The 57671-nt window shown below is 44.4% G+C and carries 49 protein-coding genes and 2 pseudogenes; 25 read left to right on the top strand and 26 right to left on the bottom strand.

The features are described 5' to 3' along the window. Positions 1-57: 57 nt before the first annotated feature. On the bottom strand, positions 58-234 hold the full coding sequence (gene rpmF / locus AC58UU_RS16835) for a 50S ribosomal protein L32 (RefSeq protein ID WP_029193705.1): 177 nt from the start codon (positions 232-234) through the stop codon (positions 58-60). 286 nt (positions 235-520) lie between these two features. Between rpmF and AC58UU_RS16830 the strand changes: the two genes are divergently transcribed. Beyond that, complete coding sequence (locus AC58UU_RS16830) at positions 521-1579, top strand: hypothetical protein (protein ID WP_497317459.1); 1059 nt, start codon at positions 521-523, stop codon at positions 1577-1579. Positions 1580-1754: 175 nt separating this feature from the next. Next, entirely contained in the window at positions 1755-2429 is a 675-nt protein-coding gene (locus AC58UU_RS16825) for a peptidoglycan recognition protein family protein (protein ID WP_497317457.1), read from the top strand. 54 nt (positions 2430-2483) lie between these two features. Here the strand turns inward: AC58UU_RS16825 and AC58UU_RS16820 are convergent, their stop codons facing one another. After that, positions 2484-3047: an MOSC domain-containing protein gene (locus AC58UU_RS16820; RefSeq protein WP_497317455.1), complete on the bottom strand. Its 564-nt coding sequence runs from the start codon at positions 3045-3047 to the stop codon at positions 2484-2486. Between the two features lie 184 nt (positions 3048-3231). Continuing rightward, positions 3232-3369: pseudogene (locus tag AC58UU_RS16815) on the bottom strand (SDR family NAD(P)-dependent oxidoreductase); the annotation flags it as partial. Positions 3370-3482: 113 nt separating this feature from the next. Between AC58UU_RS16815 and AC58UU_RS16810 the strand changes: the two are divergent. Beyond that, positions 3483-4739, top strand: a complete 1257-nt coding sequence (locus tag AC58UU_RS16810; RefSeq protein ID WP_497317453.1) for a family 8 glycosyl hydrolase — start codon at positions 3483-3485, stop codon at positions 4737-4739. A 278-nt stretch (positions 4740-5017) separates the two neighbouring features. Continuing rightward, a complete protein-coding gene (locus AC58UU_RS16805; RefSeq protein WP_497317451.1) occupies positions 5018-6223 on the top strand; it encodes a COG4705 family protein in 1206 nt (401 codons plus the stop codon). Between the two features lie 91 nt (positions 6224-6314). Here the strand turns inward: AC58UU_RS16805 and AC58UU_RS16800 are convergent, their stop codons facing one another. Next, a complete protein-coding gene (locus AC58UU_RS16800) occupies positions 6315-6512 on the bottom strand; it encodes a hypothetical protein (RefSeq protein WP_497317449.1) in 198 nt (65 codons plus the stop codon). 195 nt (positions 6513-6707) lie between these two features. Here AC58UU_RS16800 and tgl point away from each other — a divergent pair, with 195 nt between their 5' ends. The 3 genes from tgl to AC58UU_RS16785 all read left to right on the top strand — a co-directional run bounded on the left by tgl (position 6708) and on the right by AC58UU_RS16785 (position 10437). Next, the gene (tgl, locus tag AC58UU_RS16795) at positions 6708-7523 is read left to right on the top strand and encodes a spore coat transglutaminase TGL (protein ID WP_497317447.1); all 816 of its coding nucleotides are present in this window, start codon (positions 6708-6710) and stop codon (positions 7521-7523) included. Between the two features lie 97 nt (positions 7524-7620). Further along, a complete protein-coding gene (locus tag AC58UU_RS16790; RefSeq protein WP_497317446.1) occupies positions 7621-8094 on the top strand; it encodes a hypothetical protein in 474 nt (157 codons plus the stop codon). Positions 8095-8646: 552 nt separating this feature from the next. Further along, entirely contained in the window at positions 8647-10437 is a 1791-nt protein-coding gene (locus AC58UU_RS16785) for a sulfatase family protein (protein WP_497317444.1), read from the top strand. Positions 10438-10639: 202 nt separating this feature from the next. On the opposite strand, the gene AC58UU_RS16780 is transcribed toward AC58UU_RS16785, so the two are convergent. The 6 genes from AC58UU_RS16780 to AC58UU_RS16755 all read right to left on the bottom strand — a co-directional run bounded on the left by AC58UU_RS16780 (position 10640) and on the right by AC58UU_RS16755 (position 20184). After that, positions 10640-11257, bottom strand: a complete 618-nt coding sequence (locus AC58UU_RS16780; protein WP_497317442.1) for a DinB family protein — start codon at positions 11255-11257, stop codon at positions 10640-10642. Then, entirely contained in the window at positions 11232-11762 is a 531-nt protein-coding gene (locus tag AC58UU_RS16775; RefSeq protein ID WP_497317440.1) for a GNAT family N-acetyltransferase, read from the bottom strand. The genes AC58UU_RS16780 and AC58UU_RS16775 overlap by 26 nt, the downstream gene beginning before the upstream one ends. Positions 11763-12365: 603 nt before the next feature. After that, the gene (locus AC58UU_RS16770; RefSeq protein ID WP_497317829.1) at positions 12366-15476 is read right to left on the bottom strand and encodes an S-layer homology domain-containing protein; all 3111 of its coding nucleotides are present in this window, start codon (positions 15474-15476) and stop codon (positions 12366-12368) included. Positions 15477-15607: 131 nt separating this feature from the next. Next, positions 15608-17314 (bottom strand): type 2 periplasmic-binding domain-containing protein, encoded by a 1707-nt coding sequence (locus AC58UU_RS16765; protein ID WP_497317438.1) that lies wholly within the window; start codon positions 17312-17314, stop codon positions 15608-15610. 6 nt (positions 17315-17320) lie between these two features. Then, positions 17321-18385, bottom strand: a complete 1065-nt coding sequence (locus AC58UU_RS16760) for a response regulator transcription factor (protein ID WP_497317436.1) — start codon at positions 18383-18385, stop codon at positions 17321-17323. Further along, positions 18382-20184, bottom strand: a complete 1803-nt coding sequence (locus AC58UU_RS16755; RefSeq protein ID WP_497317434.1) for a sensor histidine kinase — start codon at positions 20182-20184, stop codon at positions 18382-18384. The genes AC58UU_RS16760 and AC58UU_RS16755 overlap by 4 nt, the downstream gene beginning before the upstream one ends. 518 nt (positions 20185-20702) lie before the next feature. Between AC58UU_RS16755 and AC58UU_RS16750 the strand changes: the two genes are divergently transcribed. From AC58UU_RS16750 to AC58UU_RS16735, 4 genes are read left to right on the top strand one after another with little or no spacing between them, the layout of a single operon-like run. Then, positions 20703-21032 (top strand): PadR family transcriptional regulator, encoded by a 330-nt coding sequence (locus tag AC58UU_RS16750; RefSeq protein ID WP_057303936.1) that lies wholly within the window; start codon positions 20703-20705, stop codon positions 21030-21032. 15 nt (positions 21033-21047) lie between these two features. Beyond that, on the top strand, positions 21048-21914 hold the full coding sequence (locus AC58UU_RS16745) for a pentapeptide repeat-containing protein (protein WP_497317431.1): 867 nt from the start codon (positions 21048-21050) through the stop codon (positions 21912-21914). Between the two features lie 14 nt (positions 21915-21928). Next, positions 21929-22690: an ABC transporter ATP-binding protein gene (locus AC58UU_RS16740; RefSeq protein WP_497317430.1), complete on the top strand. Its 762-nt coding sequence runs from the start codon at positions 21929-21931 to the stop codon at positions 22688-22690. After that, positions 22691-23458 (top strand): ABC transporter permease, encoded by a 768-nt coding sequence (locus AC58UU_RS16735; RefSeq protein ID WP_497317428.1) that lies wholly within the window; start codon positions 22691-22693, stop codon positions 23456-23458. A gap of 511 nt (positions 23459-23969) precedes the next feature. Here the strand turns inward: AC58UU_RS16735 and AC58UU_RS16730 are convergent. Next, the gene (locus tag AC58UU_RS16730) at positions 23970-24548 is read right to left on the bottom strand and encodes a TetR/AcrR family transcriptional regulator (protein ID WP_497317426.1); all 579 of its coding nucleotides are present in this window, start codon (positions 24546-24548) and stop codon (positions 23970-23972) included. A 158-nt stretch (positions 24549-24706) separates the two neighbouring features. On the opposite strand from AC58UU_RS16730, the gene AC58UU_RS16725 reads away from it, so the two are divergent. The 3 genes from AC58UU_RS16725 (at position 24707) to AC58UU_RS16715 (ending at position 27317) form a co-directional block, all read left to right on the top strand. Further along, complete coding sequence (locus AC58UU_RS16725; protein ID WP_497317424.1) at positions 24707-25387, top strand: SDR family NAD(P)-dependent oxidoreductase; 681 nt, start codon at positions 24707-24709, stop codon at positions 25385-25387. 312 nt (positions 25388-25699) lie between these two features. Then, positions 25700-26272 (top strand): sigma-70 family RNA polymerase sigma factor, encoded by a 573-nt coding sequence (locus tag AC58UU_RS16720; protein WP_497317422.1) that lies wholly within the window; start codon positions 25700-25702, stop codon positions 26270-26272. A 121-nt stretch (positions 26273-26393) separates the two neighbouring features. Beyond that, positions 26394-27317, top strand: a complete 924-nt coding sequence (locus AC58UU_RS16715; RefSeq protein ID WP_497317827.1) for a hypothetical protein — start codon at positions 26394-26396, stop codon at positions 27315-27317. A gap of 614 nt (positions 27318-27931) precedes the next feature. On the opposite strand, the gene AC58UU_RS16710 is transcribed toward AC58UU_RS16715, so the two are convergent. After that, entirely contained in the window at positions 27932-28510 is a 579-nt protein-coding gene (locus tag AC58UU_RS16710; RefSeq protein ID WP_497317420.1) for an LURP-one-related family protein, read from the bottom strand. A 520-nt stretch (positions 28511-29030) separates the two neighbouring features. Here AC58UU_RS16710 and AC58UU_RS16705 point away from each other — a divergent pair. Continuing rightward, complete coding sequence (locus AC58UU_RS16705) at positions 29031-29858, top strand: hypothetical protein (protein WP_497317418.1); 828 nt, start codon at positions 29031-29033, stop codon at positions 29856-29858. Positions 29859-30658: 800 nt separating this feature from the next. Here AC58UU_RS16705 and AC58UU_RS16700 read toward each other — a convergent pair. Further along, positions 30659-31549 carry a phosphotransferase enzyme family protein gene (locus tag AC58UU_RS16700; RefSeq protein ID WP_497317416.1) on the bottom strand — a complete coding sequence of 297 codons (891 nt, stop codon included), beginning with the start codon at positions 31547-31549 and terminating at the stop codon, positions 30659-30661. A gap of 370 nt (positions 31550-31919) precedes the next feature. After that, positions 31920-32400: pseudogene (locus tag AC58UU_RS16695) on the bottom strand (amidohydrolase family protein); the annotation flags it as partial. Between AC58UU_RS16695 and AC58UU_RS16690 the strand changes: the two are divergent. Beyond that, a complete protein-coding gene (locus AC58UU_RS16690) occupies positions 32303-32878 on the top strand; it encodes an FAD-dependent oxidoreductase (protein ID WP_497317414.1) in 576 nt (191 codons plus the stop codon). The pseudogene AC58UU_RS16695 and the gene AC58UU_RS16690 overlap by 98 nt on opposite strands. A gap of 76 nt (positions 32879-32954) precedes the next feature. Here the strand turns inward: AC58UU_RS16690 and AC58UU_RS16685 are convergent, their stop codons facing one another. Beyond that, positions 32955-33851, bottom strand: a complete 897-nt coding sequence (locus tag AC58UU_RS16685; protein WP_497317412.1) for an AraC family transcriptional regulator — start codon at positions 33849-33851, stop codon at positions 32955-32957. A 112-nt stretch (positions 33852-33963) separates the two neighbouring features. On the opposite strand from AC58UU_RS16685, the gene AC58UU_RS16680 reads away from it, so the two are divergent. After that, on the top strand, positions 33964-35094 hold the full coding sequence (locus tag AC58UU_RS16680; RefSeq protein WP_497317410.1) for a Gfo/Idh/MocA family protein: 1131 nt from the start codon (positions 33964-33966) through the stop codon (positions 35092-35094). A gap of 63 nt (positions 35095-35157) precedes the next feature. Here the strand turns inward: AC58UU_RS16680 and AC58UU_RS16675 are convergent, their stop codons facing one another. The 8 genes from AC58UU_RS16675 to AC58UU_RS16640 form a co-directional block, all read right to left on the bottom strand. Next, positions 35158-35961 carry a polysaccharide deacetylase family protein gene (locus tag AC58UU_RS16675; protein WP_497317408.1) on the bottom strand — a complete coding sequence of 268 codons (804 nt, stop codon included), beginning with the start codon at positions 35959-35961 and terminating at the stop codon, positions 35158-35160. 41 nt (positions 35962-36002) lie between these two features. Beyond that, the gene (locus AC58UU_RS16670) at positions 36003-37031 is read right to left on the bottom strand and encodes a hypothetical protein (protein WP_497317406.1); all 1029 of its coding nucleotides are present in this window, start codon (positions 37029-37031) and stop codon (positions 36003-36005) included. A gap of 77 nt (positions 37032-37108) precedes the next feature. Then, positions 37109-41581: an OmpL47-type beta-barrel domain-containing protein gene (locus AC58UU_RS16665; protein ID WP_497317825.1), complete on the bottom strand. Its 4473-nt coding sequence runs from the start codon at positions 41579-41581 to the stop codon at positions 37109-37111. Positions 41582-41692: 111 nt separating this feature from the next. Further along, positions 41693-42787, bottom strand: a complete 1095-nt coding sequence (locus AC58UU_RS16660; RefSeq protein ID WP_497317404.1) for a TolB family protein — start codon at positions 42785-42787, stop codon at positions 41693-41695. 68 nt (positions 42788-42855) lie between these two features. Beyond that, complete coding sequence (locus tag AC58UU_RS16655; protein ID WP_497317402.1) at positions 42856-45168, bottom strand: helix-turn-helix domain-containing protein; 2313 nt, start codon at positions 45166-45168, stop codon at positions 42856-42858. Between the two features lie 39 nt (positions 45169-45207). Further along, positions 45208-46812 carry an extracellular solute-binding protein gene (locus AC58UU_RS16650; protein ID WP_497317400.1) on the bottom strand — a complete coding sequence of 535 codons (1605 nt, stop codon included), beginning with the start codon at positions 46810-46812 and terminating at the stop codon, positions 45208-45210. Positions 46813-46895: 83 nt separating this feature from the next. Continuing rightward, entirely contained in the window at positions 46896-47822 is a 927-nt protein-coding gene (locus AC58UU_RS16645; RefSeq protein WP_497317398.1) for a carbohydrate ABC transporter permease, read from the bottom strand. Continuing rightward, entirely contained in the window at positions 47816-48781 is a 966-nt protein-coding gene (locus AC58UU_RS16640; RefSeq protein WP_497317396.1) for an ABC transporter permease, read from the bottom strand. Before AC58UU_RS16640 ends, AC58UU_RS16645 begins: the two co-directional genes overlap by 7 nt. A 305-nt stretch (positions 48782-49086) precedes the next feature. Here AC58UU_RS16640 and AC58UU_RS16635 point away from each other — a divergent pair, with 305 nt between their 5' ends. After that, complete coding sequence (locus tag AC58UU_RS16635) at positions 49087-50547, top strand: phospholipase D-like domain-containing protein (RefSeq protein ID WP_497317394.1); 1461 nt, start codon at positions 49087-49089, stop codon at positions 50545-50547. A 431-nt stretch (positions 50548-50978) separates the two neighbouring features. Here the strand turns inward: AC58UU_RS16635 and AC58UU_RS16630 are convergent, their stop codons facing one another. Next, a complete protein-coding gene (locus AC58UU_RS16630; protein ID WP_497317392.1) occupies positions 50979-51692 on the bottom strand; it encodes a 2OG-Fe(II) oxygenase in 714 nt (237 codons plus the stop codon). A 143-nt stretch (positions 51693-51835) separates the two neighbouring features. On the opposite strand from AC58UU_RS16630, the gene AC58UU_RS16625 reads away from it, so the two are divergent. The 4 genes from AC58UU_RS16625 (at position 51836) to AC58UU_RS16610 (ending at position 53575) form a co-directional block, all read left to right on the top strand. Further along, entirely contained in the window at positions 51836-52120 is a 285-nt protein-coding gene (locus AC58UU_RS16625) for an Ada metal-binding domain-containing protein (protein WP_497317390.1), read from the top strand. Between the two features lie 135 nt (positions 52121-52255). Then, positions 52256-52741, top strand: a complete 486-nt coding sequence (locus AC58UU_RS16620; RefSeq protein WP_497317388.1) for an SRPBCC family protein — start codon at positions 52256-52258, stop codon at positions 52739-52741. Positions 52742-52788: 47 nt separating this feature from the next. Beyond that, the gene (locus AC58UU_RS16615) at positions 52789-53187 is read left to right on the top strand and encodes a DoxX family protein (protein WP_497317386.1); all 399 of its coding nucleotides are present in this window, start codon (positions 52789-52791) and stop codon (positions 53185-53187) included. Between the two features lie 58 nt (positions 53188-53245). Beyond that, on the top strand, positions 53246-53575 hold the full coding sequence (locus AC58UU_RS16610) for an ArsR/SmtB family transcription factor (RefSeq protein WP_497317385.1): 330 nt from the start codon (positions 53246-53248) through the stop codon (positions 53573-53575). 113 nt (positions 53576-53688) lie between these two features. Here the strand turns inward: AC58UU_RS16610 and AC58UU_RS16605 are convergent, their stop codons facing one another. Continuing rightward, positions 53689-54195: a hypothetical protein gene (locus AC58UU_RS16605; RefSeq protein ID WP_497317383.1), complete on the bottom strand. Its 507-nt coding sequence runs from the start codon at positions 54193-54195 to the stop codon at positions 53689-53691. Between the two features lie 396 nt (positions 54196-54591). On the opposite strand from AC58UU_RS16605, the gene AC58UU_RS16600 reads away from it, so the two are divergent. From AC58UU_RS16600 to AC58UU_RS16590, 3 genes are all read left to right on the top strand, one after another. Next, a complete protein-coding gene (locus tag AC58UU_RS16600; protein ID WP_497317381.1) occupies positions 54592-54930 on the top strand; it encodes a hypothetical protein in 339 nt (112 codons plus the stop codon). 144 nt (positions 54931-55074) lie between these two features. Continuing rightward, the gene (locus AC58UU_RS16595) at positions 55075-55215 is read left to right on the top strand and encodes a hypothetical protein (RefSeq protein ID WP_497317379.1); all 141 of its coding nucleotides are present in this window, start codon (positions 55075-55077) and stop codon (positions 55213-55215) included. Between the two features lie 64 nt (positions 55216-55279). Beyond that, the gene (locus tag AC58UU_RS16590; protein ID WP_497317377.1) at positions 55280-55987 is read left to right on the top strand and encodes a DNA alkylation repair protein; all 708 of its coding nucleotides are present in this window, start codon (positions 55280-55282) and stop codon (positions 55985-55987) included. Between the two features lie 173 nt (positions 55988-56160). On the opposite strand, the gene AC58UU_RS16585 is transcribed toward AC58UU_RS16590, so the two are convergent. Next, positions 56161-57671, bottom strand: a 1511-nt coding sequence (locus tag AC58UU_RS16585; RefSeq protein WP_497317375.1) for an S-layer homology domain-containing protein, incomplete at its 5' end; no start/stop codon positions are given.

Raw genomic sequence — 57671 nt, 5'->3', positions numbered from 1 at the left:
CTTATAATACAAAAATGACACTCTAATTGTAGAGTGTCATTTAAGATGCAATTCATATTATTGAGCTTTTACGATCTCTCTACCCTTATATGAACCGCAGTTTTTGCAAACATGATGTGCCATTTTTAATTCTGCACATTGTTCACACTTCACCATTCCTGGCACAGCCAGTTTAAAGTGAGTACGGCGCTTATCGCGACGTGTTTTGGACGTTCTTCTTTGAGGAACAGCCATAGTCAAAACACCTCCTGTTATTTCATAAATCAACAAGAGATATCATAGCGTTCTCAATATACTTTGTCAATGTTATAGATTCTATGTAAAGAAATTTTTAATATAATTAATACTTAACACTGCGAACTTTAGAAAATACCAAAGTATCTCTCAATGAACCGCGCTAATAACAACGGTAACTTATTTCAGTCAAATAATGTGCAATAACTACCTGATATAATACCGGTTCAGGCTATTAGAACGTTTAATAATATACTATGAGAAGAGCAGAAGGAGGTAGAATTCCATGTTTTCGTCCTGTGGAACGAGAATGCGTAAAGCACCAACGGCGTCCAATACAATTCTAAATTTTACGCCCAATAATGGAACATTTGTGTACTGCAACAATCCCGAGCAGTTATTTGATTCCGATCTTGGCGATCAAGCAACCGGATTTGGCAACCATTATCTTTTATGGTCGATGGTGACGGGGGAATGCCAAGCCTATTATGAGCATGAAAATATGACAGGACTCACGATTGGATATGGACTACAAATCTATAATCCGAACGACACGCCGATAAGCGTCCGAGTGACTGGGGTCGGATTCGGAAACAACGCATTTACATGTTGGATGCAGTTTTTCAACAAGACGAGCGGAGGCGGGGGAACGGTAGGTACATTTACGGTTAAACCGAAAGAAGTATTATGGATCCAACGTAACGACAATTCCATTTCGCCGGGTGCGATCTTTAACGGCGCAGTCGGCTTTGATGTAACGGGTGGCAGCGTATATGTATTTAATTACGCATATGACGAATTCGCAAATATTGACGGTACAGCCACATATTTGGGGTATGTAACGCGAATCGATCCGAGCGGCCAAAATGAGGCTCTTGTCTACAAAGGAATCGCAACCGGATTTATTGCTGCCGCTGCCTTAAACAAACCTATGTCGTCTCTATTACAGCAGAGTGCCGCCTGGCAAACAAATGACTGTCCGGGAAGCGATATGGTAAGCATAACCTGCCCACTGACGGATACGAACAACCCAATCTACACAACGTTTACGTGTGCCAACGGTGATAATTTGGGCAACTGGGGCATCCGCAACACTTATACCTTGACCGTAACTAACGATACGGCTCGGAGCCGTACCGTAAATCTAGTGGTAGCCCAGCCATACTTCTTTTCGAATGTGTTTGTCGAAGTGATGGGCAGCACTGGTGGTTGCGCAATTAACAAGTCCAACTGGAAGTATTACAGCTTCGCGTTGCTGCCAAGTGAGAGCCGAACCGTTACCTTCCAAGTCATTTTAAGCGGCAGCAGTTATGGCGGATTAATTAACAGCATTGTGGTGAAATGAAACGATGGGTTTGAAAACAAAAAGCCGCTAAAAACTATGCAGTAATATTGCTTAGTTTTTAGCGGTTATTTTACTTACTTATAACACCACCGTATACTGCTAACCTGCCCGTCCACACACCTTTTTACAATCTTCATAGAATAAAAGAAACAAACTAGTTACGGAGATGAAGGGAATGCGCGCAATAGAAAAGTATAAGATCAATCAAAACTTTATCCCCAATTTGCCACAGATACCTTTTAGGAAGGGTGTCGGGCAATATGAAGGCGTAGTTATGCATGCTACAGCCGTTTATAATGACACACCCGCTGGAGAAAGGAATTACGAAACGACACATTTTGAAGATGCTTTCGTTCATACGTTTACTGATGATACGCAGATTCTTCAGGTCGCAGATTTTAACTATATCTCGTGGAATGCGGGACATACTGCAAACGAGCGGTACCTGGGTAATGAGCTTTGTCAAACCCATGATCACATAAAGTTTCTTGCTGCTTATGATAGATGGGTTTGGTTAGCGGCATACCAATTATATCAAAGAACGTTGGATGTAATTGATAACGAGACACTGAATTCCCATTTACAATGTACTGAAAAATGGCACGAAAGCACTCATACTGACCCCATCGATTATCTGGCGGAACACGGTAAAAGATGGGCCGACGTAATTCAAGATGTAACCAAGTACTATAATCAATTTTTAAAAGAGGAGGTACAAACCATGACAGTTGAAGATGCAAACAAACTGATCGAAATACTAAAGGGTCTATATAACGCTGGTTTAGCCCAGGATGAGGTACACCGATTGGCAAATGCCTTACGGAAAGCATCCGGACAACCTTTGGGGTAATTTTCAAGAATAGAATTGGAATAAAGCGGTCCTGAATTTAACAACAGGGTCAGTTTACACTCGTTCTAAAGGACGAAATGGTTCAGGTGGTAGGTCAACTCTGATTGGGTCCCCAACTCGAACTTCTCCCCCAGTTAGCACGATAGCCATTACACCAGCCTTTCGGATTAGATTGCCGTTCTTATCGTGGTCCAAAACCGCACGTAATAGACCCTCCTGGAAATTATCTATTTGTGCGCAAGGATTGCGAAGTCCCGTGATTTCAACAACTGCTAATTCACCGATATACAACTTTGTGCCTGTTGGCAGTCCGAGTATGTTTATCCCACGGGTTGTAATGTTCTCGCCCATCTGCCCTGTCTCGACATGAAAACCTGCATTTCGTAGTTCATCCAACAACTCCGAATGAATGAAATGAACCTGTCGCAGGTTGGGTTGATTCGGGTTTTGTGCAACTCGTGAACGATGCTTTACGGTCTTTCCCATGTGTGCGTCGCCTTCCACTCCCAGTCCAGCAAGAAGCTTAATGACATCGACAGTCTCTTTGCTAAAAGTATGAGTTGCACTACGGCTGACTGACACAACTTCTCCAACTTGAGATTCAAGGTTATTCGCCATTCACAACGCCTCCACTCCGAATTGAAAAAAAACCTGTCAAAAACAATCATAAGTGTCGCCTTTGTAAGTTGCAACGCTCATTCAAGATTTCTGCCCGTCTAACGGAGCAAAGAGCTGCCACGCGGCAGCTTTGCTCGTCGCCGCTCCAGTCGGAATTATATCGCCTAAGTAATTTCATTGCGCCAGTTCTTGGAGCAGATGGTCCACCCATATCTGTACTTACCCCTCCCGGACAGACCGCGTTTATTTTGATATCTCCTTTGATTTCTGCAGCTACCAATTGTGTCAATCCATTCAAGGCAAGTTTAGACAACTTATAGGAGTGTTCTCTCCTCTTACCTTATTTTTGCGCAGGAGGTACGAAAAACCTGTTCTTAACTTCTTACCAAACTCATAATAATCTCATGATATTATGCGGTTCGGGAGGTTTTAGAAATGAATATTAAAAACTGGAAAAGCTTCCTACGTTTCAACACACGTGCTATTAAAGCTAAAAGACCTTTCCCACAACATACGAAATATAAAACAGGGACCATAAGACCCAATAACGTTAACCAAGCACAGTTGGATCAGGTTGTAAAAGATTTTTATGATATTTGGAAATTGAATTATCTCATCCAAAATCCAACGAAACAAGATCAATATTACGTTTATTACAATCTGGTCGTGCAGGAACAAACTAAGTTGAGCTCCATATCTACATCGGAAAGCCATGGGCATGGCATGCTTCTTACTGCTTTTTTGGCTGGCTATGACCCAAATGCCCAGAGTTATTTTGACGGGTTGTTCCGATTTTACAAAGCTCATCCTAGTTCCAATAATCCCTTGTTAATGGCGTGGAAACAAATTAAAGATGAAAACGGAAATATTATAGATGCTGAAGGCAGAGACTCTGCCACGGACGGTGATATGGACATTGCTTATTCCCTTTTATTGGCACATATCCAGTGGGGAAGTAAGGGAAAGATAAATTACTTAACAGAAGCTAAGAAAATTATCCATGCGATATTGATCCATGATGTAAATCAGGAGGAATGGTACTTAAAACTAGGGGACTGGGTAAAGAAGGATATTACGCCCAAATATTATACAGCAACCCGGCCCTCTGACTTTTTGACTGATCACATGAAAGCCTTTCAAATCACTACAGGGGATTCCAAATGGACATGGGTTGTCAATAAAACTTACGCCATAACCAAGCAACTCTTTCATGATTACAGCGCGAATACCGGGTTATTGCCTGATTTTGCAGTAAAACGAAACCACAAATTTGCACCGGCTCCCCCTGATTATTTGGAAGGTCCTTTTGATGGCGACTACTACATGAACGCTTGCCGGACACCATGGCGCATCCCTTTGGATTATATCTTGAATGGGGATCGAAGAGCCGTACCTCAATTCACAAAGTTGAACAGTTGGATCAAAAAGAAAACAAATGGGGATCCGGGAAAAATTCGTGAAGGCTACTTTTTGAATGGTAATGATTTGCCATTGGAATTTAATAATCATCTGGCCTTTGTTTCTCCCTTTGCCGTAAGCGCGATGATCCATTCCAGCAATCAGGAATGGCTTAATAAGCTTTGGACGCACATGAGTAATAGCAGCTTCGAGAATAACGATTATTACGGGAATACAATTAAGCTGCTTTGTATGTTAGTAGCATCCGGTAATTGGTGGTTTCCCAAACCTTAATCATCCTCTTAAAATTAATGAAATACATTCTCATTATTTTTTAATGTGAAGCATGTACTATACAAAGTATGGGGAGATAAAAGGATTATTAAATGGATAAGCTGTTTCGAGTGTTTATGAAACGGGAGGTTGTTCGGGACTTTTGAGCGTATTAAAAAATGTTTAAAAGGAGATGGAAAAAATTCAATTTTCGTTTTTATATTTTTCCCTATAGTGTGTTTTAAAAAAACAGTAAGAATCAAGTTGTGGGAAACCACTGCAATGAAAGGAAATTATGTATGGAAGCGAACCAAAATATATTGAAAATCTTACTTAACAAGGTGCCAGAAGTTACTATTTTCTTCTGGATAATCAAGGTATTATGCACAACTGTCGGTGAAACTTTTGCTGATTTCCTAAATTTCAGTCTCGGATTTGGTTTAACTCTCACTACAATAATTATGGGAATAGCGTTTTTCATCGTATTGATTTTTCAATTTAGAGCAACGAAATATGTTCCAGGCATTTATTGGCTAACGGTTGTGCTTATTAGCGTATTTGGGACGTTGGTAACTGATAATTTGACAGACAATGTCGGAATACCTCTTGAGACTAGTACAGTCATTTTTTCCATACTACTAGGATTAACTTTTCTTTTTTGGTATCTAAGTGAAAAAACACTCTCGATACACTCGATTTATTCAAGAAAAAGAGAAGTTTTCTATTGGCTTACCCTTCTTTTCACATTTGCACTTGGAACAGCAGTCGGCGATTTATTTTCCGAACAACTCGGTCTTGGTTATCTTCACACAGGAATAATAGTCGTTATTATAATAGCTTGTGTATTCCTGGCATGGAAATTTATGAAACTTGATGGGATATTAGCGTTTTGGATTGCGTATATTCTTACTCGTCCACTCGGAGCATCATTAGGAGATTACCTATCTCAACCAAAAACTAATGGGGCGTTAGGTTTGGGGACAACAGTTACTAGTGTAATTTTTCTTATAGCTATTTTAGCGTTAATCGTTTTTCTTGCTGTTACAAAATTTGATACAACGGCAAAAAATGAAAAAGCCGAAACAAACCCAGCAAATGGTAGCAAGAAAAATGTTTTGAGACAAACCGTTGTGGTACTGTGTATTTTCTTAGTTGTTAGTATAGGCGGTTATGTTGGGTTAAGCAATAATATAGCGTCGCAAACTGATTCTACACAAGATACATTAGCTGGACAATTAACAGATTTCGTTAAAATTGAAAGTGATATGCTAAACTATATAAACTCAAATGACTTTGCTTCAGCGAAAAAAGGCGTTGACGATTTAGAACACCAATGGGATACATCGGAGACTAAGCTTAGAAAAATAGATGGCACAACATGGACCAAAATTGATGAAACTATTGACGTTGTATTGGCAGCAGTTCGTTCAGGAAACCCTGATGTCAGCCAGTGCAAATCAGCACTTAACAATTCGCTTAGTATCTTAAACGGAGCAAATATATAAAAAAGAAAAACGGTCGTCTGTTTTTAGACGACCGTTTTTCGCTTGATTATGTCAATATCTGACTTCGTTTATTGAGCTATTGTTCCATGAGTCATCCCTCGATCATACCAAGATACCTAATTTCCTTCCCCTCTAATTTAACAATTAGTATTGATCGTCCACCATCAAAAATTTCTACTCCAACGGGAAGTTTAGTCGCCATTTCGTTTTCAAAAGTAAGACCTTTCTTATATTGCTTTTTAATTGCTCCGACGCTCTCACCAATTGTTAGTTCTGTTTGTTGTACCATTATACATTTACATAGCCTTGATAATATAGGCGGATCTGGCTACATTTTTATGTTAAATTACTTGCTGCCTCTTCTCAAGTAATTCATAATCACTTCCTCCATATTTATCAGTAAATAATCAAGCACACAAAATCAATATTCCACATAAAAATAGGTGTGTCACTCTTACTGATCTTTCAAAATGAGGAGAAGTCCATGATTGTAATCGAAGGTACCAGCAAAGTAGCCTTTGAAGAAGGCACCCTGTCTGAGTTAGAACTATCCATTTATCAAAAGAAACAGAACAGCCTTTTAGAGTATCGGTATGATTCGGTTTACACCCTGTTGTTTGAACTGTACATGCGAAGCCAAATCATGGAGTCCTCAAGAGCGCTGAGTAAAAGCGGTGTCTATTTTGCTGATTTCAAAAACTCTATGTGCAACCCGACGTATTGGGACATTACAGATCAGGGCAGGTTCCAGTTGAAATGTGGCGTTGCTCCACAAGATGCGATTCGGGATATATTCACGAATGGAACCTCTTACGCTTTCGAATGTTCAATGGCTGTGGTCGTTGTTTTATACAAAGCCATATTAGAGTCCATAGATGCTAGGCAATTTGACATTCTGAATTCGGATCTTTTAGTATTTGATTATTATTCTAATAGCAATTTGCACCTCATCGACCGGACTGTTAATGAGGAAGCTGTGACTGGTGATATCCTCTATTTTGAGAACCCCGAGTATGAACCTAAGACTCCTTGGGGAAAAGGAGAAAACGTCGTCATGATGGGGGAAAACGGTTTCTTTTTTGGACATGGTTATGGCCTCGGAATCGCATCGAAGGAAGAAGTTATTACTGTCCTGAATAATCACAGAATGCCAGGCAGCACAAAATCTGCATTTTTGACGGATCGTTATGTTCATCCGGACTTCTCCTACTTTGCCCTTTTTCAAAGTCGGAGTCGGAATAACCCCATTATCGCGAAAGTAGGGGACTGGATATATGTTCGAAAAAGCTGGCTTTTTTAGCAAAACAAGACTACTGAGCCCAATTTGCATAGTCATGTGCCCTTCTTTCTAATCCTTGCATAGGATGACGTATGCCTACACCGAAAGGGGAAAAAACATGACACAACGTAATTCATCAACGGAGGTTAACCTTCCTGATTATCAAACTGCAACAAGAACGGAGACTCACCTTCCAGCGCAACAAACTCCGACAATGACGGGGGATAATCTCCCTATTTATCAACAGCCTTCCGTAACACCTGGAGCGCATCATCCTATGCATCCACATCATCAACAGGCTTACCATACCCAGCCTCAACAAGTTTACCATCCGCATCATGCCTATCACCCACATCAGCATCATGCTTATCACCCTATGCATCATCTTGCCCACCATCCTATGCATCACCATGCCTACCATCCCATGCATCACCATGCCTACCATCCCATGCATCACCATGCCTACCATCCTATGCATCAACATGCCTACCATCCTCAACACCATCATGCTCACCATACTCAGCATCCATATCATACTCACCATACTCAGCATCCACAACAGCATCATGCTACTCCAACATCTACGCTCTGATGCGGTCATAGATCTCAAAAAACGAACATTCAAATTCTTTTCAAAGAAAAGACCTAGACATACTAATGTTTCTAGGTCTTTATGTACTCTACACTTATGATGAAGCTGCGGATAAATATCCTGACTGGATGAAATAAAGGTTGCTTTGCCGCGTACTTTTACAAACTGGAAGCCATTTGCTGTTTTCCATGCTTTAATAATACCTCAACCGGTATGCTGCCTGTTCGCTTTGATATAGATGCTTTTATGGTTTGACGTTACATAAAATAGATGATTGTACACCATCCTGATTTTATGCGTTCGAATCGAAGAGTAATCGATTTTTCAGTCCTCCATGGATTGAAATATGCAGCCTAAAGGAATCATCACTCCACTCTCCATTCCTAACAAATAATCCCATATATTTAGACACTGTAAATGCTTTGATAGTTGCGTATAACTGCCCGTAGCTTAACGCTCCCTTAAGCAATGAGAGTCCCCATTTTAATCAGCATGGTGATTACCTTCCCCGCATACATCTAGGGTAGAACTGGTTAATTCGGGGGTGTGTATATGATAAATAAGCCGAACTTCCTCCTGATTGTTGTCGATGAGGAGCGGTATCCTCCTCTCTACGAAAGCCCCGAGATTAGAGCTTGGCGGCTCACAAATCTCCCCGCCCACGAACGGTTGCGCACGAATAGCGTGGAACTCCACCGTCACTATATCGGTAGCGCTGCGTGCTGTCCGAGCCGGGCTACGATGTTTACCGGCCATTACCCCTCACTCCATGGTGTCACGCAAACGAACGGCATCGCGAAGAGTGCTTTCGACTCAGATATGTTCTGGTTGCCGCCGAATACTGTGCCTACGATGGGCAATTACTTTCGCGAGGCAGGGTACCAAACATATTACAAAGGCAAATGGCATATTTCGTATGAAGATATTCTGGTTCCTGGAACTAAAGATGATATGCCTAGCTACAATCCTGCAACTGGTGTGCCGGACCCACAGCGGGAACAGCTTTATTTGTCCGCAGATCCGCTGTATGCCTTCGGCTTCTCATCTTGGATCGGGCCTGAACCCCATGGCCGCAATCCTCGTAATTCCGCTTCATCGGCAGCTACAGGCTTGAGCGGCAGGGATGTCGTTTACAGCACTGAGACTGTTAAGCTGATTGAAGCGCTGGATCATCTAAAGCGTACCGACTCTGGTGCAAAGCCATGGCTCGTCGTCGCCTCCTTTGTAAACCCGCACGATATTGCATTGTATGGTATGCTGACCGACCATCTACCGAACTTGTTTCATTTCCAGGTCGATCCGATGCCGGAAGTCCTTCCTCCGCCCACGATTGGTGAATTTCTGAATACGAAGCCACGTTGCCAGGCCAGCTACCGGGATACTTATCCAATAGCCCTGCAGCCAATCGTAAATGAGTCGTTTTATCGAAAGCTGTATTATCAGTTGCAAAAAAATGTCGACTTGCAAATAATGAAAGTCTTAGAAGCGCTGAGCCGCTCTTCTTTCAGTGACGACACTATTGTCATTTTCACTTCAGATCACGGCGAGCTGTTGGGCGCCCACGGCCATCTGCACCAGAAAATGTACTGCGCCTATGAAGAAGTTCTGCATGTGCCCTTCCTCATTCACAACAAGCACCTCTTCCCGCAAAGGCAAAGCTTTTCAGAGTTAACCTCCCATGTCGATCTTCTGCCTACGATGCTTGGACTTGCGGATGCAGACATTCCCGGAATTCAATACCGGCTGCAAAGCTGCTTCAGCGAAGTCCGCCCCTTCGTTGGCCGCGATCTTACGCCTTACTTACTCGGTCGCAAAGAGCTTGGGGGAGTCTCCCTCCGTAGGGAGCCGGTTTATTTCATGACCGATGACGATATAACACGTGGCCAGCATCAATTCAATCCATTAGGGAGAGCTTACACCTCTGTCGTTCAGCCTAACCACATCGAGACCGTTATCGCCGATCTACCCGGACAGCTCGGACTGCCAAATCAGCTATGGAAATTTTCCCGTTACTTCGACAACGAGCAGTTCTGGAGCGAACCGGGTGTACGAGACCTCACGATTCAGCTGTTTGGAGAAGTATGTGCAGATCCAAAACAAACATCTACTCCCACTTGTCATGTTACTTGCAAAACCGATCCGGTTCCTGAGCAATACGAGTTCTACAACTTAACCGAGGATCCGTTGGAAACCCGTAATCTCGCTCACCCTTCTTGGGCCACGCCGCAATCGGAAAACGTCCGATTGCATATGGTCCGTTTATTGGAGGAGCAACGAAGCCAGAAGCGTTTGAGACCAGAAAAAGATGACCTTCGATATAAGGGGAATACCGATTTTAGATAATGAGTTGTACAAATGGAAAACGGCGTGGAAAAGCAAAAATACTCTGTCGGCTATTGGAAGAGTAAGGGTAGAGCACTGACGCAATCGAATGGGCATTTCTGAGCACATTTACCCAAAAACGTAATGAAGGCTGCCGAACGTTTCCTCGGCAGCCTTGTCGTTTTCTTATTCAGCTCTCGTTCCTCGTTAGTTAAATGAATGATCAATGATACTGACCTGTTATGTGCTCATCCGTATCTTTCAGTATTTTGGAAAGTAACACAATTTGTCCTGCATGATAGCCGTAGTGTGCCGCAACCTGAATAAGAAGACGGCTAATTACTCTTACTTCATAGGTTTCATCTTCTGAGGCGTTAACTCGAAGCATTCTATTCCAATCCTCTAGACCATATCGGATTATGACTTCCCTTTTTAAATCCACTTCGGACAAAGCTGATAATATTCTTGTCGAATCGGACCGTGTCCTCAAAAGAAGGCTACTCAATTCATCCTTCGATATGCCACCTTCAGAATTAAATTCTCGTCGAGAGCGTTCCCGAATGAAAGGTTTGTTTCCGATTGCACTTACAAGATTGTGATATTCGTTTCCTGCTAAATGTAAGCAAAGATTACCGATGCTGTTCATGGAAACCTTCATTTTTTTCCAAATTAATTCATCATCAAGCTGGTTTAAGCTCTTTATGATCCGGTCGAGCTGCTTATCCATGTCTTCGAGTACGTTTTTTGTCAGTTCTAGCATGACTTCCCACTCTTCATATTTATTTTTAATAATTCGTTCAATAAAGCTTAATAAATTAATTCTTTTTTTCAAACCATTCATTTTCTAAAATACTCATTTCCCACAGACTCCAGAATTCGTTGTCAACCTTTCTTGCTTCTCGAAGTAATCCTTCTTTTACAAACCCAGCCTTCTCGTAACATGCAATTGCAGAAAGGTTGAAACTAAACACACCAAGACTAACTCTGTGTAATTTTAATTCTTCGAAAGCAATCTTTAAAACCTTTTCTACCATTAATTGTCCTATGCCTTGTCCTCTCGTGCTTCTTTCTCCAACCAAAACTTTTCCTATCCTTGCCGATTTATTTATCCGATCAATTTGTAAAGATATATGTCCAATAACTTCATCATATTCTTCATGCATCACCCTATATATTAGAGTCTGACCAGCATTAGTATTAGCACCGTTAATGTAATTTTCCAATTGTTGTTCATTTAAAGGAAAGCAAAAAGTTTGCCCCCCCCATTGAAGTAAAAACTTTGGTGAATCAATCCAATCAATAAGTTGTGTAAAGTCGGTACGTTTGAAATATTCAAGTTTTACCACTAAAATCTCCCCTCCCATATTTCGTTTTGTTATCGCTGAATGACCCGTTTGGAATATAGGGCGCCCGAGGAATAGAAGAGCTAAAATAGCGACGCATCTGAGACTGATGTTCCCCACTTGAGATGTATTATACATGGTAGGTAATAGAACAGATGCAAGATAGCAGAACAGATTACTGGGGCTTGATATATAATTAGCGAATTAAGGAGAAGACAAGTTATGAAGAATGATACCAAAATACTTCTCAGACAAGTGCGGAGAGTTGAAAGCTGATTGCTGAAACAAAACGAGTAGGTCTATGTAAAGGAGAATCGGGTTATTATGCAAGTTCAGTCTATTCAGGAAGACTCCTTTAGAACTGTCGCCACGCTAATCTGCCCTTTAGTTTAACAGGCTGCCGATTACGCCGGCAGCCTGTTGTTGTTGTGCTCTCGTTTCCCGTCAAATAACCATCTCGCAATGGCCGCAGGAGCTGGAGACATTGCTGTTGATCAAGTATCCTTATCGTCCAATACACAATATTATTTCCTTATTCCTAAATTTTTCTTCACAGTACAAAGGAGCTAAGCGGCTTGTATGTGCTTAACTCCTTTATCATTATTCTTAGTTAATAAATCCGGCATACTGCAAAAATCTTTTTAACATCACTACAGCTTCTGCACGAGTTGCATTGGCGTCGGCTACGAATGTGTTGTCCGTTTGACCCTCAACTAGACCAGCTCCCGTCACTTGTGCAACCGCTGTTTGGGCCCAGCTGCTGATGCTGCTTCTGTCGGTGAATTTACCGAGCAGCTCTGTTTGTTTCCCATTTACGCTGTAGCTTTTTCCTGCCAAATCCATCGCCTTGGATAGCATTATAGCCATTTGCTCGCGGCTTATGTTAGCATTCGGATGGAAGGAGCCGTCCTCAAATCCACTGATCAAACCGGCTTTTGCCGCCTCACCTACGCTACCTGCAAACCAATCCTTGCCGTTAACATCCGTAAAAGCCGCCGTTGCGTTATCGTTAAGCCCCAAAGCACGAACCAGCAACGAAGTGAATTCGGCGCGTTTGATCGTTTCGTCAGGAGCAAACTGAGAATCCGTCCGCCCTTTAACCAAGAGCTTGGAGGCCATCAGACCCACATCCGCTTTGGACCAATGGCTTTTCAGATCGTCAAAGGATTTGCTCGACTGAACAACAGTATAGATGCTGTTGCTGCGGTTCTTAATCATGACTTGAGTTTTGCCTCCTACGATTTGGAAGACTGCAGGGACAAAGGTCATTTCCCCGGTTGCCGGATTATACAAAATGGCTGTCGCAGTGCTTGGATCTGCCGAATGATTAATGACAAGATTGCGAGTTACGTACGTATTTCCAAAATTGTTGATTTCCACTGTCTTGCCGCCTGCACTCGCCGTTATACTAAATTCGATAACTTGCGCATTAGATCCACCAAGGAGGGTAACGCCATTGTGTATCGCTTTTTGCGAAATTTGATCGGCAACAGTTCCTGTCACCTTCTGAATGGTCACGCTGATTTGCACGTTTTTAGCGTCAGTCCCTAGCGTTTGTGCCACCTTCGCCGTATCGATGACCGATGTCGGTAAATGGTACGCTGTACCGTCGTCATTTTGAATAGAAATGACCGCTTGAGGTATGGTTTGTTTCGAATCGGCAAGAACGCTCATAGGCAAGTCGACTTTGGCGACATCGCCATTGCCGGAAACTGCTATCGTGATGCTTTGCTTGCTTGCATCTTTTCCATTCAGTGCGCTTATAGCCTTGCTTAACCAGTCGCTTTCAACCACAACATGATCCACATTTTGACCGGACGGGGACTTTTCGTGTTTCGTTTCAGGATTGGACCCTGCTCCCTTTTCGCCTGTCGCTCCACCTGATGTTTGAGGCGTACCCGAGCTTGGAGTTGTTGTGTCATTGGTGACTGCTAACTGGATACTATCGGAATTATAGATAACCTTAACTTTAGACTCGCTAGGCAAACCCGCGGTCTCAACCGATGAGAATTGTCCATTCCGTTGATCCTTACCATGGGTTATGATAGTGACGACGCCGTTAGGAACATAATTACCCGTAAAATTCAAACGTAATTTCCCATTTGCATTTAACGCACCCTTAATCTCGAGTAGATCATCTTTACCGTTAAGGTTGAGCTCAAAAGTACCATTGTCAGATTGTGTGTAAGTTCCGCCGATAGTCATCTTCCCGTAAACATTTTCAACGACGGTTCCTCCGTTGTTCGCAACATCGCCGCTTCCGAAAGCCGTCTTCGAATCACCCTCAAGTGTTCCTTTGTTGATCTGTGTACCTCCGGAATAAGTATTGTTGCCCTGCAGCTTTAAAGTACCCGTTCCTTCTTTGGTCAGCTTTCCTGTACCGGAGATATCGTTACGCCAGCGATCCAATGCATGGAAACCGCCTTTGTTAGTATCCATTGTCACTGTAACGTCATTGACAAAAGCACCATAACCATCCGCAGCGGCAAAGAGATTAAGCCGTCCCCATCCCTCAGCATCATCAAGCACAGGATAGCCTGATGGAAGACCAGTAGTAGCCAAAACCCAGCGACGTTGCGTGTTATCAAGGTAAGGCAGGCGTGTTTCCAGCAGGACTTCCGCTCCCTTAGGAACCACCATTGGGTTAGTCGTTGGATTTATCTGGCTAAATCCATATGTCAAACGTTGAGTATAATCCGATTTGTTCTTTGAGTAGTCGCTGAACCGATCTACCGCTGTACCGGTTTGCGTCAACAAATTCGCATGGGCATTGTCATAAGCAGCCTGCTTGATGGCTTGATTGGCCGGATCAGCCAAGGTAGCAGCCGCCAGGGATGTTGCCAAGACACGTCCTCCCATGACATCAAGAGGGGAGTGCATACCGCTTATAATCCGGTTGTTTCCAAGCTCCGAGGCACGGGTCAACAGTTCCTGAAACCGTTCAGGCACAGCATAGGCCAACGACAAAGCGGCGAGATACGCAGCATTGGTATGACCGCTCGGGAAGCCGCCGTCCGAGGCCGGAGTGCTGCTTTCTGCAGGAACCAGGGTAGGGACAATGACATGTTCGCCAAGCTGACGCCACGGGCGAGGGTACTGGTAGAAATTTTTGGATGGATTGCCTGATGCATAGTTGCCACGCAGCGTTCCGATCAGAGTGATCATCTTGCCAAGCTCGGAATTCACGTCGCCGGCGCCATTGGAACCGTTGCCGTCGTCGTGTTTAATCGTTGTGGCATCAGCCTCAACGCCTGTAATCGTTGTGTACGTTTTCGATTTGGTCCGATATACATCGGTAAGTGATCCAAGACCCTCTGTGACTGAATAAGTTTGGTTTCTTCGGTCATCCAAATAGGCCGCTGTTTCTTGATCAGCCGTGCGTCTAGCTGCGATATTGGCCACATACTGCATGTTAGCATCCAGCACAGCCGGGTTCAGCTTGGTTCCGTTTTTCCAGTAATACACAGCATCCGTAACTTTGTCACCAGGTGTCCAAAGCTTCAGAAACTCGGATAGCGTTCCGATGGCCGCGTTGGGTACCGTCGTATTAGACGACGTATTGGTTTTGTAATTATCTACAAAGTACCCCCAAGATGGCGGTGATGCCGGAGTCACTGTTGATGGTATTGTTGCCGCATTCGCAAAACTTCCACCCAGGGAACTAAGCAGTAATGGCAGCGATAATGCAACTGATAAATGTTTTCTTCCTACTTTCATCTTCAAATCGTATCCACTCCTGTAGTTTTTCTATGTTCAAACTTATTATAATCATCCAAAAAAAAAGAGCCCTTAATAATTTATAGATAGACCTATAAATTATTTGGGCTACTTTAAACATTTTGTAAACCTCACGGCTGCATTTCTGCCATTTGACGCTTCACGATCTCCCAAATATCTTTGGCAAGAAAGACTTGGTCTTTATTTTCTGCATACCATTGATTCATATAATCTTCAAGCTGCTTCCCGTTTGCTTTATTCCAAACATCCTGTGCGTCTGCTATAGCTTGCTCCGGGCTGTAACTCCCGCCGCTGATGATCGCTTTGACATAGAGATCCGATATTTCCTCAAGTAGTATCGTTTGGATCATATTCAGAATGTTCGGAAACACAGGCATATATTCTCCCACCGTCAAGCCGGGATACTGCTTGCTCGGATCAAGATACATGTTTTGGGCGCTTTTATACATATCCAGCGATATCTTTTGTTCAGGAACTTCCGGGTTCAATTTGTTGGTAATATATTCGCACTTTTTATTAATCTCAGTAACAAACATCCGATAATCCGCGTTATAGCTGACCTCATTTTTTTCTTTATACGTATCCAATACGCTCGGACAGCCATACGAGTTTTTTTGCCAATGAACCCCTTCTTCTCCAACAAATTTTACCGATGTTTCCGGCTTCATCATGAAGTCGATATATCGCGCGTCAGCTTCAGGGGATTTCGTATGGACATTGATTACGGTTGTCATTTGAATCGGATTATTAATTGCGCCTGTGAACGCTCCCATGCTTGTTTTAGGATAAGCCATCGGTGCAACTTCTGCTCCCGGTACATTTTTCTTAAGAATAGCAAGGTCTGATAAGGTAAACTCGGTCCAATTGACGCTTGGATTAATATAAATACCGATCTTTCCCTTAAGAAAATCCTGTTTAGCTTTAGATCCGCTGCTATCGTGCATATAATCTTTATCAATGATGTGATGATCATATAAACTCTTCTTAAATGTAAGAGAAGCCAGTTCGTTTTCCCACTGACGTACTATGTTTCCATCCTTAATCCCCCAAGAAAATTGAGTGCTTGATGATGAATCACCGAACATTTCGTTCAGAGCAGTCTCTGAATAATAACTAAGGTTTGTCCCATACGTATCATCCATTCCATCACCGTCCGGATCCAGTTCGGTGAAAGCCTTAGCAACCCTAAAAAACTCCTCTTGCGTTTTAGGCACTTCTAAGTTTAGCTTTTTCAACCAATCCGTCCGAATAAAAAAAGCATGTAAGGGATTAGCTTCATTCAGCTTCCCAATTTCATACAGCTTGCCATCCGATTTGGTGCCAGCTTTCTTTAACTGCGGATATTGCGTGATTAATTTCTCGTATTCCGGCATAAACTTCAAAACATTGTCTAAAGGCAACAATTGGTTTTGTTCATACAAGCTGTTGCGAGTAGTTGTATTGTATTCGTTAATGATGTCTGGAGCTGAACCGGAAGCAATCAATTTCATCAGGATTTGCCTCGATTCACTTCGCTGGATGGGAACGAACTTTACATGTACCGGTCCATTACGATCGATCCAATCGGTCCATCGATTTTCTGCGTAAGATCCCTCAGAAACCGGAATCATACCCCGGTCATAAACAGAAACCGTAATCTCATTTTTGGCTGTATGGTTGCCTGATTCACTTCCATTATCATTAAAAAGTGTGTAATCAACTAGCACAACAGCCGCAGCAATGATAAACGCTAACGTAACTCCAATCCACAGCTTCTTATTCAGCATAATCGTTTTCTGATCCTCTTTTTCATCAAAATGATGGCTATACGCATCCATACACGCTTACATGGATATCGAATTGCGGAATTCCTTCGGTGACATTTGGTACTGCTGCCGGAAAACATTGGTAAAATAATTCGGTTCGTCGAAACCGGTAGCGCTGGCGATTTCTGATATTTTCATGTCGGAATTGCGCAGCAGCAGCGCCGCCTTATCCATACGCATGCGGTTTAAGTAGTTTTTAAATCTCTCTCCGGTTGCCTTCTTAAATAAAACGCTAAGGTAGCTTGGATTCATTTGAACGTAAGAGGCCACATCCGTCAAGCTGCAATCCTGTTCATAATGTTCTTCGATATATTTTACAGCTTTATCAATTGTATTTTTACTTTTCGATAACTGCCATCTTTGGAAGCAACTCATGAAGTTGTCACTAAGCTCCCTTGTCCACACAAAAATTTTATCGGAAGTTAAATCGGTCATATCCATTGAAGTTTTGTTATACAGACCGCTCTCTTCGATATCCAAATAGTTCCGTGCAGTTCTTTGTAAGGCAACGGCCAATGACAAAGCTTCCAATTTTAATTTGTAATAAGGTAAAGGCTTAAGGTAGGCTATAAATTGATCCAATAACTGCTGCAAAATACTGGCTTCTCCAGTTAATATGGCGGAAATGAACTGCGCCTCCAAATCCGAAATTCGCTTTTCCTCTAAGCTAAGCTCTAACTGCTGCTCTTGCTTCGAATGGCACTCATTTAGCTTCAGAAAGGCTTTATGAAGCACATGATTAACATCTTGTTCCGAACACGGCTTTGTTAAAAAATCAAAAACGCCGAGCTTTACTGCCGCTTGTGCATGTTCAAAATTTCTATAACCGGTCAAAATAATAACGATAAGATCGGGATATTTATTCCGTAAAAGCGAGATGAAATCAATACCGTTCATGATCGGCATGTTAATATCCGTAAGCACCACATCCGGTTTGAATCGATCCAGCAACGGTAACGCATCTTCTCCGTTGCTTGCTTCGCCTACAACGATCCATTCAGGTTGATTGAGCTCAATCATTGTAACCAGACCTTTACGAAAATGAGGCTGATCCTCCACGATTAATACTTTACTGACTATCATACTTGAAACCCTTTCTTTTCAACGTTTCTGAATGGTAAAATGAGACGCATCTTTGTTCCTCCATGCAGTACACTGTTAATTTCTAGCCTATAAGGTGCGCCATACATCAGTTTAATCCTTCTTATCACACTATTTACCCCAAGACTGTCTCGACCATCATTCCGATGCAGCGGAGACATGCCATCCGCGCCAACAATCTTCGATAGACGCTCCTCATGGATCCCGCACCCATTATCCACTATTTCGATTTCCAACAAATCATCATTTCGAATGGCTTTAATTATCAATTTCTTATGTGATAATCGGTTGCGGAAAGCATGTACAAACACATTTTCTACAAGAGGCTGGAGCAAAGAACGTAATATTTCGCTTTCTTGCGCCTCCTCTTCCACCTCGAAAACTGTTTCTAATTCGGTTTCAAACAGCTCCGTTTGTATTTTGACATAGTTACGGACCTGGCCGATTTCATCTCTGAATGTCGATGGGATGTCTATCGGCATTAACGAGTATTTGAGCATCTCTGATACGGCTGTAACAAGAGAAGCTGTATCTTTGTCATTTTGCAAATAAAGCTTCCAATAAATTTCATTTAAAATATTATGGAGGAAATGTGGATTCAACTGAGCCTGCAGCGCTTTTAGTTCCGCCTTCTTTTCACTCAATTGTGTGAGATAGACCTCATTAATTAAACGCTCAACTTTTTCTGTCATCTCATTAAAGCTTTCTCCGATGTAGGCCAGTTCATCTCTGGATCTGATCTTGATGCGGGTATCGAAATTGCCGGAGCGCACTTTTTGAAGGCCGTTTACTAAATCTTCAAGCGGCCGAAGCAGTTTTTTACTTGCCAGCATAATCAGAAGGCTTATCACAATCACACTGATGACACCGGTGTACAAAATCACTTGTAAAATCGTCTCGTTTTTTGACCGGACCGCCACCAGGGAAGTGCCGCTGACAAGTGAAAACTTAAACGCCTTCGAGTTGCTTTGAACAAATAAATACTGGTCCCTGATTTGAGCATGATTCAAGGCTTTCAACTGATTGAGCTCTTCTTCCGACTTCAGAGCCACATTGTTATATAATAAATCGTTCGACTGATTAAACAAATAAACCTTTCCCAAGTCGTCTTTCGTTAACCCTTCAAGGCTGCTGGAAAAAAAAGTTTCATCCAGTGTGATGATCAGCATGCCATAAGTATGCAAAGAGCTGTCTTTCATCCATCGAGCGGAAACAATCGATGGCCTAACCCCGTTAGGCTCTACCGAACTCGGCAAAGGAAATCTTAACCATACCAAATCCCCGTAGGATTGATTGATCTTAGGAAGAATAGCTTGATAAAAGGAAGCATCCAGCTCGTTAATCGACGGCGTATTAAAACGAAAATAAGACGGGTTCCCCTTTAAATCAAACATATACAATCCCGTAATGTACGGCGCATCCAATTTGATTTGATTGATTATTTCTTTTATTTGCTTTTTTTCGTAGTAGGAGCGAAACGTATCATAGTTTCCAGTTGAATTGATTTCACTGATCTTATTTTCAATTTGAGGATTAAAAACGATTGACTGTGATATACGTTGCATTTCCTGCAGTTTAAGATCCAATTTGGCCAAAGCTTCTTCATTGGTTTGGGAAAACTGCTTGCTAATTTCTTTTTCAAATAAATCAAGGTTATAGTGGTATGTGAAATATCCAGCCGCGCCAAATGCTATCAAAATAATAATGGATAGGCTGATAATGAGCTTGATCTTAAAGCTTCTTCCGATTACGAGCACTATTTTTTCCCACAACCACATCATGATGGATGAATTCACCTCAAAAAACTAATAACCTCAATAATAATTGATCTTCATTAGGACAAAATTATCTCATTGTAAATTACATGTTAATAAAAGCGCCTCTTACCTCAACAAAAAAAGGAGCTGCCTCGGCAAGCTCCTCCACTATCGTTTCTCGTTAGTTCAATAATCTGGTGTATAATTTATAGCCACCTTAGAAAAGATTTATTGACCAACTGCACATTGTTCTGTTTTGCCCAATTAACTAAATCCGCGATGCCTACACCGATGTATAAGGCGGAGTGGGCATCGGTATATTTATGTTCTTTATACGCAGAAACTTCTCCACGACTTACTCCTTAAGCGACAAATAATACTTGATTGGAAAGTTCCTAATTAGATAAAGCACGAAAAAATAGCATGAATCCGTTAGATATTGTTATGAATACATCATGATTTTCAAACAAAGTATTTTATTTAAAATAATACCTTGACAGTCACAGTAGTATGTCGTATTATAAAAACACGGAGGTGATGAAATGAGCGAGAACAAAATTACATCCGACTTGCTTCGCGGACATACCGATACGATGATTTTACGACTCTTATCCGAAGCTGACCGCTACGGGTACGAAATTGTCAAACTGATCGCCGAGCGCTCGGGCGGCGAGTATGAATTAAAGGAAGCCACGATGTACTCCAGCGTCCGGCGGCTTGAAACAGACGGCGATATCGAGTGGTATTGGGGCGATGAATCTCAGGGCGGACGGCGCAAGTATTTTAGGATTACCGAAAAAGGCAAGGATGCTTATGTCCGCAACAAAAGCAATTGGGAGTATTCGAAGCGCGTACTAGAAAATTTATTATAAGGGAGATTTGATGAGATGAATCCGAAATTGACGAACTATTTGAACGGCGTTTTCACGCCATACGATGGGGTAAAAAGCGTCACCGAATTAAAGACGGACCTGCACTCCGATTTGCAGGAGCGATATCGTGAACTGAAAGCCGAGGGCAAAGACGATGAAACAGCGTTTAAGATGACCATTGAGAGCATCGGCGACATCGAACAAACAATCCTTGAGGTCGCGAACCTCTCCCGCTCTCTGGAGCGGCAGGTGCTGACAAACTTTAGCGCGAGCAACTTGCCAATGAGCGACTTTGCGGGCGTTATTGCGCATAAAGGAAATTTTACATCGAGCGCTTTACGCGGTTCCGACTTTGCTGGCGCAGACTTGACCGGCAGTTCGTTTAAGGCCAGCGACGCACGTGAAGCCAATTTTGACGGCGCAAATCTGACTGACTGTACCCTATCCGCCCTAGACCTTTCGGATGCGAGCTTCAATGAATCGATCCTTATACGTACCAACTTCAGCACTTCGGGGCTGGACGGAGCAAAATTCACAGGCGTAAAACTGACCGACGTCACGTTAACCAAGATCGACCTTAGAAAAACAATCTTTGAAGGTTGTATCTTTGACGGCGTGGTCTTCAAAGATTCCGACCTGAGCGGGCTGCGTCTTGACGGGCAAACCTTTATCGGCGTTAAGTTTGACAAGTCGGCGTTAAAAGAAGTTTCGTTTAGGGGCGCTACACTCAAGAATGTGTCTTTTCAGGCATTCTTTTCGTTGACCAATAAGTATTACCGTGGCATCAAAACCATCTGCTTTGACGGAGCGATGATGGATAAGTTGACATATGCCTCTCTTAAGGGCATGGGGGCCGATTTGTCTAAGGTTACTGTTCGATAAGGAGGGGGAAGATTATGCAAAACAATTCAATTAAAGTGATTGGGCTGCAAAAATCCTACAAGCAGCATCAAGTCTTAAAGGGCGTGGATTTTGAGGTTGAAAAAGGTAGTATTTTCGCGCTACTTGGCTCCAACGGGGCGGGCAAGACAACGGTTGTCAAAATCCTCACCACACTGCTAAAACAAGACGGCGGAAGCGCCACCGTAAACGGATTCGATGTTGCTTCAAAACCCGAGAATGTGCGGCAGGCGATCAGTCTGACCGGGCAATTTGCCGCAGTGGACGAAATTTTGACCGGACGGGAAAATCTTATCATGATTGCCAAGCTGCGATACCTCAAAAATCCGCGTCAGCTTGCGGATGACTTGCTTAAACGATTCGGCTTGACAGACGCCGCCGACCGCAGGGCGTCTACTTATTCGGGTGGTATGCGCCGCAGGCTCGACATCGCCTTGAGCCTTGTGGGAAAACCACAGATCATTTTCCTCGACGAGCCAACCACTGGACTTGATCCCGAGTCGCGTATCGAGGTTTGGAAGATTGTCAAGGAGCTTGCCGACGGTGGCACGACGGTACTCCTGACCACTCAGTATTTGGAAGAAGCTGAGCAGCTTGCCGACCGAATTGCCATTTTGCACGAGGGTAGAATTATTGCTAACGGCACGCTTTCGGATCTAAAAAAGCTGTTCCCATCCACAACTGTGGAGTATGTTGAAAAACAGCCGACATTAGAAGAGATATTCCTCGCAATCGTCGGCAAAAAGGAGGGAAAGTAAATGGAGACGGTAAAGAAACATTTCTTCAGCGATCTGGGCGTTATGCTTGGACGTTCCATGCGCCATATTTCCCGCAGTATGGACACCATCGTCACGGTCACCATCATGCCGATCATGATGATGTTGCTGTTCGTCTATGTGTTCGGCGGTGCAATTCAAACCGGAACGGATAACTATGTGAATTACCTGTTGCCCGGTATACTACTGATTGCTATTGCTAGCGGCATATCCTACACGGCTTTCCGCTTATTTACGGATGTGCAACGAGGCATATTCGAACGGTTTCACTCCATGCCAATTTCACGTTCCACCTTACTGTGGGGACATGTGCTGACCTCGCTGGTATCCAACGCCATATCGGTTCTCGTCATCATTCTTGTAGCGTTAATTATGGGCTTTCGTTCGTCCGCGGGGATACTGTCATGGCTTGCAGTAGCCGGCATACTCGCTCTGTTTACGTTGGCATTAACTTGGGTCGCGGCGATTGCCGGACTTTCCGCAAAAACGGTGGATGGCGCAAGCGCCTTTTCCTACCCGATTATCTTCCTGCCGTTTATCAGCTCGGCGTTTGTGCCGACCGAGTCGATGCCGTCGGTCGTTAGAGCCTTTGCCGAAAACCAGCCGGTGACCTCAATCGTGGAAGCCATCCGTGCGCTACTGTCAGGGCAGCCGGTGGGCAATGATATATGGATCGCTCTTGCGTGGTGCGTCGGGATTTTGTTCGTAGCCTATTTCTTTGCAATGAGGGTGTATAAAAATCGGGTGTAAAAAAAGACAGCTTCTTCTGAATTGATCAAAAGAGAAGACAGTCCTGAAGAATAAATTCTATACCTATATAAGGGCGCAACTGATTAGCAGTGTAAAAATACGAAATTCTAAACACTTATACTGGGCTTACATCAAGAGGGTATTTATACAAGATATCGTGCTGTGTTTGCTCATGTTGAAAAAAGTCATATAGCGTGGATTTGACGCATGCACAACCGAACTTTTACGATGATTTATAAATAAAATCCTGGCGCAGCCCCAAGTGCCGAAATATCAGCTCAGCTTACAGCACCCAAGTGGTGCTTTTTATTTTGCCATATGACTCATTTTTGTAGTCTCCTTCTCTTCATACGGCAGGAGCTATCCACTCTTAGATCGTGAATTCAGCTGCGCATACTATGCGCGTTCGCCTGGATCGTATCTCGCTTAACCGCTGCCCGTTACTTGAATGTAAAACAAGGAGCAGCTACCGCGGTGATATGCTCCCTGTTTATTGTGCTATAGTTACCCGTTAGCTTAACGTACGTTCAGAAGATTGAAATCCACCAATTACTAATACTGCAACCCTTTTGGCGACTTCTTCTTTACCCATAAGAGTATTTCCAGTGGCCCATTGTAAGGCACCTTCATGGATAACTTGTGCAAAAATAGGCACATAAATATTCTTCTCATCATCTGTATAGATATATTCTAGACTTTGAGACAAAAAAACCTTTAACTCATTCACTGCTTTTTCCTTCAATTGCGGTACAACTAAGCCTACATAGCTACTGCGACATTGAATGTTCGGTTGTTGGTAAAAATCACATAATGCTAAAACTAGTTGGAATATACTGTCTTGATCGAATTTCACTTCACCTTTAGTTCGTTTTACGACTGCAGCTGATGCGGAGTCCCCCATTATATAGTCCAATAATTCGTATTTATCATTAAAATGTGCATAGAATGTAGCCCGATTAACTTGTGCTCCTTTTGTTATATCAGCTATTGTTATTTTCTCAAAATCCTTTTTTGAAACTAATTGGAGAAATGCGTTAATCAATGACTGCTTCGTTTGTGTCGTTCGTACATTCATTACCTTTGTGGCCATATCTCTCCATCCTTTCACCCGACAGTTTATTAATCTTGTTGCTATAGCAACATTCTCATACCGATTGTTGGTTGTTGCATTATATATTGGGCTGTATATTATCTATTAAAGCAACATGTGTTATTTTAATATATCACAGATGAGGGAGTTAATGAAAAATGAAAACTATTGTAATAGTTGGTGCAGGTCCTGGATTAGGTTTGTCTCTAGCCAAAAAATTCGGAGAGAAAGGGTTCAGGGTGGCTGTCATTTCGCGTAACCCAGACAAATTATCAATTATATTGAAAGAACTTAGAGAACTTAATATTGAAGCACAATCATTTGTAGCCGATGTCACAGACTTAGCTGCTTTAAAACAAGCCATTCAGGCTGCTAAAAATGAGTTTGGTTCTATCGATGTGCTAGAATTCAGCCCATATGCAGGGTGGGATAAATTTACAAACGTGTTGGAAACAACACCTGAGAGCGTATTAGAACAAATAAACAGCTATTTGTTGCCTGCCGTTCTATCGGTCAATGAGGTATTGCCTGAGATGATAAATAACGGTTCTGGTGCAATCCTATTTACAACAGGTTTGTCTGCTATGTTCCCTTTGCCTATTGTTGGGAATGGCGGAATCATTATGTCTGGTATTCGTAATTATGCTACAAACCTGCACAACGAGTTGAAAGAAAAAGGCGTATTTGTGGGTCATCTCTCAATCGGGACCATGATACAATCCGGAACAGTCGGAGATCCGGATGTCATTGCTGATGTTTGGTATAACATGTATGAGATAAAAGACCGCTTTGAAGAAATATTCCCTATTGGATTTGATCCAACCAAAATTACAAATTAATATAAAAGCAATAAGACAACTATTGAAATGATGGTTGTCTTATTGCTTTTATTTGATCAACATTAAAGAAATTAAGGGCAACATTTTGATCAATAACTTTCGCACTATCCTGCCCGTTAACATAATAAAAGGCAGCCAATCTTAAAGCACTAGACTGGCCACGGCTGCCATACGGTCGTTGCACTCCTGTTTGTCTTCCTGATCGATGGCCGCCGACACTAAGCCGTTAAAAAAAAAAAATAAAGAACCGAACCTTTTTTTAATTGAGGGACAATATAGTGTGTAAGCTGCTTACTCAGGAGGGCCCTCTGAATGCAAAATGATATGTACCAATTACTCAAACAAATGAAAGATGGTGATCAGCAGGCGTTTCATACGATGTATGATACCACCTATCAGGACATCTACCGGACAGTCTCCTTTCTGGTGGATCATCAGCAGGATCGGGAAGATGTCATGAATGAGATTTATATGCAAATGTGGACCTCACTTGCTAACTACGATACGAACCGTCCTTTCCACTTTTGGCTACACGGCTTGGTAATTCGTCAAGTGCAGAGATTTCGGGTCAAGAGCTGGAGGAGATTCCGAATTTTTGAACGTATCTGTGCCTTCTCTCGGGAAGAGTCTCATTGGGATCAACATACTGCTTTGATGGATGAGACGAACCAAATGATTTCGCAGTCAATACGAAAACTGACCGACAAACAGCGGACAGTGATTATCTTTCGCTTTTTTCACGACTATACGCTTGAGGAAATTGCGACTTTGCTCGATATTCCGCTGGGTACAGTCAAGTCCAGATATCACGCTGGCCTCCAGGCGCTTCGAAAAACTCATGGAATCTCCCCCCCGGAAAGGATGAAAAAGATCAATGACTATTGAACGCAAAATCCGTGAACATCTGCGCAAAGAGGCAGAAACTATGGAGTGCCCACCGGTCATTTCCAAACGAATAGAACAATCCTATTCTCAATATTTGCAACCAAAAAGGAGCGAAAAAAACATGAAAAAACGATTAATTGGTGGAATAGTTGCTGCTGCGCTTTTGATTCCAACCGCAGCATTTGCGGCCCCCACCCTGATTGAAATGCTTACTAGAACACCATTGACTGCTGAACAAGTCAAAGAGGATAAGGTTGGCAATGCAACACTTGAGAAGCTGTATAGCGCATTTCCTGAAACAAAATCGTTTGAGATTATCGATGCAAGCAACGTTCAAGGTGTCCAAACAAGCATCATACTCCAGGAAAAAGGAGGAACCGGCAAAAAGTTTACCCTACATACAAACAGTATTACGGGTGAGATTGAACACGTGAATCAAGAGAATTGGGAGCCTAAGGTGAAGCCACTCATTGCTTTAACCGATCAGGAAATCAAGGCAAAGGTAGATTATCTCATTGATAAAATGTATGGCCACATCGAAGAGTACGAGTTTGCTATGGAGCAAATGGAGAACCCGGATCAAAAAACGTTGATGTTGAATTACACCAAAAAGGGATCAAAAACACCGTTCTACCAGGTATTTGTTCAGGGCAATACAATTAGTCTTTCTCTGATCGGAGGTGAGACTACACCTTCAAACATTAAAGTAGAAGGTTTATTCTCTAGAGATGGTAAGCCTGATTATTTTGCTGATGTCTTTTTAAATGATGCAAAACTGTTTTCTTTACTAAAAATTAGCCCAACAGAATTAAAACAAGAATTAGCAAAAGGCAAATCTGTTGTGGAGATTGCAGCATCTAAAAATATCTCTAAACAACAAGTGATTGATGTCATTGCAAAAACACAGGCTGATTTACAAATTCAAGGTGAAAATAATGGTGATGTTCCTAAAAACAATCTTTCACATGAACAATTGTCAAAAGCTATTGAACCAAAAGTATTACAAGTTATTGAACACAAAACTGAAACACCATCGAAGAAATAACAAGTCAAGGCGCATGAGGTTGGCAAAACATCGATTGAGAAAGCTGTAGAACGCATTTCCAGATACAAAATCGTTCAAGATTATCGATGCAAGCAACGTTCGAGGTGAAGTACCTCTCAGAACCAAAAACGATCATTTTGAATTACACCGAAAAGGACAAGGACTCAACTAAACTGTTCTCTCCGGTATTGTTCAAGGCAATTACAGTCAGTGTTGGGATAGTCGGGGAATATGATTATAATAACCTCAACTCTGAACGGTGACCCGTAAGATGGACATTTTAAAAAAGTGCTCATCCTGCGGGTCATTTGTGATTTAATCAAAAGTACGAATGAACAGAACGGAGATATTTAACTGAGCATTTATTGACATGTAGTGCTTTAAAAAGAGCCTTATTTTAGTATAAGCACTAAGAAAATACTTTATTTTCTCAAGATAAAGTCAGCCATTTAACTCCTCCTTCACAGTACCTTCTCTACAAATTTATTTATTGTTGGTGTTGCGTTATCCTCCCCGTTAACTTAATGGAGCTATAATGAACCGTAGGTGGACTTATACTTACAAAACAACGTCACCACGCTTCGTGGTGACGTTGTTTTAAAACTATTATGCTTCTATCCCTGATTGCCCTCGACGGCGATCAATAGCACCGCGGCGGCTAAGCCCAAGCGGCGATCAAGCTTGTCGTTGTTGTCAGCGGAGAAATCAAGGTTTAGCTTTTGAACGAACGGGTTGAAATTTTGTTTGAACTCTGCGACCTTGGTCCCGTTCATCTCTACGTTGTAATGCTGAGGAATCAAATTCGTCAGGAACCTTCGCAAAAGAGCAAGCAGCGCGTTATCTTCCTTAATCAATCCGATCTCCGAATCATTGGGGCTCAAAATGGCCCATTCATCCTTGAAGATAGACTTCATCCCTTTGCGCCGCAAAGAACCTACCTTGCGCCCGGTTTCTACATCAACTACGTCGAAGATTGAGGAGAAATCAATAACACTTCGCGCTTGAATGCTGATCAACTCTTTTTGCATTGTTTCATCCCCGTATATTCGGATGTCTTCCTTCAGCTTGAAGGCTTTCATCTTCGAGAACAGAATTGCCCTTTCATCAATGTCGAAAATATCGATTTTAGCGCCAACTAGAGAAAGTATCTGTTTTCTAACCACGAATTTTGGATGATTGAATTTCGGATTCAAGTCTTCACCCCCTGCATTATAGAACACTTGATAGAAATGCCCACATCAGTTTGTTCTTATCTTATTTCATAGTTTCACCTATACCACTTCTTCATCAGATTAATGTACTTACCTTTATAACTTCAACAATTCATTCAACAATCCTGCCCGTTAGCACAATGAAGTACCACTTCCCTACATCTTAAACGACACAAACATTGGCGATTTAAACTAAAAAATCCCCATTTTAAGGGGAACTTAATACACTCCTCTGGTACTACCCTTACCTCGCCGAGCTTCAAGAAGTCCTTCTACTCCTTGAGTCATAAAAATTTGTTTCCACCTATTAAGCATCTATTCGACAGAAGGGGGAGATTCATAATAAATCACTCTTTATTTCATCGAAATATTCAAACCATCCTGCAGGAATGCACTATATTTCGCTAAATAAAAAACGAGTTATTATATTATTCACGGATAAGGAATAATCTGAAAATGGGTGAGTTAGTTTATTTATCGAAAATGAAAGGCGGCGATTCTCATGAAGAGATATTTATCGATGCTGGGAAATTACTTACTCTATTTGACGATCATCATTTTAGTGATCTTCCTCTATAATATCGTCATTGATCCTGTATTAGGATGGGGGCAGTTCGGAAAAGGAAAGAACATCCCAATCCAGGTATTCATGGTACTTGTAATTACAATCGCTCTTTCCGCAATTGTTTACGCCATTAAATATCGGCTTTTGAAACAGACACCGGTAAGCTTCTGGAGACTTAGTAGCTTCTCGCCGATCAGTCCGAGCTTTTCGGTTCACATGATAACAATCGGACTGGCGTTCACTTTATTAAACGCTGCCTCCATGAAACTACTTCTTTACTACAACATTACAACGTTCAATGATTTTACAGAAGAATATTTCGCCTCTGTTCCTTTCGTTTACATTATACTTTCCTCAGTGCTCACCACCGCACTTGAGCTGATCCTTTTCTTTGGTATCATGTTTAACGAAGCCCGGAAACATGTTCACGTATTCTGGCCAATTGTAGTCATCGCTTTGATTATTGCGGCGTTGCAGCCGGGAGGAATTGCGATGCAGCTTCTGGGTGTAGCGTTAGGATTCATTTATGGATCCATCTATGTACGCCTTTCATCCATATGGTCCATTATGCTGATTGGGATCGTGTTTAACATCAGTTTGTTCGGCATGAAAAGAATCGGTTGGCTTGATTCCATGGAGAACATGCCGGACTTCACCCTTATTCTGCTTGCGGCAGTCATGGGACTCTATCTCATCTTTAGCACACTTTGGTACTGGAGAAAACCAAAAGCGGCTACTAACGGCCGCCGACGTAGTGTACGTTAAGATGCCTTCCCACGTGATGCCAACTCAGACCATCGCAATGTGAAGAGGAGTGGCTTCTGCTTGATCGCACAGCTGAGGATATCATAATGTTTACTTGCATAATTTATATTTTGAAATACAATCTAATTTATTGACTCCCATATAAATCTACTTTCAATTAAATTATAGGATGTTTTGATTTACTTCAATAGTGCTATCTATTTCTAGTACCTGAATTTATTACCGCAGTATACTGCCTGTTAGTTGAATGAAATAAGGTGGTGAAATCACGAATTCAAGTTTCTACAAAGTAGGTGAATTTGTGTCGTAAGACTACAATGCAGGGACATTTGTGCATTTTTTGATGACACAAATCTTCCCACATAAAAATAAAAAAGCCTGATTCTCAGGCATTTATTTATAAAATTATGTAGGCACTTTTGTGTCATTGGACATGTCGTCGTCGTCGGATGACGACAAGAACTTGATGTCATAAATGACAAGAACTTGATCCCATTCCCGACCTGAACCTGATTGCAAAAAAAGAAAAAGACCTCTGGCGGTTTGATTTTGGTTTTACCCACCGCAGAGGTCTAGGGGAGATGATACAATTGATTTACAATGGCAGCGTGAACTCTTTCCACGCTTCCTTTCCTTTATAACACGTCGCTACAGTAAGCATGGCTCACCGTTACTAAACTTCCTGCCCGTTAGCTTAGAAAAAGCAGCAGAAAATCTTACCGGCTGCCTTCATGTCGTGATAGAACTATCGAAATGATTCACGCAAAATGGGTATTAATAAAAAAGATGAATACTACGATCTACCAAGCTGCTTCCTCCGCCAAGATACCTTGAAACAACTTGATGGCATCCGCCTTGGTTTCTTCCCCTAAATCATCCCTGATCCACACGTATCGAGCACACTCAATTAGATCCTGAAGGACCCTTTCTAAGCGGTAGTATGTGAGCGCCTTCTCATCTACCTCTACGGCTCCGTACCCCTGAAAAAATGCATGGGCATGTGGATGCCTGACAAAGATGAAATCACGCTCTTTGGGAGCGAACATCACCTCGTCCCAATCGATTACAAACACTTGCCCAGCCTGATCTCGGATCAAATTGGCTGGATGCAGATCCGCGTGACATATTACGTACGGGATTGTTCGCGATTGGAGCAACCCTGCCAGCTTTTCCAATGAGGTCAGCTTCGTGTGTATTGTCAACCTATGCTCTACCCAAGAAGCACGAAGTGTACGCTCCAATGTACTTCCGCCTTCAAAGAGTGCAAATTGATCCTCAAAGGTTCGTATCCATCGAACATATTCCGTCGGATCAAAGGTCTCCTGTCGGAGCGACTTAAATCCTTCAGGCGGCAAAATGATCTGGTGAATCCGTTTAAAGATGGTCCCCAACTTATTCCACTGCTCGGCTGACATCCCCTTGAAGCTTGACTCCCCGTTGATAAAGGGATAGACAACGACAGTCCAATCCTCTAGATGAGTCCACAGGGTGCCGCTCCTGGTAGAAATGGGAGCCACGACACATGTAATCCCCTGATCGTTGAGATATCGGGGAACCAGATATTGTGGTTCGTATAAAGGCCTAGACGTGACTTTGAGCAGATAGGCAGTACCCTGCTCGCTAACCACATGATACACTGCGGAGCTGTAATCAAGTCCAAGGGGAAGAAACTCAAGTGTGGCGGGAGTCAAATCATACTGCTCCTTTAGACAGGATCGAAGGTGTTCCTCTGAAATCCTCGGTGAATTACGCATAGCTCCATTCATCCCTTCCTGTATAGTTGAATATCTCATAGTACTCTTCTGTTAGTTCAACAAACAAAAAGGAGCCGTGACAACGCAAGCTTCTAAACTATCGTTCACCGTTAGCTCAACGAATCGTGATAAGACATTCTGGATTATTCTCCTAGTATACAGCAGTCTACGTCGTTGATTACTTCAAATTCTTCTCCCAATTCCACTAACAGTTTTAGGAATACCGCGTTAGAACGATTAATAAAATCTTGTTTTTGTATCTTTGTCCAAGGAGAAGGTGAAGCTGGATCATTCCAGTTCAAAGTCGGTTCAGATGCACACCATGGGCTAAGAGAACATGTGATCTTTCAAAGAGACCTTCATTATACAAATATTCCGTGGGCGTCTGGTTGTATTTTTCTTGAATTTTAATTACTTCTTCCTTTGTTTCGGCTAAATGGATATGTATAGGAAGGTTCATCTCTTCTGCAATATTTACGATTTTCCTTAATGCTTCTGGGGGACACGTGTACGGTGTGGGGGCCCAACATAGTTGAAATCCTACCTTCAGCTTTTCCATTCCAGCGTTCTACCAGTTTCAGTGCTTCTGTTAACCTTTTACCTCCATCGTCCTGAAGAAAAACCAACCCTCTCGTCAATGAAGCACGCATACCAACTTCTTGTACCGCTGAAGCAATTTCGTTCATATGGATGTACATGTCGGCAAAAGCTGTTGTTCCTGATTTGATCATTTCTGCCATCGAAAGCTTAGCACCCCAGTATATATCTTCAGGCGTCATTCTGGCCGCTGATGAATATACGGATTTCGGAGGCTGGTCTCCACAACTTTACATTCGCGAAGCGCGAAGAATGATTTCGGACCTGGTGATGACCGAAGACGACTGTCGTGGCTACCGCAAAGTGTCCGATTTCGTTGGGCTCGCCGCTTATCAGATGGACTCTCACAACTGCCGGCGCATCGTCATTGATAGCCGTTGCATCAATGAAGGCAACGTTGAGGTTCGGCCTTCCGGCCCCTACTCCATTTCGTACCGATCCATCATTCCCAAGGGTGAAGAGTGCCTCAACTTGCTGGTGCCTATCTGCCTCTCCTCTTCCCATATCGCTTACGGCTCCATCCGGATGGAGCCGGTGTTCATGACCCTAGGACAATCGGCTGCTACCGCAGCGGCATTAGCCATCAAGCACGGTACATCGGTCCAGGAAGTCGATTACGCTGAATTGCGCAATCGCTTGTTAGAGGACCGACAAGTATTGGAAAGCTAATTATGGCTTGAACGAAAAGAAATCGAGTAGGCCCATGCGCAATTGCATGGGCCTCTCACAGTTTTTGGCTAAATTATTACTCCACCGTCTCAATCCGACTTCTTGCCTTCACAGACTTCGCGTATTCCGAAGGGCTCATCCCACATACCCGTTTAAAAGCTTTGGAGAAATAATGAACGCTGCTGAAACCAAGTCGCCGGGATATTTCTGTAAAATTGTGCACATCTTCCCGAATGGAAACCTTGGCCTTTTCGATCTTCATCAGCATAAAGTATTCCTTAATGCTTTTACCTGTGTGTTTAGCGAACAAGTCCTTCAGCTTCGTTTTGGCTACATGAAAATGATGGCTAATTTCCGTTAAGGATATTTGGGATTCAAGCCTCTCCTCCAGGAAACGGATAATAGCCGTTACCAACTGTACTTCATCCTTCTCCTTAGGCAGGAACGATAGCGACTGATCGTTCTCTTGATGCGTCTTTTTACGCAGCAGAATAATGAGGAACATCTCCAGATAGTTCTTCAACAACTGCTCACTGCCGATCAGTGAATTCTCTTTGCGGATTAACGGATATTTAAAAGGAAAGATGAAGGTGTTGGCTCCCTCTTCAATAATCTGAGCAAGCAAGTTTCTCTCCTCATCTTGAAGCTGAAACACCCTGTTCTCGAATTGCTCCATCGCTGTCGAGTAGCAGTCAAACGTAATGACGATCACATTCGGGGCTCTTCCATGCGTGGCCGTAAAGCTATGAAATTCATTAGGTTTGTGAAAAATCAGGGAGCCTTGTTTGAGGATATGCTTAGTAGTATCGGCCAGCACTTCGACTTCCCCTTTATCCACATATACCATTTCCCAAAAGTCGTGACTTTCCCCCGAGAAAACATAATCTTTGCCAAACTCAAAATAATACATTGTAATGATACTGCGGATCTCTATCGTTAGATTCAAATAAACACGTTCCAGCTCTATTGTCATGTCGTCCTCTCTTTCTTAAAAAACAAAAAATGCGGCTTTGATGACAAATCTATCTACAATTCTCCTCTTTATAATAGGAAATAGTTTAACAACTGCCAAGGAGGAAAATAAAATGAAGTTAGGTGTTATTGGTTATGGAAATCGCATTCAAGGTGTTATCCAGCAAATGATGAAAGAGGACGCTTCTTGCCAAATAGCAGCGATCGCGGATATTAGAAAACAAGAAATTCAGCAGCAACGACTGCCACAATTGATGGACACAATTTTTAGGGATACACCCGAGGAGATGATTGCTTCAACGCAATTGGATGGCATCCTCATCGGCACGCGGTGCCTGCTGCACACCGAAATGGCCTTGAAGGTACTGCCGACCGGTATTCCTTTATTTCTTGAGAAACCAGTAGCCACAACGATGACAGACCTTCTCCGTTTAAAAGCAAGAGGTGCACAAACTCAAACGCCTGTAGTCGTATCTTTTCCGCTGCGGGTGACTTCCATTGTTCAGTTGGTCAAGGAAATTGTGGATTCAGGCAAAATCGGCACGGTTGAGCATGTGCAAGCCATCAATAATGTCCCTTACGGCGGCGTCTATTTCCATAACTGGTACCGTGATGAAGCGTTAACGGGTGGATTGTTTTTGCAAAAAGCGACACACGATTTTGATTACATCAACCATGTGCTGCAGATGCAGCCTGTAAGCGTGTGTGCAATGACATCCAAACAAATTTTCAAAGGAGACAAACCCGCTGGTTTGAAATGTGTGGATTGCAACGAGAACAAAACGTGCGAAGAAAGCACTGCTTTCGCTGCTCCTGACATCCGAGATCAATGGGCATACTGCAGCTTCGCCAAGGATACCGGCAATGAGGATTCCGGAAGTGCTCTCTTTTATTATGAAAACGGTATGCACGTTTCGTATTCACAGAACTTTTTTGCACGTAAACAAGCAGCCTCGCGCGGTGCCCGCTTCCTCGGCTATAAAGGGACGGTGGAATTCGATTTTAATACAGGCATCGTCAAGGTATTCATGCATCATACGCCGAGAGTTGAGACATATCAGATCAGTGCGGAGGAGGATCATTTTGGCGGTGATCGCATGCTCGCCAGCAATTTCATCGAACTCATGCAAGGGCGCGGCACATCCGTCAGCACGCTTGATGATGGGTTAATCAGTGCACTCCAATGTCTCAAAGCGAGGGAATCTGCGGAAACCAGAACGTTTCAAACGATCGGTTGGGAGTAAGGCATAAAAAAACAAAGCAGCTGCGTGGTAAACATCACAGCTGCTTTGTTATTAATTCGGAGCTTAACTCGTGAATGCGATTTGGCTGCCGCCCTTAACTTCAACAATTTGATTGTCTACTTGAAGCCATACGGATAACGCGGAGGGATTATACACGAATTGACATGAAGCTGAGAATTTGAGATTTTGAAATGCTTTTAGATAATCCACGATCTCCACATTGGTCGCACACCAGATATCCAACCTGTTCCCGATAAACTCGCAGAAGCTTTCTATCAATGGCCAATTATGATCATGATCGAACTCATAGCTGTGCCCCCATACATACATCATGTACAGATATTGCTTTTTATTTAAGTTTACAAAAGTTTCCGCCACATTCATCAAGTCCGCATTATGATGGCATGTAGGCTTCCATTCGAACAAATCGTCAGGCATCGCAAATTGCCCCGTACTCTGCGTAGTTCTTGCATACTCCACTCCCAGATAAGGCAGCATCTCTTTAATTTCCTTGTTGTAAGAACCATTAGGATATGACATGCCACTTACTGGATAGCCAACCAAACGCTCCAATCTCTTCCTGTCTTCGAAGATCTCTTCTATGATTTGCTCCCTCGGACACCTTGCAATCGTAGGATGCGTCAACGTATGTGCGGACACCTCATGTCCGCGATACAGCGTAGCAACCTCCTCTTCCGCTATACGGCCATCTATGCCAAGCATCCCCGAGTTAAGATGGAACGTTCCTTTCATGCCATACTTATTGAAAATTTTCACTAACTTGATGTCGGCGGTTTTACCATCATCATAGCTCATTGTCAAAACTTTATGCTTTCCCTGAGGAAAAGCCATCATGATTTTAGGCATATCTGCAGCCCTTTCCCTTCATTAATTAATCTCTTCAATAGTTATTGATTTACTGGTCGCAACTGCAATACAACGAAACTCATATTGTCCTTCAAATATTTCCAACTTTGTAAGGTCATCTTGTTTATAATACCTGCAAGCGCAATAAAAATGATATAGAATTCCATTCCAATAGATGATATTAGACTTAGGGCATGGATTTCGTCAAGTTCCCCTTGTTCCCCGTATGGAATTAAAGGATGTTCTCCACAGCTCCAAACCGTTAAATCGTCGGATACCGCCAGAGCACCCTGTGCATGATCACCATCGAAACCAAATGCGAAATTTACCCACTGATGACCATCATGTTTAATACACGGATCACTGAAAAATCGACTGAAAAAGCTCCCTTCCTTTACTTCAAGTACGGGGTTCTTCTCATAACGTTCCCAATGGATTAAATCGCTCGAGAAGGCGAGTCCTGTCTCTTCTTTCCATGGCCACTTCTCATCTCTCTTCGCATTGTAGAACATCCAATACCTCTCTTCATGCTCGATGACACAACTTTTATATAACCCTGCCTTTTCCCAATCCGCTCCATCTTTATGTGTAAAGATAGGCAGATCCAGCCTATGCCATTCCAGTAAGTTCTCATCCTCTGTCCATGCCAATCCCATCACGGCTCCACCTGCTTCATAGCCCTTATCCGGGTAGGAGTGGTATATCATCCAATAGCGATTATCTAACTTTTTGAGTCGTGGCAGGTCGTACAAGTCATTTGATTCCAGCAGCATCCAAGATCCCGCAGCACCCACATGATCCCATCTTTCATCCGTTTTCAATCGCGGGAGGATAATCGCCTTATGCTCCCATTCCATTAAATTGGAGCTTGTTGCTAGTGCTGTCTGATAGCCAATTCCGTCATATCCGACGTACATCATATAGAAACAATCCTGATGGGCAAAAACAAAGGGGCAATCGACGGCCTGCGAATCAAAATTGCCTTCCACTCCCGATCCTTGCAGCACCGGACGGCCGAGCTTATAGGGTGTATGCAGCTGTGAAAACTGCTCAGTTTCGACTTTCGACATCATGGACCACCTGGCTTTCGTATTTTGTAAAAACACCTGCCCCCATTGAGGGAGCAAGTGTTCATGAAATCTTGTTATCACTTCAAATCATTGACAAACTTCAACAAGTAATTTGCAGCTTCTTCGGAAATTTCCTTGCCTTTCTGCGCATGAACTTCGTTGATAAAGGCGTCAAACTGTCCATGCCGGAGCTTAGTTTCAAACGAGTTAACAATACCTTGGCTGCCATTGCTGGTGATCCAAGCTTCGATGAGCCGGATCAGGCTATCCACTGTTACCTTAACGGTAATGGTGGTTGCCGCCGTTCCGGAATTGCCTGCAGCATCGGTAGCATATGCCGAAACTATATTGTCGCCCACGTTCAACAGATAGGCCGGGTTGCTCAGCAAAGGAGCCGAGCATGAGCTGTAGACGACGCCGGATACGGTATCCGTGGCAGAGCAGGTAACCGTTACCGTCTGATCGACGGTATACGTCCCCCCTCCGCTGATTTGAACAGTCGGCGGGGTCTGATCGATCGCGAAGGATATCGCTTGCGACTGTTCCTTATTTCCCATCTGATCGGTCGATCGGAACGAAAGCGTGTGGACTCCATCTTCTTTAAAAACAAGCGCGGTCTGATATTTTGTCCAAGTGGTTCCTCCATCCCGACTGTATACAGTTTCCGTAACACTGGACTTGTCATCCGTAGCGATCAGATTTACTTTGACATCGGTGACGTACCAACCGTTCTGCTTCGTCCCTTCCAATCCGGCGACGGTAACCGGAGGCGTATCATCCGTTATGATCCACTGCACGGTTCTGAATTTTTTAGGATCTTTCGTTTCACCAATGCCTGAGCCCCACTCGATATACCCTTTGCGGCCGGTTCCATCGTTATCATTAACGAGCAATGAGAAGCTGATGGCTCCATTCTTTTCCGGCTTGATCGGTGCAAGCTCAGACCAAGGAAGCGCAAGTTCATAAACCGTAACCTTCTGTGATTCGTCTCTCGATACCTGCAACGAACCGTTCGTTACAAGTTCCCTAACGCTGGTATTCGGCGATAACCAACGATAGATTTGCGGCCCCAGAGGCGTCTGAGAAAGGCCGAACTCATAGGAAGCCAGATTTTCACCAGGAATACCCGCCATGGCAGCAAATTGGAGACTGTCATTTTTCCAAATCTCAGCTCCGCTTACAGTCGTGTAATGAACATTGTCTTTGATCGTCGCAGTCAGATTGAAATGATCCTGATCCCAGTTCACCCATACGCTGCCGTCCAAATCCGAAGCACCCGTATAATTTTGCATTTTTACCGTCCCTTGCGACAAAAGCGCAACCGGCAGCGACGCTACGATCGCAGGGTCAGCTGAGCCGTCAATCTGTACCGTTCCAGGAAGGATCGGATTGAAATCTAGCTTCCCTCCATAAACGAAAGATTGTTTTCCGTCAAATTGGACGGTCACTTGCGCTTGATTGCTGACACCGTAATTAAAACCGCTCAGCGGAATATCAAACGACATAGTCGTATCCGGAGGAATCACAGCGTTCAAATCTTGTGTGCCTGACTGGGTACCGAACTGCCAATCCGCTTTCCTGACGGTTAGAGCCAGCTGCTTGGAATTGTTCTGGATTTGTATGTGCAATGCTTCTGCTTTCGTAGCCACGTCGGTAATAACTGGAATGACTCGTGCATGATAAGATGGAAGCGTCTGAACCTCATGTTTAAGCCTTCCAATCAAATTTCCGTTCACGGTCAAATCTCCTGTGACATAACGAATGCCTTCCTGGACCAATCCTGGTAGGGCGAACGGCTGAGACGTATTCTGACCGGCTCCCGCGTTCAAAGAATATGTCGATCTTTCCACCGTGAAGGAAGCAGCGAGAGGCGATGCAGATGAATTCTTTGCTTTCACTGTTAGTGCAACAGGCTCGCCAGTTACAGCCTTGTCACCAGTCACGGCGAACGTTGAATCAACCGTGATTCCGTTAATTTCGCTTTGGATGTAAATGGGCTCCGCAGTTAGTGTCATATACACCTTGCCATTAAGCGGCGTAAAGGTTTCCGTGTTCCCCATAATATCCGTGACCTGAATCGGCGAATCCGTTTGAATCGCTGCCTGCACGGGGGTATTGGCCCAAACAGTTCTTAGCTTCTGGCCGTTTTTATCAAATCTGTAGCTGGTAATGCCCGTGCCGACGGCTTCCTGTTCAACGAATGTTGCGCCAAGCAATTCTCGTGTCATCGCCCCATAAGCCGCGTAAGCGGGTTTCGGCGTGAACTGGCCTTTGGGATCTTCCTGATGCCGGATGAGCCCGAAATTATCTTCGCCATAGTCGGCTTGCATGCCATCATTCATCAAATCATACCAGAATATTTTCTCGACACCGGCGCTCAACGCTTGCACATAAGCACGCACCAAATAATCCGCTTGCGTTTTTTCGACTACGCCCGTGGCGCCAATATTGGTCTTCCAGCCGACTTCCGTAATCCAAAGCGGTTTGTCCTGACCTTGGTTATAAGTTCGGATCAAGCTTTTCGCAGCGAGGATATCTTGCAGCATGCCATCCGACGTTCGATTGTACGGATGGATGGAAACCGCGTCCATGTATTGAAGCCCGCCAAGCTTAAACACTTCCTCCATCCATTTTATATCTACATTCGATGCCATTCCGACAACCGTGACATTCGGTCTGGCGGCTTTCACCGTCTCGTAGGTCTTCTTCAGCAGCTTAAAATAATAGTCCGGACGTGAGTCAGCGGGGCCGTTCCCTCGATCACCGAACCCTCCGTTAAACTCATTATAGACTTCCACCCATTCCATCTGATTGCCGTATAAATCCAGCAAAGCCTTGCCATAATTGGCAAAACCCTGACGGCCTTCGTCCGAATAAGGCGTACTGTCCTGATCGTAAAACGGATTGGTAAAGTCGAAGGTGATGAACGGCTTCAATCCGTCCTGCTGCGTTTTCCGCATAAAGGCATCGCGGCCTGGCGGCTTCTGGTATTTCCCTTTTTCGTATTCGACATCTACCCAAGTGATTTCGTCACGGAAATTTTTGGATCCGGCACGCTTTAACAGCGTACTTAACTCAGGCGTCCATCCGGTGTTTGTTCTTGCAAGGTGAGTGGACACTCCGAACGGAGAGTTGTTCGCCAGGGTAGGATCATCCTCTGCTAAGCGGGCAAACGAAATTTCTTCACGCTTGATCGTTTGACCATCTTTCTCAGCAGCAAGCGAAAGCTTATAATAACCAAGCTGCTGAATAGGAATCGTCAAATTCAATTGCCTATCCTGCACCCCCTCACTGCCTGCCAATACTTGATGATCCAAGTGGTCATATACGCTCCAGCTTACAGTATCTCCCCTTGTTACAAGAGGAAAAGCTACAGATTCGTTCGCCAGAAAGACATTCCCCATTCGGGACTGCTCGATGGATAAATCAGGGAAGGTGGATGTCGTCACGATATTGTCCAAGCGAATGTCTCCGCTCGTTTTGCCCCCGATCAAGCCAGACTTCTCAAGGATAAACCCGATGCCTTGGGCGGGACCATGCCAAACCCCGTCGTTTGCCCCGTTATAATGAAGATAACTCGTTCCCTCGGTAAACTTGAATACTTCGATCTTCTGCCAATTGCCGTTCGGCGTTACAGCCATTTTCTGCTGATGCACCTGTCCGGTCGAATCCTTCAACACAACTAGGATGGCTACAGCATCCGTTGTTTTCACCCAAAATCCAAGCTTTTTTATTTCTCGAGGAGAAAAATATCTTCCCAGCGAAACACTTTTTCCTGTACCACTAAAATCCCCGCTCAACTTACCCGAAAAGCTTCCCTCCTTAAACATGGACGGATCCCGGACATATTGGCCTTTAGCTCCTGCTCCCAAGGTTAGTTTCCATATGTCAAAGACGTTCTCGAAGTTGCCGATCGGTGAGTCCCATAGAAGTTCTTGCTGCGGAACCGTCGCGGATACATCATCAAACCAGACATTCCCGCTTGTTTTCCCACCGCTTAAACCAGATTTCTCTAACAAAAGTCCGATCCCCTGGGCTGCTCCATGCCACACCCCATCGTTGGCCCCGCCGAAATGAAGATAGCTTGTGCCCGTGTTAAATTTGGTGATCTCGATCTTCTGCCAATTCGCATTTGACGCCACTGCGAGCTTCTGCTGATGCACCTGCCCGGTCGAATCCGTCACCCGAAGCACGATCGCAGCAGCGTCAACTGTTTTTACCCAAAATTCAAGTTTCTGTATATCCATAGGAATAAAATTTTTACTCACCGAGACATATTTGCCGCCGGTGCTAAAATCCCCGCGCAGCTTACCCGAAGAGGTCCCCGACCTAAATACGGACGTATCCCGCACATATTCGCCCTTGGCTCCGGGAAACTCGGTTCCCAAGTAAAAATTCCAAAGTTCTTCATCGCTTTCAAATCCGCCAATCGTTGTATTTTGTAACGTGTCTGCCGCATAAACGGTCGTGTTGTCTAATGATCGTAGTCCAAACAAAGGTGAGGTAAACAATAACGAAATCAGCATAAGGCTTAACATCCATTTTTTCATCACCAAGTAAACGCACTCCCTCTCATATTTGAAAGCGTTTTCATTAATAAGCCAACACGGGCAGCCGAACTATGCTTGCTCATCTCCATCCCCTCGCGAATCCTCACCTCTCTACAATCGGTCGCCAATATCCATAATCCCGACATGGAGCCGATCATGCTCATCCGAAAATGTGAAGGTAACCTTACGACTGTCTGGACTAAACGATGGATGCGGGTGCCCTGGATGCATCCCACGGCATGGCAGCTCACACAGCAGCTCGGATTGTTTCGAAGCCGTGTTAATCAGTACGATTTTGGAAATGCCCGGCTCCTGCGTATCCGCCGCTGCATACTTGCCGTCAGGACTGATGCCGACATGCCAGTACCTATAGTCGCCGTTAATGAACTCGTGACCTTCGCCACGGCGATCCACGAAATAGACGCCTGTCGGTTTAACCGGACTATGCGGATATTTCACGAAATATAGCCCGCTGCCATCGAACGCCCATATTTCGTGCCCAACATATTCGACTGGCTGTCCGCTCTCCGCCCTCTTCTGCGCAAACAGGTTGCGCATGTCCCCGGTTCGCGCATTGACTGTCCAGAGCCGATCCGGAATTTGCTCTGTCGCGCCTTCGTGCGAAAAGAACAGTTGATTCGGATCGACCGGATTAATCATGGCATGATTCGCCACCGGAAAAGGTTCCTCGAATTGGGGACGGGCAGCTTCTCGTACCTCTCCGCTCTCTGTATGAACCGTGCCGATCACCCAATCGGCATCCCGAGATGCAGCATCCTCGGAGCGAACAAGCTGCTCTTTCCAGTAGACACCAAGCACCTTGCCATCATTCGTCACCGATAATGGCCCAAAGAACGTACAGCGCTCATCCAACATGCAAATCGTACGCCGTTCCCCGCTCCACGCATCAATTGCGTATAACTCATTCTTGCGGAGCAGATATAAAATATCATCGCATGAGACAACCCCGCTCCCCCAAGTCAGGCCTTCCTCCAGCACTTGCACATCCCCCGTTTCCGTATCGAAACGCACGATGTTACCATTCCAAGTCTCCCGGTCCATATCCGTGTATACAATCACATGTCGGCTGTCCGACAGCCACGACATCGCCGTATAGTAGTGATGTCCCGTATCGCCTGCTTCGGACCCAATGGCCAGGATCGGCAGCCCCGTGATTGTATCTGTAAATGATGTATGTTTGAGCATCGTTCTTACCTCCCATTGCATCCTTATTCGGCTTCGCCGGCATCGTTGGCACCGACTTCTCCATTTTCCTACGCTTGCTCACGTTCCCGATATTCGCCTGGTGTAAACCCCGTGCTTTTCTTGAAAATTCGCACGAAGCTGTTGACGTTGGTGTAGCCCACAGCTCCGGAAACATCGCGGATCAGCAGATCGGAACCGGCGAGCAGCTCCTTCGCTTTCCTCATGCGAATATCCATCAAATAATCAATGAAATTTCTTTCCGTGTGCTCCTTGAATATGCGGCTCACATGCGACACACTCAGTTTGAACTCGCTTGCCAAATAATTTAATGATAAATCGCTGTGCATATAGTGCGCATCGATAAAAGCAGTAATCCGCTCAACAACGTCGTTTCGCTCTCGATTGCTGCGTCTCTCCTCAATTTGCCCTGCATATCGAGCAAGCTGCTCAATGACGTAATCCGACAACTCATGGATGCTTTCGTATTGGCTCAGCAGATCGAATAGCCGATGTGAAGGCGCCTCCTCGAGCAGCGCCGGATCGATCTCGCCTACAACTTTGGCTGCCTTCATCATGAAATGTACAACCAGTTGCCGAATCATATCAGGCGCAGCACCACTGCCAGCCATCTCACCGAACCAGCGCTCCGTCTGCTTCGCCATTTTCTCGCTATCTGTCAGGCGCAGCGAGTCAACAATCCCATCCGTCATGCCAAGCAGCCGCATAAACTCTCCGCTTGCCGGCTCGCGAATATCTTCGCTGGAAATGATCGCATTGCCTCCGAGAATCATCTTGTACGACAGCGCCGACATTGCGTCATGGTAAGATTGCTGGAGCATGCCCAAATCTTGCGTCAAGTGGCCCAGCCCAATCGAAATCGTCTGTTTGAACTGTTCTTCCACGTAGCTCTTGATCAACTCAGCCACCGCCAACGTCCGCAGTAAATTAGCTTCCACGTCCGCTTCGTCAAAGCTGATTACAATAACCACCATGCCATCCCTTGCTTCAATGGCAACCCCTCGATACTCACTGTTGATCATCTCCTCCGCCACATTGCAGAGCGCATAACTATATAGTTGCAGATCCTGTGGAGTCGCAATCACCGATTTACGATCAAACTCGGCAGTCATTACCATATACTGCTGCACATGCAGGGGATATCCGATCGCTTCAAGGCTGGGAAGCAGCTCCGATGGATTTTGGCGTGCGCCGATTAGAGCATCCATCACAAGCCGCCATTTAATAACCGGCTGTGTTTCCCGCATTTGTCTATACATGCGATTGCTGTCGGCCAATATGTACGACAAGGATACTTCAATTCCGCTGAATTCATCTTCTGCCGAATACTCATTTTGTCTTTCGAATCGGCCATACGCCTGAAGCTGCTTCGTCACATTCGTCAGAACCCGATTCACCGGCCGAAACATCCAGCTGTTGAGCACCACCGACATACCTCCGGCTAGAAGCAATAAGAGAATAGAAATGCCAAACAATGTATTTCGTACCTGTACCAGCGGCTTGCTAAGCTCAGCATCGGATACAACACTAATAATTTCCCAACCCGTATAGGGGCTTTTCATATAGAAGACAGTTCGGTTAATCCCATTAATTTTCGTACGGAACATGCCTTCTTCCCGCTTGTTCATTTCTTGTGACCAGAGGAGTTCTCCTGCCTTCGCGCCGATCAAAGATTTATCAGAATGACTGAGGATCGTTCCCTCTGCATCTGCCAGAAACAAGTAGCCGAATGAAGGATCTATGGCATTTTTAATTAAATTGTAAATGGATCGCTCATCCACATTGAAAGCTACGGCACCTTTGCGGTATCCATCCCCATGTGTAAGCGGATAGGAGCGAATCAGCGTCATCACATTTTGCCGTATGTTACCTGCCTCATCAAGGGAAAGCTTACGCGTACCGACCCACTGATAAAAGCCTTTATAGCGTTCGAACGCATTTATCCACTGATAATCAATGCCCGGCTCCGTCGTCTGAAATGGATTGGTCTGCGACCAACGCTTTTTGGCATAGGAATACAGATCAATTGAAAAGATGGTATCATTGCTCAGCAGCATATCCCCAATTCGCGTATTGATATTAATTGTGTCCTGCTGATCTGCAGCATCATCCTCCATGAACATCCTCATATCACGGCTGCGTAGAAATTGCATCGCTTCAGCGTCGACCGCTTTCAGCACCAGCAGCAGCTTGCTGTTTACCTCGTGGAGCAGCGACATGTTCGTTTGCTCGACTTCTGCCTCAAGATGGTTGGTCGTGATGAAATAGGACAGGCCTGCTGTCGAAACTATACATAGGCTCAAAAAAAGCAAAATAATCGACATCGTACGCTTCGAACGGCTTCTCTTTGGTCGCCAAAACATGCCATTGCCCCCTCGAGTTCTTAATAAATCCACATCAAGTTATTTGAAATTCGCTTTATTCTTTTCGTACCATTCTTGTGCGATTTGATCTGCCTTGTCTCCGCCAGCGCTCTTGTACTCTTTACGGATCATATCAAGCGCCTGTTCTGGGGTGATGTCACCTTTGATGATGGCTCTCGTGCGGATCTCGGTCAACTTCGGCCCAATGCTCGCAAGCACATTGCTGATTTCCGGCGAGTTCGGCGAAAACGGAATATCCCGACGGAACGGTACGCTAAGCGCCGTCTTCATCGCTTCAGCGTTCAACTTCGCCCAGCGCTGCGAAAGCGGATCCTGTGCGGCTTTGATCATCAAATCCTCCAACTTGAACGTCTTGGCATCGTTTCTTAAAATCGCATACTCACCAGCGTAAGCAACTTCTTTCTTGACTTTGTCAGCATCCAGCACCTGAGGAACGCCATTCACCAATTTGAAATGCGTGTTCTCCGTACCGTTCAACAGCGTGTACCAACCTTTATCCAGCATCCAGTCGAGATATTGGATCGCTGCCTTCGGATTTTTCATATTTTTATTGAACGCGACATAAATACTTGCTTGCGTTTCCTGATAGGCTCCAAACTTGCCATGCGTCGTCGAGAAAGCAGCTAATGGCACCGGATTCGCATCTGGGAAATTCTTCATCAAATCCTTCATATAAGTGTCTATGCCATTGCCGACGGTGCCGATCAGGATGCCTGTTTTGCCTTGCGCCCAGTCAGCCATCATCTTCTGACTATTTTTATCCGTCAAATATTCCTTATCGATGTACCCGTTCTCGTATAGCTTACGTTCAAAAGTAAGCGCACCCACGTTGCGGTCAACGAGGTTCGCATTCATCATTTTACCCCCATCGAGGTACCATTGCGTGCTATGTGTCGCATAAAGGCCAGCGATCACGTTAGGCCAGACAAACATAGAAACAACAGGGGCGTTCGTATTCCCGGATAAACCCTTTTCCTTGAATGCTTTCGTCACTACAAAAAATTCTTCCTCCGTCGTCGGCGCCTTCATGCCAACCTTGTCCAGCCAATCCTGCCGGATCCACATGCCGCCATTGGCCAAGCCGTTTAATGGCCGTTTTGTTGTGATCCCATATATTTTGCCGTCGAATGTCATCAGCGGCTTTAATTCCGGATTTTCGTTGATATAATTCTTAATTACCGTACTGTATTGGTTGATGTAGTCATCGATCGGTTGAACGACGCCCTGTGAGACGAGCGTACCAATATAATTGCGGTCATAATCCCAGATCAGATCCGGCGCTTCGCCAGAGGCAATCAGCGTATTCAGCTTATCCTGCGCCTGGTTACGGGGAACCGGCACATATTTAACCTGAACGCCCGATTGTTCATGAATCCACTTGGTCCAGCGATTCTGTTCATAGGAACCTTCTTCTGCGGCGACGGCGCCTCGATCGTACATGGAAACGCTAACGCTCTTCGGCAGCTTATCGTACTTGTCCTCCGTCTTACTTGCTGCTGTCGGGGCTGAACTGCCGCTCGCTCCTTGCTCCGTTTTACTGCAGCCGGTTAAAGCCGCTCCCAGCGTCATTGCCAAAATCGTTGAACCTAACACCCATCGTTTTGTTCTCTTCATACTCTTCATACGATGACCTCCCACATGGATTGATTATATCACAAGGCTTTTAGCGCCATTATGAACGGAGCCAATAACTGACGTTAAATAAGCTAGCCTTTGACGGAGCCCATTAAAACGCCCTTCACGAAATATTTTTGCAGAAACGGATAAATAATCAGAATCGGCAGAGAAGCCAGCATAGCGGCTCCCGCACGTACACCTTCCGGCGGCAGCGTGTTGTTCGCGTTCGCAGAATCCCCGACCAGCAGTGCCGGATCGAGGTTATCGATCATCTGGTAAAGCTTCACCATCAGAGACATTTGGGTTGAGCTTTTAATAAAAATGAGCACGTTGTAATATGCGTTCCACCACCCCACCGCGTAGAAGAGCGTCAAGGCTGCGATAACCGGAAGTGCCAGCGGAAGAACGATCCGCACAAGCACGACCCAGTCCTTCGCCCCATCGATGGATGCCGATTCCTCAAGCTCACTCGGTAGCCCTTCGAAGAACGTCTTCAGGACGAACAAATTGTACGTGCTGATAAGGCCAGACAACCAAAGTGACCAATACGTATTCATAAGTCCCAAGCTTTTAATGAGTAGAAACTGAGGGATCAGCCCTCCACTGAATAGCATCGTGAAAATAATCATGCCAAGGACGGGACCCCGTCCACGCAAATCCATTTTCGACAGCGGGTAAGCCGCCATGATCGTAAACAGCATGTTTAGTGATGTGCCTACAACGGTCATCACAACCGTATTTTTCATCGCTACGAACAGCTGCCCGTCATCAATCAAGTTGCGATAGGCATCCCACGTCAAATGTCTTGGCCATATCGAAACGTTGCCGGCACGTATGGCTTCGCCCGAGCTAAGGGAAACCGCCAGCACATTCAGAAACGGGAATAACGTCGAGAACGTGCATATGGCTAAGAAGAGGTAGAGTAGTAAGCGGGGCACACGCTCTTTCCAAATGGCCATCCGCAGCCCCTCCTTTCGGTGATTGAATTTGCCTCCAGCTGCATCCTTCGCTACCATAACGCCCGCTCTCCCATCGCCCGAATGATGCGATTCACCGAAAGCACGAGTATCAAGCCGACGAGGGATTGCACCAATCCAATCGCAGTTGTGTAGCTGTATTGCAGGTTGACGAGGCCAAGTCTGTAAATGTAAGTACTCATCACGTCAGAAACGCTGGTCACCATTGGATTAGTCAGCACCCAAACATGCTCGAAGCCAACGTCGAACATACGGCCCATTTGCAGAACAAGCATTAGCGCTATCGTACTTCGGATGCCAGGAAGCGTCACATGCCATATTTGTCGCAACTTGCCGCCACCGTCTATTCGGGCAGCTTCGTACAGATGCGGATCAATGCTGGACATTGCCGCCAAATAAAGAATGGTGCTGAAGCCTGCATCCCGCCATATGCCGGAGAACACATAGACAAGAGGCCACCAAAAGGTATTTCCCATAAAATAGATCGGCTCAAACCCGAACGCCTTCAGGACATAATTGACAAACCCACTGCCTGGGGAAAGTAGTCCGATGACGATCGTGCCGAGGATAATCCACGATAAAAAATGCGGCAAATACAGGAGGTTCTGCACAACTCGCTTGTACCATTCCACCCGAACCTCGTTCAGCATGATCGCGAGCACGATCGGCACAGGAAAACCAATGCACAGTCCATAAAGATTTAATAGGAGCGTGTTGCGAACAATCTTGAACAGATCACTGCTGTGCAGCAGCCGATTGAACTGCTCCAGCCCCACCCATTTGCTGCCCCAAATACCGTCAGCCAGCCGAAACTCCTTAAATGCAATGATTTCCCCGTATAACGGAAAGTACTTGAAAACAATGAAGTAGGCGATAACGGGGATAAGCAGCATATAAAGAAACGGCCGGCGCTTCAGATCCCTCCATAACGATCTTCTTGAAGCCTTCCCTTCAGCGCTTCCACGGATTCCGGCTTTGGCGATTGGTTGTGAAAGCATGCATGGCTCACCTTCCTTTCTGTTGTTAGCCTCTTGTGATTCGGCTTGAACCCACCATAACAACCACCGTTTTATATGGATAGTCTCACTATTTGATGTTCTCCGCTTCTTTTGCTTCGAGGACTACACATTTTTTGCACTGATATTCTTTTCATGATAAAACCCGGACGCTGGGCACCCGGGTTGGAAATAAATTTCTATATATTTATTTAACATTTTTCGTCTACTCTCATAACAAATTCATCCTAATCTATAGAATGAGTCTTTCTCATAGGAAGACAACAATATAGAAGAAGGTGAATTTCTTGTTTATTGTAAAACCATTTAAAAAAATGCTAATTCCTTTGCAAGCAGTACTCCTTACCCTCGGAATCATGTTGCCATTAAATCAGACTGTGGTTCAAGCTGTTACTTACGACACGGAGACCGTTTCTTTCGGTCCTGGTACTGGTACCAATCTTGTTGACGCTTTTATTCCTGTTATTGATGGAGCTGCAACTAGCTTTGACGGTGCATTTTATGAAATTCGCTACCAACCATTTGTGGATGCTGTCATTCGTGCCAAAAACCGAGGTGTGAATATTCGTATCGTCACAGATTCCGACTACATCACAAACACATTTACCCAACAGCTGATAAATGCTGGTATTAGTGTGAAAGGTGATAACCGCAGCGCGCTAATGCATAATAAATATGCCATCATTGATGGGCAAAAGGTTTGGATGGGCAGCACCAATGTGACCGATACATGTAATGCCAACAATTTTAATAACACGATTCTTTGGAATTCCTCTAGCCTTGCGAATGTGTATAAAACGGATTTTGAAGAGATGTATGTATATGGTCAATTCACCAAAACTGCATCTCCATCTACGCCCGCTCAGCAAAAAGTAACCATTAACACATCAACCGGAAGCTTTCCAGTTGAAGTTTATTTTGCACCCGAAGATAATCCTATTCAACCGCTAATTGACGTTGTGAACAATGCCAAGTACAACTTATACTTCGATTACTTTTCCTTTACAGATGATAATCTGAGAACGGCCATCATCAACGCTAAAACTCGTGGAGTGAATGTCGAGGGTATTTTCGATTTGAGCCAATATGGTTCTAACGGACCTTACGGAGAATTAGCTTATCTAGCTGATGCCGATATTCCGGTAAGTATAGCTGACAACCCATACGGCGGTAAGCTGCATGACAAGGTGTTGATTGCTGATAAAGGTTATACGACTGGTGTTGTCGCAACGGGTTCTTTTAATGCTAGTGCGAATGCCAACGACACGAACAGTGAAAACTTGATGATTATCCATGACAAGGCAACAGCAGACAAATATTATGCGGAATTCTTGCGTATTCGCGGTTCTTATGGCCGGGGGACAGCATCGATCGATAAAATTACCGTTCCAGCAGCAACTGCACAAACTGTCAAAGTAACGCTGCGCGCTCCCTCTACTTATCCTATTACCAAAGTTAAAGTTATGGCGCCTCCGAAATGGCCAGACCCAACTGCAGCTAACGTGACGGCTGTAAAAAGCGATGGAACCATACTGAGTGGCAATTTATCTTTTTCCGGTAATTATCTGTATTTAAATAATGCTGGACTTAGCGGGAATCAGAGTGTGACTTTTACATTCACCAACTGGATGTCTCCCACTATTGTTGGGGATTACACCTGGTATGTTGAAACGATAACAAGCAGCGCAACTGATCTTACTGATTATTTACCCGTAAATTTTCAAGCGGCTACTCTGGTTGTTCAATAATAAATTTCAAAAGGGGGCTGTCCCAATAGGGTTATAGTCCTTGAGGGGTATCTATCTTGAAGAGGGTTACACGTATCCATGAGGACTTCCGCCATTTGGGGGAGGTCCTTTTGGGGCAGAGTTGTTCTCTGTGGAACGAGAAAGCGCTAAAGTGGATGAAATGAGCTAAAAATTGAATTAGCGGAACGTGAGGGCGTTATTCGATGAAATTTGAGCTATTCGAAGCTAAAGACAACGGAATAGAGTCACTACGTTCCTCGTTTGCTTGAATTAGAGTATATTTAACACAAATAGCGCCTCTACGTTCACTTTAGTGGAAGTCTACCTTGGGAAAATAGATGCAAATATTCATGAAGAGGCTGACCCACTAATGTATTTATCATTTTTGGGACAGCCCACTTTCTTATTATTTGACATTCGATCTTTGCTCATTATCTCGCATCGTGAAATATAATACCCAAACTGTATCGTGTTCCAGATGCAATTGTGTTTACTCCGTGTCGAAGAGTCGTTCTATAATAGCCGCGCGTTCCCAAAACCGGTCGATGATTGGTTGGAAAAATCAGTCCTTCTCCTTGTTCCAGTGTGATGACATGGCCTCTGCTTTGCGCCCTCGGACGCTGCTCCACCAATAGCAACTCCCCGCCTGTGAAATCTACTTCTCTTTGAGTAAGAGCGAATACGACCTGAAAGGGAAAGAAAACTTTACCATACAAATCCTGATGCAGACAATTGTATCCCCCAGCTTCATATTTCAGGATCAATGGGGTTGGACGGTTCTGCCCTTCTTGATGGCATTGATCGAGGAATTCCGCTAATGTTGCCGGATAAGAAGCATTATGGCCCAATTGTTCTAGCCAGCGATTAGCTGTTATGGCAAGTTCCGGATACAATCCTTCGCGCAGCTGTTGAAGCAAAAATGGAAGGGGAGCATTGTAATATTTATACTCCCCAATCCCGAAGCGGTATCGAGCCATGTCAATGGTCGTTCGAAAGCGGCTCTCTTCCTCGTAAGTGCTTATGATTTCCTTACATTCCGTATGGCTTAACAAGCCAGGTAGTTTGGCATAACCGTACTCGTTCAGCGATTGCTGGATGAAATTCCAATTCAGATCAGCTAATCTTTGCGACAGATTCTCAGACATGCCGTAAGCCTCCCTTCGTTTTCATTACAGTATAACCCCGAAAATCAGCTTTTGTACGCCTTCTCGAATGAAACAGCAAGATAACGAAATTGCTAAATGTCGTTTTATGTTACAACTACATAGGGTGGTGAGTTGTCATTTGTATGGGTGTAAACGGTAATGAGAAAATCGAAAATCAATCTTCCTACACATTAATAGGGGCTGATCGACGTCCTTATCAAAGCAGAGCTCCGGGTACTTTGGGCGGTTATCGACGCCAAAAAATATATGGCCGCCTAGATTGTCCCTCTGCACTTCGGGCCATTGCTCAAGGGGGATATGTTAAATATCGCGTATTTATCGAGAATGAAGAAATCGCTATAGCCGCTGGATACAGACCTTGTGCAGTCTGTTTACCGGAACAATATGCAAGATGGAAAGCGGAATAAGCAAAGGAGGGTTAATGAATATAGCTGCTTTCCTGGCTATAACTGAAATAATTTATAAATATTCCTTTACAGGAATATTCCTGTTATGGTATATTCAAAACACAAAGAACAAAAACAATTTGGAGGATGATTATTATGAATAACGCTCAGGACTCAAACAACACGCTCACGTCAATCGCAGGTCAGGAACTTCGTATCACACGTATCTTTCAAGCGCCGCGGGAACTGGTTTTTAAAGCTTGGACAGATCCAGAGCATTTGCCGAAATGGTGGGGACCCAAGGGCTTTACGACTACGGTTCAAGAAATTGATGTTAGACCAGGCGGGGTATGGCGTTACATTATGCACGGTCCGGACGGCGTCGATTATGATAATAAAATCACCTACCACAAGATAGTAAGCCCAGAGCAACTCGTATACTCCCATGGCGACGGCGATGAGGACGAACAATTTCATGTGACGGTCACATTTGCCGAGCAAGCTAATTCGACGACAGAGCTCACCATGACGAGTCGATTCAAATCAGCTGCTGACCTTGAAAAAGTGGTTAAGGAATACGGGGCTATCGAAGGCGCTAAATCAACACTGGATCGTCTCGAGGAACAACTTGCCGTTATGTAAGGAGCAAAATCACTGTCAAATTATAAATTGAAGGGAGTAATAAAATCATGAAAAAAACGAAAGTTATGTATTGGATTTTTACAGCATTGTTGGTAGTCTTGATGGGCATTGGTGCTATCCCGGATATCCTCTATGCATCAGATGCGGTTGTTTTATTTGATCATTTAGGATATCCTTCTTATCTCCTGCCCTTCCTGGGTGTAGCCAAATTATTAGGTATTCTAGCGATACTGATTCCTGGCTTTCCGAGAATTAAGGAATGGGCTTATGCCGGGCTTACATTTGACCTTGTGGGTGCGATGTATTCAAGTATCGCGGTGGGCGATCCTGCCGGCGGCTTGGCGTTTTTCATCCTCGGATTTGTTATCATCGGCGGGTCTTATGTGTGTTATCATAAGAAACAAAGAGCTGCATCATTAAGTCAGCCACCCCGCTTAGCGGCATAAACCGAACTACACAAGAACTCCCTTGCCCGGTATATGCTGAAGGAAGGAGCGCATGATCATGGGCTTGAACACAACACCCTGGAGCGCACTAGCAGAGCCCAACCGATTGTACATTGTCGAACTCCTGCGGGGCGGTCCCCTCACCGTAGGGGAAATCGCCGAGCGTCTCAGCCTCCAACAGCCACAGGTTTCCAAACATCTCCGCGTCCTAAGCGACGCGGGGTTTGTTGAAGTACAGCCCAGCGCCAATCGGCGCATTTATAAGCTTCGGGCCCAGCCCTTCATAGAAATGAACACCTGGCTGGAATCTTACCGCCGCATGTGGGAAGAGCGCTTCGATCGATTGGACGAATATTTGAACGAATTGCAGGGAAAGGGGAAGCAGTAAGGGGTCTACCCGTTCCCGCATAAAAAGACAAAAACCGCGCAGCATCAAGGCTTTGCGGTTCTTGTCTTCTTTATTTTCTATCGATAATATCTTGCGTGCAGAAGTTTACTCCCTCAAATCGAAAAATTTTTCATCAATGGCATGATAAAAGAAATGACTCCCATACCCAGCTTAAAAAAGCTGCCTATGTTACCAAAGAAACCTCCACCCCCAGCAGTACCTGTTGCAGCACCACCTTTACCAAGACCACCCAGTAATCCGTTAGAGCCTCCTCCAAAAAGTCCCCCAGAACCCCCGCCACCAAGAAGGCCAAGCATGTTTCCTAATCCGCCTCCGCCAAGTAAGCCTCCCAAACCTCCTAAATTGGATATTTGTGCTTTAGCTTTGGCTTTATTTCGGGGGAGCTTCCGATTTCCCTTGAAGCCTTGAAGAATGACTTGGTTGCCTTGTAATTCGTTTAGCACTCCGTAATACAGAGAACCATCCTTGAGCACTACACATACCGGTGTTCCTAAGTTCTCTTTAACTTGCGAAGAGATAGAGGGCGATGATGCAGGAATGGCCTTTTGTCCGACGTTCACGCGTCCGTACTTTTTTTTACGCTGATGCAAAGTTTTCATTCCCTTCTCACTCATCCTTTTAAATGAAATCATACTTCTTGTCATCTTATGTTGATTCGTCATGTTTGGACTATGCTCTCTTGAAGATGAGCAATTATTACATCCACCGCCGTATGTATGAAGAAAAGGTATGGGATTTGCCCCACTCTGCGCTCATGTTTACTCACTATATTTATATGTTCGGTACATAGTGCTTGCTTGGACGTATGCCATAGGATAGGGTGCATATGAATAGCCGAGAATAGGGCCAAATAATGTTTCCATTAGCATTCTTTTAGATGAATTGGGTATCAAATTGGGTGGAATTGGAAAGGTCATAAGTCATAAATCCAATCACCTAATAACCACTGACATATGATAAAACTAGACTTTATCTTGAAGGAGGTAAGAGAGCAGGTGGAGAGAATATTTCCGATTTGCGAGGCAACTGTAATGCCTTTCGTAGGAAGACCAATTTGCGCAGTATTACATGATGGAACGCATTATTATGGGACTATTGAGGGAATTGATGGTGATCGATTGATTATTAACGGCTATATTGGACAACAGGGTGAAGTTAGGACATATGCTTTGAATAACAATCAGTCCGTCAAAAAAAAGTCAGTCAAAAATGCCAAGCAAGTAAAAACATCAGCTTTTTTACCTGGTTTCGGTTTTGAAAGATTCTTCTTTCCATTTGCAGCACTTGCGTTTTTATTTGCCATACCGTTTTTTGGGTTCCCGTTTTTCTTTTAATTAAGTAAGTAAATTCTAAGTAACCAAGAAAGACGGCGGCCATTATTGGCTTCCGTCTTTTTTCAGAGATTTATCACTACGGTATATTTATACGTTCGATACATATCGCTTGCTTGTATATATGACACGAAGGCAACCGCATAAATGGATAATTATAAAGGCATCACCAATATTTTCATTTTTTATTGTACCCTTTCCCCAAGCAAGGATGGTGTTTATGTTTTGGAAAAAGCATCTGCTTCCTGCTCAGATGGAAGTGCATTTAAAAATACTTACAAAATCTGATATAGTCTTAATAGATAGCATAAACCTTAAGGGAAAACCTCCAATTAGAAGGAAGTGTTAAACAATGAATGTAGAAATGGTTATGCAAGAGCTAGAAGCTCTCGGCAAGGAACGAACCAAGAAAATATACGAATCCAATGGCGCGCACGAACCGCTTTTTGGCGTGGCTACAGGCGATATGAAGCCTATCGCCAAGAAAATTAAAATAAATCAATCTTTGGCTGAGCAGCTTTACACCACAGGGAACTACGACGCAATGTACTTTGCTGGCATAATTGCAGACCCAAATGCAATGACTGAAGCGGATTTTGAGCGTTGGATGGATGCGGCTTATTTTTATATGCTGTCCGATTATGTGGTTGCAGTAACCTTGGCAGAAGCAGATATTGCTCAAAAAGTTGCCGATAAATGGATCGCAAGCGGCGAAGAACTGAGAATGTCAGCGGGCTGGAGTTGTTACTGCTGGCTTTTGGGTAATCGCCCGGACGGTGAATTTTCCGAAAGCAAAATTGCCAATATGCTTGAAATTGTGAGAAATACGATTCACGATTCTCCCGAAAGAACTAAATACGCTATGAATAGTTTTATTTACACAGTGGGGGTATCCTATATGCCGCTCCATGATAAGGCGGTCGAGACCGCAAAGGCTGTAGGCCCTGTAGAAGTCAAACGGGACAAGAAAAAAAGTAGTTTCCTACATGCTTCCGAAAATATTCAAAAGGGAGTAGATAAAGGGCAACTTGGTTTCAAACGCAAACATGTAAGGTGTTAAACTATTGTTCAAGGAAAATATGTATTAGACTGATCTAAATAATAGAAACAGCGGCAGCTATGGACGAGAAAATAAAGTCCTAGACTGCCGCTGTTTTATTGTACTATCGGTAACAATAGGTAAGCATTTGATAAGCCTTCGCGGTTTTCATGACTCCATAATTTTTCATGAACCTAATTACCCTTAAGCGTCAACATCTTAATCAAAACCGTTACGGCTTCCGCTCTAGTTGCTTGCTCACTAGGACTGAAACGGTTCGTGCCCGTTCCTTCCATAAGGTTATGTTCTTTTATTACGGCTACTGCGCCTCTTGACCATGACGGAATACTCTTGTCATCCGAGAAACCGGTTGCGGCGTCCGGCACGATGGATAGCTTTAGCGCCTTCGCGATCATTACTGCCATCTCGGCGCGCGTAATTTCTGCGGTCGGACGGAATGATCCGTCCTTATAACCATTAATAATGTCCGCTTGTACCGCTTGCCCGACCGCTTTCCGTGCCCAGGATCCGATCTTCGCGTTATCTGCGAAAGTCAACTCCGTGCCCGCTTCTTGCGACTTCAACGCATTCATCAGCATGACAGTAAATTCGGCTCGACTCACGGGTTTGCTCGGTTTGAACGTTCCGTCGGCGTACCCATTAACAAGGCCAATACTAACCGCTTGCTTGATACTTGACTCCGCCCAGTGTCCGGAGATATCGCTGAAGACGGTTGAAGGATCCTTAACAGGTTCTTCCCCTTGATTTAAGGTGAATACCGCATACTTGGTAAAGTGATCTACTTCTACGGTGATCTGATTGCCGCTTACCAGACCGCCGACTTCCATCCATTCCTTCTTCGTTTCGTCATAGTAGAAGACAACGGGCTTTTGATTCCCCTTTATTTGTTTCGGATCGAAGGTGAAGATAAGCTTTACCGGCTTCGTGAAGTTCTCCGGGAAGTTCTTTAGAATCTCGTATACCGCGCTGACTAGAACTTCATTATTTACGAGAAGCTTCTGAGAGTCCGTTACTTTATCGATGGTGACTTTTATTTCTTGGTCCGTCGCATTGGCCGGGATCGAGACGACGACTTCATTGTCCAAGCTAACCTCTCCCGCTTTACCTGCCGGAAGCGTCAGCCTGCCGTCCGTCGATCTTACGATAGTATCACTTGGCGAACCACCGCTTCCACTATTTCCGCTCTGCTCCGCTGCGTTCACCGACACCGTGTAGGTCACCTTCGTTAACCCGTCCTCCGCGGTGACGATCACCTTCTTGCCCGTCGCAAGCTCGATCGCTACGGACGTTCCGTCCGCATCGTAGATCACAAACGAGGCTCCCGCGGCTGGAGTGATTGCCGCCTTGAATGCGGCTAACGTCGTTCCGTTCGGAACGCTCCTAATACTTTCGTTCGCCGTTCCTCCCGTACTTACGGTCCCGATCGTCGAAGTCAGCGTTGCCGCACTGCTTATCGGCGCATTCACCATCACCGCATACTTAACCGTAGTGATTCGATCCTCGGCGATGACGATCACCTTCTTGCCCGTTGCAAGTTCGGTCGCAACGGACGTTCCGTCCGCATCGTAGATCTCAAACGAGGCTCCCGCGGCTGGAGTGATTGCCGCCTTGAATGCGGCTAACGTCGTTCCGTTCGGAACGCTCCTAATACTTTCGTTCGCCGTTCCTCCCGTACTTACGGTCC

Source organism: Paenibacillus sp. JT22N1, from assembly GCF_059692155.1.
The sequence above is the reverse complement of the archived record's forward strand: the minus strand, read 5'-3'. Positions and strand labels throughout refer to the sequence as shown.

What these genes read in the sequence shown, in the direction of transcription:
- AC58UU_RS16725 (WP_497317424.1), top strand. Translation starts at nt 24,707, where the DNA reads ATGAAAACTATTGTAATAGTTGGTGCAGGTCCTGGATTAGGTTTGTCT.
- AC58UU_RS16755 (WP_497317434.1), bottom strand. Translation starts at nt 20,184, where the DNA reads ATGATGTGGTTGTGGGAAAAAATAGTGCTCGTAATCGGAAGAAGCTTT.
- AC58UU_RS16745 (WP_497317431.1), top strand. Translation starts at nt 21,048, where the DNA reads ATGAATCCGAAATTGACGAACTATTTGAACGGCGTTTTCACGCCATAC.
- AC58UU_RS16805 (WP_497317451.1), top strand. Translation starts at nt 5,018, where the DNA reads ATGGAAGCGAACCAAAATATATTGAAAATCTTACTTAACAAGGTGCCA.
- AC58UU_RS16605 (WP_497317383.1), bottom strand. Translation starts at nt 54,195, where the DNA reads ATGAAAACTTTGCATCAGCGTAAAAAAAAGTACGGACGCGTGAACGTC.
- tgl (WP_497317447.1), top strand. Translation starts at nt 6,708, where the DNA reads ATGATTGTAATCGAAGGTACCAGCAAAGTAGCCTTTGAAGAAGGCACC.
- AC58UU_RS16680 (WP_497317410.1), top strand. Translation starts at nt 33,964, where the DNA reads ATGAAGTTAGGTGTTATTGGTTATGGAAATCGCATTCAAGGTGTTATC.
- AC58UU_RS16825 (WP_497317457.1), top strand. Translation starts at nt 1,755, where the DNA reads ATGCGCGCAATAGAAAAGTATAAGATCAATCAAAACTTTATCCCCAAT.
- AC58UU_RS16650 (WP_497317400.1), bottom strand. Translation starts at nt 46,812, where the DNA reads ATGAAGAGTATGAAGAGAACAAAACGATGGGTGTTAGGTTCAACGATT.
- AC58UU_RS16660 (WP_497317404.1), bottom strand. Translation starts at nt 42,787, where the DNA reads ATGCTCAAACATACATCATTTACAGATACAATCACGGGGCTGCCGATC.
- AC58UU_RS16670 (WP_497317406.1), bottom strand. Translation starts at nt 37,031, where the DNA reads ATGTCGAAAGTCGAAACTGAGCAGTTTTCACAGCTGCATACACCCTAT.
- AC58UU_RS16750 (WP_057303936.1), top strand. Translation starts at nt 20,703, where the DNA reads ATGAGCGAGAACAAAATTACATCCGACTTGCTTCGCGGACATACCGAT.
- AC58UU_RS16800 (WP_497317449.1), bottom strand. Translation starts at nt 6,512, where the DNA reads ATGGTACAACAAACAGAACTAACAATTGGTGAGAGCGTCGGAGCAATT.
- AC58UU_RS16655 (WP_497317402.1), bottom strand. Translation starts at nt 45,168, where the DNA reads ATGTTTTGGCGACCAAAGAGAAGCCGTTCGAAGCGTACGATGTCGATT.
- AC58UU_RS16715 (WP_497317827.1), top strand. Translation starts at nt 26,394, where the DNA reads ATGAAAAAACGATTAATTGGTGGAATAGTTGCTGCTGCGCTTTTGATT.
- AC58UU_RS16780 (WP_497317442.1), bottom strand. Translation starts at nt 11,257, where the DNA reads ATGAATGGTTTGAAAAAAAGAATTAATTTATTAAGCTTTATTGAACGA.
- AC58UU_RS16625 (WP_497317390.1), top strand. Translation starts at nt 51,836, where the DNA reads ATGGGTGTAAACGGTAATGAGAAAATCGAAAATCAATCTTCCTACACA.
- AC58UU_RS16705 (WP_497317418.1), top strand. Translation starts at nt 29,031, where the DNA reads ATGAAGAGATATTTATCGATGCTGGGAAATTACTTACTCTATTTGACG.
- AC58UU_RS16765 (WP_497317438.1), bottom strand. Translation starts at nt 17,314, where the DNA reads ATGGATGCGTATAGCCATCATTTTGATGAAAAAGAGGATCAGAAAACG.
- AC58UU_RS16720 (WP_497317422.1), top strand. Translation starts at nt 25,700, where the DNA reads ATGCAAAATGATATGTACCAATTACTCAAACAAATGAAAGATGGTGAT.
- AC58UU_RS16740 (WP_497317430.1), top strand. Translation starts at nt 21,929, where the DNA reads ATGCAAAACAATTCAATTAAAGTGATTGGGCTGCAAAAATCCTACAAG.
- AC58UU_RS16730 (WP_497317426.1), bottom strand. Translation starts at nt 24,548, where the DNA reads ATGGCCACAAAGGTAATGAATGTACGAACGACACAAACGAAGCAGTCA.
- AC58UU_RS16785 (WP_497317444.1), top strand. Translation starts at nt 8,647, where the DNA reads ATGATAAATAAGCCGAACTTCCTCCTGATTGTTGTCGATGAGGAGCGG.
- AC58UU_RS16675 (WP_497317408.1), bottom strand. Translation starts at nt 35,961, where the DNA reads ATGCCTAAAATCATGATGGCTTTTCCTCAGGGAAAGCATAAAGTTTTG.
- AC58UU_RS16830 (WP_497317459.1), top strand. Translation starts at nt 521, where the DNA reads ATGTTTTCGTCCTGTGGAACGAGAATGCGTAAAGCACCAACGGCGTCC.
- AC58UU_RS16810 (WP_497317453.1), top strand. Translation starts at nt 3,483, where the DNA reads ATGAATATTAAAAACTGGAAAAGCTTCCTACGTTTCAACACACGTGCT.
- AC58UU_RS16645 (WP_497317398.1), bottom strand. Translation starts at nt 47,822, where the DNA reads ATGGTAGCGAAGGATGCAGCTGGAGGCAAATTCAATCACCGAAAGGAG.
- AC58UU_RS16735 (WP_497317428.1), top strand. Translation starts at nt 22,691, where the DNA reads ATGGAGACGGTAAAGAAACATTTCTTCAGCGATCTGGGCGTTATGCTT.
- AC58UU_RS16615 (WP_497317386.1), top strand. Translation starts at nt 52,789, where the DNA reads ATGAAAAAAACGAAAGTTATGTATTGGATTTTTACAGCATTGTTGGTA.
- AC58UU_RS16770 (WP_497317829.1), bottom strand. Translation starts at nt 15,476, where the DNA reads ATGAAAGTAGGAAGAAAACATTTATCAGTTGCATTATCGCTGCCATTA.
- AC58UU_RS16595 (WP_497317379.1), top strand. Translation starts at nt 55,075, where the DNA reads ATGGATAATTATAAAGGCATCACCAATATTTTCATTTTTTATTGTACC.
- AC58UU_RS16685 (WP_497317412.1), bottom strand. Translation starts at nt 33,851, where the DNA reads ATGACAATAGAGCTGGAACGTGTTTATTTGAATCTAACGATAGAGATC.
- AC58UU_RS16610 (WP_497317385.1), top strand. Translation starts at nt 53,246, where the DNA reads ATGGGCTTGAACACAACACCCTGGAGCGCACTAGCAGAGCCCAACCGA.
- AC58UU_RS16620 (WP_497317388.1), top strand. Translation starts at nt 52,256, where the DNA reads ATGAATAACGCTCAGGACTCAAACAACACGCTCACGTCAATCGCAGGT.
- AC58UU_RS16690 (WP_497317414.1), top strand. Translation starts at nt 32,303, where the DNA reads ATGTACATGTCGGCAAAAGCTGTTGTTCCTGATTTGATCATTTCTGCC.
- AC58UU_RS16590 (WP_497317377.1), top strand. Translation starts at nt 55,280, where the DNA reads ATGAATGTAGAAATGGTTATGCAAGAGCTAGAAGCTCTCGGCAAGGAA.
- AC58UU_RS16665 (WP_497317825.1), bottom strand. Translation starts at nt 41,581, where the DNA reads ATGAAAAAATGGATGTTAAGCCTTATGCTGATTTCGTTATTGTTTACC.
- AC58UU_RS16630 (WP_497317392.1), bottom strand. Translation starts at nt 51,692, where the DNA reads ATGTCTGAGAATCTGTCGCAAAGATTAGCTGATCTGAATTGGAATTTC.
- AC58UU_RS16640 (WP_497317396.1), bottom strand. Translation starts at nt 48,781, where the DNA reads ATGCTTTCACAACCAATCGCCAAAGCCGGAATCCGTGGAAGCGCTGAA.
- AC58UU_RS16820 (WP_497317455.1), bottom strand. Translation starts at nt 3,047, where the DNA reads ATGGCGAATAACCTTGAATCTCAAGTTGGAGAAGTTGTGTCAGTCAGC.
- rpmF (WP_029193705.1), bottom strand. Translation starts at nt 234, where the DNA reads ATGGCTGTTCCTCAAAGAAGAACGTCCAAAACACGTCGCGATAAGCGC.
- AC58UU_RS16790 (WP_497317446.1), top strand. Translation starts at nt 7,621, where the DNA reads ATGACACAACGTAATTCATCAACGGAGGTTAACCTTCCTGATTATCAA.
- AC58UU_RS16760 (WP_497317436.1), bottom strand. Translation starts at nt 18,385, where the DNA reads ATGATAGTCAGTAAAGTATTAATCGTGGAGGATCAGCCTCATTTTCGT.